The organism is Parasediminibacterium sp. HNIBRBA5674 (assembly GCF_056745525.1).
This window is the reverse complement of the sequence record NZ_JBQWIE010000013.1, coordinates 57,672-100,418: the sequence shown is the minus strand read 5'-3', so window position 1 is coordinate 100,418 and position 42,747 is coordinate 57,672. Positions and strand designations below refer to the sequence as shown.

Annotated in this window: 43 protein-coding genes (1 of these 43 cut by a window edge); 9 read left to right on the top strand and 34 right to left on the bottom strand. The window is 37.3% G+C overall.

The window, feature by feature from the left end:
- Window positions 1-146 precede the first annotated feature (146 nt).
- Entirely contained in the window at window positions 147-2,444 is a 2,298-nt protein-coding gene (locus tag ACT9TX_RS08620; protein WP_481337872.1) for an adenine deaminase C-terminal domain-containing protein, read from the top strand.
- Between the two features lie 187 nt (window positions 2,445-2,631).
- Here the strand turns inward: ACT9TX_RS08620 and ACT9TX_RS08615 are convergent, their stop codons facing one another.
- Together ACT9TX_RS08615 and ACT9TX_RS08610 are read right to left on the bottom strand one after the other, a co-directional pair.
- On the bottom strand, window positions 2,632-2,826 hold the full coding sequence (locus ACT9TX_RS08615; RefSeq protein ID WP_481337871.1) for a hypothetical protein: 195 nt from the start codon (window positions 2,824-2,826) through the stop codon (window positions 2,632-2,634).
- A 130-nt stretch (window positions 2,827-2,956) separates the two neighbouring features.
- The gene (locus tag ACT9TX_RS08610) at window positions 2,957-3,418 is read right to left on the bottom strand and encodes a hypothetical protein (RefSeq protein WP_481337870.1); all 462 of its coding nucleotides are present in this window, start codon (window positions 3,416-3,418) and stop codon (window positions 2,957-2,959) included.
- Between the two features lie 311 nt (window positions 3,419-3,729).
- Here ACT9TX_RS08610 and ACT9TX_RS08605 point away from each other — a divergent pair, with 311 nt between their 5' ends.
- Together ACT9TX_RS08605 and ACT9TX_RS08600 are read left to right on the top strand one after the other, a co-directional pair.
- Window positions 3,730-4,056 carry a hypothetical protein gene (locus tag ACT9TX_RS08605; protein WP_481337869.1) on the top strand — a complete coding sequence of 109 codons (327 nt, stop codon included), beginning with the start codon at window positions 3,730-3,732 and terminating at the stop codon, window positions 4,054-4,056.
- Between the two features lie 331 nt (window positions 4,057-4,387).
- Window positions 4,388-5,623, top strand: coding sequence for an ABC transporter permease (locus tag ACT9TX_RS08600; protein ID WP_481337868.1), 1,236 nt, complete (start codon window positions 4,388-4,390; stop codon window positions 5,621-5,623).
- Here ACT9TX_RS08600 and ACT9TX_RS08595 read toward each other — a convergent pair.
- Window positions 5,616-6,341 (bottom strand): TrmH family RNA methyltransferase, encoded by a 726-nt coding sequence (locus tag ACT9TX_RS08595; RefSeq protein WP_481337867.1) that lies wholly within the window; start codon window positions 6,339-6,341, stop codon window positions 5,616-5,618. The genes ACT9TX_RS08600 and ACT9TX_RS08595 overlap by 8 nt on opposite strands.
- 2 nt (window positions 6,342-6,343) lie before the next feature.
- Here ACT9TX_RS08595 and ACT9TX_RS08590 point away from each other — a divergent pair, with 2 nt between their 5' ends.
- The gene (locus ACT9TX_RS08590) at window positions 6,344-8,785 is read left to right on the top strand and encodes a BamA/TamA family outer membrane protein (RefSeq protein WP_481337866.1); all 2,442 of its coding nucleotides are present in this window, start codon (window positions 6,344-6,346) and stop codon (window positions 8,783-8,785) included.
- A 116-nt stretch (window positions 8,786-8,901) separates the two neighbouring features.
- On the opposite strand, the gene rocD is transcribed toward ACT9TX_RS08590, so the two are convergent.
- The 3 genes from rocD to ACT9TX_RS08575 form a co-directional block, all read right to left on the bottom strand.
- Window positions 8,902-10,131 carry an ornithine--oxo-acid transaminase gene (gene rocD, locus ACT9TX_RS08585; protein ID WP_481337865.1) on the bottom strand — a complete coding sequence of 410 codons (1,230 nt, stop codon included), beginning with the start codon at window positions 10,129-10,131 and terminating at the stop codon, window positions 8,902-8,904.
- Window positions 10,132-10,438: 307 nt separating this feature from the next.
- A complete protein-coding gene (locus tag ACT9TX_RS08580) occupies window positions 10,439-11,593 on the bottom strand; it encodes a sensor histidine kinase (protein ID WP_481337864.1) in 1,155 nt (384 codons plus the stop codon).
- A 211-nt stretch (window positions 11,594-11,804) separates the two neighbouring features.
- Window positions 11,805-14,243, bottom strand: coding sequence for a TonB-dependent receptor (locus ACT9TX_RS08575; protein ID WP_481337863.1), 2,439 nt, complete (start codon window positions 14,241-14,243; stop codon window positions 11,805-11,807).
- Window positions 14,244-14,404: 161 nt separating this feature from the next.
- Here ACT9TX_RS08575 and ACT9TX_RS08570 point away from each other — a divergent pair, with 161 nt between their 5' ends.
- Window positions 14,405-14,758: an ArsC family reductase gene (locus ACT9TX_RS08570; protein ID WP_481337862.1), complete on the top strand. Its 354-nt coding sequence runs from the start codon at window positions 14,405-14,407 to the stop codon at window positions 14,756-14,758.
- A gap of 38 nt (window positions 14,759-14,796) precedes the next feature.
- On the opposite strand, the gene ACT9TX_RS08565 is transcribed toward ACT9TX_RS08570, so the two are convergent.
- The 24 genes from ACT9TX_RS08565 to ACT9TX_RS08450 form a co-directional block, all read right to left on the bottom strand.
- A complete protein-coding gene (locus ACT9TX_RS08565; protein WP_481337861.1) occupies window positions 14,797-15,867 on the bottom strand; it encodes a redoxin domain-containing protein in 1,071 nt (356 codons plus the stop codon).
- A gap of 1 nt (window position 15,868) precedes the next feature.
- Entirely contained in the window at window positions 15,869-16,465 is a 597-nt protein-coding gene (hisIE, locus tag ACT9TX_RS08560) for a bifunctional phosphoribosyl-AMP cyclohydrolase/phosphoribosyl-ATP diphosphatase HisIE (RefSeq protein WP_481337860.1), read from the bottom strand.
- Between the two features lie 192 nt (window positions 16,466-16,657).
- Window positions 16,658-17,479: an imidazole glycerol phosphate synthase subunit HisF gene (gene hisF / locus ACT9TX_RS08555; RefSeq protein WP_481337859.1), complete on the bottom strand. Its 822-nt coding sequence runs from the start codon at window positions 17,477-17,479 to the stop codon at window positions 16,658-16,660.
- On the bottom strand, window positions 17,479-18,609 hold the full coding sequence (gene hisA, locus ACT9TX_RS08550) for a 1-(5-phosphoribosyl)-5-[(5-phosphoribosylamino)methylideneamino]imidazole-4-carboxamide isomerase (protein ID WP_481337858.1): 1,131 nt from the start codon (window positions 18,607-18,609) through the stop codon (window positions 17,479-17,481). The genes hisF and hisA overlap by 1 nt, the downstream gene beginning before the upstream one ends.
- 14 nt (window positions 18,610-18,623) lie before the next feature.
- Complete coding sequence (gene hisH / locus ACT9TX_RS08545; RefSeq protein WP_481337857.1) at window positions 18,624-19,301, bottom strand: imidazole glycerol phosphate synthase subunit HisH; 678 nt, start codon at window positions 19,299-19,301, stop codon at window positions 18,624-18,626.
- Window positions 19,302-19,321: 20 nt separating this feature from the next.
- Window positions 19,322-20,107 carry a tryptophan synthase subunit alpha gene (trpA, locus tag ACT9TX_RS08540; protein WP_481337856.1) on the bottom strand — a complete coding sequence of 262 codons (786 nt, stop codon included), beginning with the start codon at window positions 20,105-20,107 and terminating at the stop codon, window positions 19,322-19,324.
- 198 nt (window positions 20,108-20,305) lie between these two features.
- On the bottom strand, window positions 20,306-21,532 hold the full coding sequence (trpB, locus tag ACT9TX_RS08535) for a tryptophan synthase subunit beta (RefSeq protein ID WP_481337855.1): 1,227 nt from the start codon (window positions 21,530-21,532) through the stop codon (window positions 20,306-20,308).
- 38 nt (window positions 21,533-21,570) lie between these two features.
- Entirely contained in the window at window positions 21,571-22,905 is a 1,335-nt protein-coding gene (locus tag ACT9TX_RS08530) for a hypothetical protein (protein WP_481337854.1), read from the bottom strand.
- 15 nt (window positions 22,906-22,920) lie between these two features.
- Window positions 22,921-23,559, bottom strand: coding sequence for a phosphoribosylanthranilate isomerase (locus tag ACT9TX_RS08525; RefSeq protein ID WP_481337853.1), 639 nt, complete (start codon window positions 23,557-23,559; stop codon window positions 22,921-22,923).
- Window positions 23,556-24,347, bottom strand: a complete 792-nt coding sequence (gene trpC / locus ACT9TX_RS08520) for an indole-3-glycerol phosphate synthase TrpC (protein WP_481337852.1) — start codon at window positions 24,345-24,347, stop codon at window positions 23,556-23,558. Before trpC ends, ACT9TX_RS08525 begins: the two co-directional genes overlap by 4 nt.
- A 334-nt stretch (window positions 24,348-24,681) precedes the next feature.
- Window positions 24,682-25,674 carry an anthranilate phosphoribosyltransferase gene (gene trpD, locus ACT9TX_RS08515; protein WP_481337851.1) on the bottom strand — a complete coding sequence of 331 codons (993 nt, stop codon included), beginning with the start codon at window positions 25,672-25,674 and terminating at the stop codon, window positions 24,682-24,684.
- A 68-nt stretch (window positions 25,675-25,742) separates the two neighbouring features.
- The gene (locus ACT9TX_RS08510) at window positions 25,743-26,435 is read right to left on the bottom strand and encodes an anthranilate synthase component II (RefSeq protein ID WP_481337850.1); all 693 of its coding nucleotides are present in this window, start codon (window positions 26,433-26,435) and stop codon (window positions 25,743-25,745) included.
- 95 nt (window positions 26,436-26,530) lie between these two features.
- A complete protein-coding gene (locus ACT9TX_RS08505) occupies window positions 26,531-27,952 on the bottom strand; it encodes an anthranilate synthase component I family protein (RefSeq protein ID WP_481337849.1) in 1,422 nt (473 codons plus the stop codon).
- A 295-nt stretch (window positions 27,953-28,247) separates the two neighbouring features.
- Window positions 28,248-28,724: a type II toxin-antitoxin system VapC family toxin gene (locus ACT9TX_RS08500; RefSeq protein WP_481337848.1), complete on the bottom strand. Its 477-nt coding sequence runs from the start codon at window positions 28,722-28,724 to the stop codon at window positions 28,248-28,250.
- A 2-nt stretch (window positions 28,725-28,726) separates the two neighbouring features.
- The gene (locus tag ACT9TX_RS08495) at window positions 28,727-28,918 is read right to left on the bottom strand and encodes a hypothetical protein (protein ID WP_481337847.1); all 192 of its coding nucleotides are present in this window, start codon (window positions 28,916-28,918) and stop codon (window positions 28,727-28,729) included.
- A 58-nt stretch (window positions 28,919-28,976) separates the two neighbouring features.
- The gene (hisB, locus tag ACT9TX_RS08490) at window positions 28,977-30,116 is read right to left on the bottom strand and encodes a bifunctional histidinol-phosphatase/imidazoleglycerol-phosphate dehydratase HisB (protein WP_481337846.1); all 1,140 of its coding nucleotides are present in this window, start codon (window positions 30,114-30,116) and stop codon (window positions 28,977-28,979) included.
- Window positions 30,117-30,134: 18 nt separating this feature from the next.
- On the bottom strand, window positions 30,135-30,398 hold the full coding sequence (locus ACT9TX_RS08485) for a Txe/YoeB family addiction module toxin (protein WP_481337845.1): 264 nt from the start codon (window positions 30,396-30,398) through the stop codon (window positions 30,135-30,137).
- A complete protein-coding gene (locus ACT9TX_RS08480; protein ID WP_481337844.1) occupies window positions 30,395-30,646 on the bottom strand; it encodes a hypothetical protein in 252 nt (83 codons plus the stop codon). The genes ACT9TX_RS08485 and ACT9TX_RS08480 overlap by 4 nt, the downstream gene beginning before the upstream one ends.
- Before the next feature lie 34 nt (window positions 30,647-30,680).
- Complete coding sequence (locus ACT9TX_RS08475) at window positions 30,681-31,121, bottom strand: c-type cytochrome (protein WP_481337843.1); 441 nt, start codon at window positions 31,119-31,121, stop codon at window positions 30,681-30,683.
- Between the two features lie 131 nt (window positions 31,122-31,252).
- Window positions 31,253-32,551: a PQQ-dependent sugar dehydrogenase gene (locus ACT9TX_RS08470; RefSeq protein ID WP_481337842.1), complete on the bottom strand. Its 1,299-nt coding sequence runs from the start codon at window positions 32,549-32,551 to the stop codon at window positions 31,253-31,255.
- 120 nt (window positions 32,552-32,671) lie between these two features.
- Window positions 32,672-33,457, bottom strand: coding sequence for a hypothetical protein (locus ACT9TX_RS08465; RefSeq protein ID WP_481337841.1), 786 nt, complete (start codon window positions 33,455-33,457; stop codon window positions 32,672-32,674).
- Between the two features lie 33 nt (window positions 33,458-33,490).
- Complete coding sequence (locus ACT9TX_RS08460; RefSeq protein WP_481337840.1) at window positions 33,491-34,264, bottom strand: TPM domain-containing protein; 774 nt, start codon at window positions 34,262-34,264, stop codon at window positions 33,491-33,493.
- 90 nt (window positions 34,265-34,354) lie between these two features.
- The gene (locus ACT9TX_RS08455) at window positions 34,355-34,816 is read right to left on the bottom strand and encodes a TPM domain-containing protein (protein ID WP_481337839.1); all 462 of its coding nucleotides are present in this window, start codon (window positions 34,814-34,816) and stop codon (window positions 34,355-34,357) included.
- Window positions 34,817-34,828: 12 nt separating this feature from the next.
- Window positions 34,829-35,422 carry a LemA family protein gene (locus ACT9TX_RS08450; RefSeq protein WP_481337838.1) on the bottom strand — a complete coding sequence of 198 codons (594 nt, stop codon included), beginning with the start codon at window positions 35,420-35,422 and terminating at the stop codon, window positions 34,829-34,831.
- Window positions 35,423-35,686: 264 nt separating this feature from the next.
- On the opposite strand from ACT9TX_RS08450, the gene murB reads away from it, so the two are divergent.
- Together murB and ACT9TX_RS08440 are read left to right on the top strand one after the other, a co-directional pair.
- Window positions 35,687-36,706: a UDP-N-acetylmuramate dehydrogenase gene (gene murB / locus ACT9TX_RS08445; RefSeq protein ID WP_481337837.1), complete on the top strand. Its 1,020-nt coding sequence runs from the start codon at window positions 35,687-35,689 to the stop codon at window positions 36,704-36,706.
- Window positions 36,707-36,784: 78 nt separating this feature from the next.
- On the top strand, window positions 36,785-37,345 hold the full coding sequence (locus ACT9TX_RS08440) for a hypothetical protein (protein ID WP_481337836.1): 561 nt from the start codon (window positions 36,785-36,787) through the stop codon (window positions 37,343-37,345).
- A 116-nt stretch (window positions 37,346-37,461) separates the two neighbouring features.
- Here ACT9TX_RS08440 and ACT9TX_RS08435 read toward each other — a convergent pair whose 3' ends face one another.
- Window positions 37,462-39,009 (bottom strand): magnesium chelatase ATPase subunit I, encoded by a 1,548-nt coding sequence (locus tag ACT9TX_RS08435; RefSeq protein ID WP_481337835.1) that lies wholly within the window; start codon window positions 39,007-39,009, stop codon window positions 37,462-37,464.
- Window positions 39,010-39,269: 260 nt separating this feature from the next.
- Between ACT9TX_RS08435 and ACT9TX_RS08430 the strand changes: the two genes are divergently transcribed.
- On the top strand, window positions 39,270-40,094 hold the full coding sequence (locus ACT9TX_RS08430; protein ID WP_481337834.1) for an alpha/beta fold hydrolase: 825 nt from the start codon (window positions 39,270-39,272) through the stop codon (window positions 40,092-40,094).
- A gap of 86 nt (window positions 40,095-40,180) precedes the next feature.
- On the opposite strand, the gene ACT9TX_RS08425 is transcribed toward ACT9TX_RS08430, so the two are convergent.
- The gene (locus tag ACT9TX_RS08425) at window positions 40,181-40,471 is read right to left on the bottom strand and encodes a hypothetical protein (RefSeq protein WP_481337833.1); all 291 of its coding nucleotides are present in this window, start codon (window positions 40,469-40,471) and stop codon (window positions 40,181-40,183) included.
- A 207-nt stretch (window positions 40,472-40,678) separates the two neighbouring features.
- Between ACT9TX_RS08425 and ACT9TX_RS08420 the strand changes: the two genes are divergently transcribed.
- Window positions 40,679-41,329: an HD domain-containing protein gene (locus ACT9TX_RS08420; RefSeq protein WP_481337832.1), complete on the top strand. Its 651-nt coding sequence runs from the start codon at window positions 40,679-40,681 to the stop codon at window positions 41,327-41,329.
- Here ACT9TX_RS08420 and ACT9TX_RS08415 read toward each other — a convergent pair.
- On the bottom strand, window positions 41,280-41,924 hold the full coding sequence (locus ACT9TX_RS08415; protein WP_481337831.1) for a hypothetical protein: 645 nt from the start codon (window positions 41,922-41,924) through the stop codon (window positions 41,280-41,282). The two genes, ACT9TX_RS08420 and ACT9TX_RS08415, sit on opposite strands and share 50 nt — an antisense overlap.
- Window positions 41,921-42,747 carry the 3' portion of a hypothetical protein gene (locus ACT9TX_RS08410; protein WP_481337830.1) on the bottom strand. The gene runs 121 nt beyond the window's last position, so 827 of the gene's 948 nt are visible here — the last part of the coding sequence; the start codon falls outside the window, past its right edge — the gene reads right to left on this strand; the stop codon is at window positions 41,921-41,923. Before ACT9TX_RS08410 ends, ACT9TX_RS08415 begins: the two co-directional genes overlap by 4 nt.

Sequence of the window (42,747 nt, the reverse complement as noted above, 5' to 3'; positions counted from 1 at the left end):
AAAAGGATGATGTGTATATTAAACGATAAGTTCTTAGAAAATATACTCTTTAAAGAAATTTAGATGCGTTTGCCCTGCATTACTACCATAATCGTTCATAATGAACTATTTTCGTCGCTATCGTATCACATTTTTACAAGCATACTATGGCACAATCATTTTCAGTTACAGGCAATTTGGTAGATGTATTTAATAAAACAATTTTTCCAGCAACTGTTGTTGTTAGTAATGGTAAGATTGAATCTATCACTCCTGTAACCAGCAACGAGCAACCTGTAACAGGCTTTATTTTGCCCGGTTTTATTGATAGTCATGTGCATGTAGAAAGTAGTATGCTAGTGCCTAGCGAATTTGCCAAGCTTGCTGTGGTGCATGGTACTGTAGGTACTGTGAGTGACCCTCACGAAATAGCCAATGTATGTGGTATGGCTGGTGTAGAGTTTATGATAGATAATGGCAAGCAGGTAAACTTTAAGTTCAACTTTGGTGCGCCAAGCTGCGTACCTGCTACCACGTTTGAAACGGCAGGTGCGGCACTTGATAGTGCCGATGTACATGCGCTGTTACTAAAAGATGAGATTAAGTACCTCAGCGAAATGATGAATTTTCCCGGTGTGTTGTTTAACGATGAAGAAGTGATGAAAAAAATTGCTTCGGCTAAAGCACTAGGTAAACCAATTGACGGTCATGCACCGGGTCTACGTGGCGAAGATGCCCGAAAATACATAGCCCCCCCACCCCCCAAAGGGGGGACTTGGAAAGCGTACTATGAACAATACGTTGCTCCAAATATTAATGGTAATAAAGAAATTTCAGAAGCTACTCAAACTGTTTCTAAAATCCCCCTATTGGGGGGCGGGGGGGCTTATCAAACCGCAAATCCAATGTTATATGGCTTGCTTAAAACATTTGTAAAAGAACATAGAAGCAATCCAACACAAGCCGAAATTGTTTTGTGGGAAAGCTTAAGAGGTAATAAACTGGACAACTATAAGTTTAGAAGACAGCACATAATTGATAGTTACATTGCAGATTTTGTTTGCCTTGCAAAAAAATTAATCATTGAAGTTGATGGCTTAATTCATCAATTACCAGAAAATATTGTTAGCGATATTGAAAGAACTGAAGCACTAAATAAGCTAGGCTTTGAGGTTATCAGATTTACAAACGATGAAGTTTTATATCAAACAGAAAAAGTAGTTACAGCAATTTCTGAAAAACTAGGCTTACTTGCATCTAGTCAGCCTGCGTCTGAAATCCCCTATTTTGAGAACGAGTCTTCATTCAATAATATTGACGATAACCTTAACCAATTCAGCAGCAAAAACAATTCAGAACCTACTCAACCTGTTTCTGAAATCCCCCCAATGGGGGGCGGGGGGGCTATCATCTCTACCGACCACGAGTGTTTTACCAAAGAAGAAGCGCTTGATAAGCTTGGCTATGGCATGAAGATTATTATTCGTGAAGGTAGTGCTGCTAAAAACTTTGAAGCATTAATTGACTTGCTTCACGATTACCCAAATGAAATTCTGTTTTGTAGCGATGACAAGCACCCTGATAGTTTAATGGTTGGGCATATTAACCAATTATGTGCAAGGGCTGTGGCTAAAGGCATTAATATTTTCAATATTCTACAAGCAGCTTGTGTAAATCCTGTGTTGCATTACAAGCTTGATATTGGCTTGCTGCGTGTGGATGATGCTGCCGATTTTATTATTGCGGATGACCTTGTAAACTTCAATATTAGCCATACTTATATTAACGGCGAATTAGTAGCGCAGGATGGTAAATCGTTTATACAATCTGTTGACGTTACACCTATTAACCAGTTTGATTGCGATGCGATTACTACCGAACAATTGGCTATTACCACCACCAACTACCCTATTGCCGATGGCAAAATACCAGTAATTGAAGCCCTAGAAGACCAGTTGATTACCAATAAACTGTATTGCGATGCCACTATTATAAAAGATGCTTTGGTAAGCAATACCAACACCGATATTTTAAAAATGGTAGTCGTAAATCGCTACCATAATGCACTTGTAGCCAAAGCTTTTATTAAAAATATAGGCTTGCAACAAGGTGCCATTGCCTCGTCGGTAGCGCACGACAGCCACAATATTGTAGCCGTAGGTGTAGATGACGAGAGCCTTGCCCAAGCCATTAACCTAGTCATTCAGGAAAAAGGTGGCGTAAGTGCGGTAGGCACACAAGGGCAGCACGTACTTGGCTTGCCTGTGGCGGGTTTAATGAGTGCCAATGATGGTTACCAAGTTGCCGCTACCTACACCGCCATCGATGCGTTTGTAAAAGAACAATTAAGCAGCACCCTTGCCGCCCCTTTTATGACCCTCAGTTTTATGGCCTTGCTCGTTATTCCGCATTTAAAACTCAGCGACAAAGGCTTGTTTGATGGCGATAGTTTTCAGTTTGTGTAAAATTTTCACACAAAGGGATTTCACACAAAAGGAACTAAGAAGGCAAAAAAGATGCGATAGTAGTTTTATGTAACCGACTCTTGTACTACTATAATGCATTATTTGCGTCGCACATTGCAACAGAAGAATATCTATGTGGCTTTGCCAAAGCGAGTATTAAACAATAGTCCATTGCCTTCTGAAGGCGCTAAAACTGCAATACTTGATAGCAGCAAGTATGAAAATCGGTAGAATTAAGGTTGATAATAGGTAGACTTTCTTGGTTGTTTTGCTGAAATAATTTTACGGTTTTAATGCAGGGCATTACAATATTATCAGTATTGATTTGTGCCGATGCACTGATAGACCACAATAAGATGCTACAAAAGAATAGGCGTTTCATATGGTAAAAGTAATGGGTGAGGGGGATTTTGTGAGGTTTTGAGAAGAAGAACAATTTGACCTAATTTATACAGCAATGCTAATGCTTAATTATACTTAGAGGATTTTGACAAAAAATAGTTATGGATTAACTATTGTAAATCGCTATTGAGATATGGTTCTGTTTCTAATGAGCCAATAGTTACTAAATCTATAGATTGGCTTTGGTCAGAATACTGAAAATGTAAAGTATAATTTGCAAAATAATATTTATCCCATAAAGGAGTGTGACCAACAATACTGTTGTAGCCACCACCACTTCTCTTAGGTTTTCCTAGAATAGCATTAACTTCAGTTCTTGAGCTTGTAAAGTTTAAATTAAATGGCATTTGCCCTTCATAGCAAGAGATACCATTTATTTCATCAGCAGAAAAAAGATGTATGGTTTCGATTATTTGCAATTCTGTCAAAATTAAATCTATACCCATTGAATTATTAATTAGAAAATCCGTTTCAAGAATATTTTCAATTGTCGAATCTTCAAAATATTTCTTGAATTCATTATCATTTTCTATGTCAGAAAGTTTTTTGTTAATCCAATTTGTTAGTTCCATGATGAAATCAGTATTTGAGAATAAAAAGTTCCCTCAAGCAAGATATTTTCTTTTTCTGAAATTTCTTCTTCTTTTTAGTGCAAAATAGCTATTCGTATGTGAAATAGGGTAATATGAATTGTCAAACGGCCGCCGTTTGAGCTATCAATTTGTATTTCGTCATTATATCTGTTGCATTTTGGGTAAATGAACTAGCGAATAGCCAAGTTTGCTAAAGAAATGTTATGGTTGTTAAGTAAAACAAAGGTTGCTTAAACCTTAAATTGCGTGTGCCGTCTTCATGGTATTACTAACAAAAAAATAAACACACCATGAAAAAAGTAATTTTTATTGCCGCTACAGGCCTTTTGCTAAGCATTGCTTCAATGGCACAAACCACTACACCACAAGCACCTTCTACTGACAAGAAAGCTGACATGAAGGATTTACGTAAGGACATACGTGAAGAACGTAAAGACAAGCGTGAACGCAAAGCTGATTTAAAAGCAGGTGATAAAGCGGCTGCAAAAGCAGAAACCAAAGACATAAAAGCCGACAAAAAAGATATTGCTGCCGACGCAAAAGATTTAAAAAAAGATGGTGTAAAGCACCCAATTAAAAGAGCGGAACATCAAATTCACAAAGCAAAAAGAGGTTAATAAGCATTAACGCTTGTAACTTTTAAAAGCTGCCCATTACAGAAGTGTAATGGGCAGTTTTGTTTTGTGATGAACCAAGCATTTTGCCCGCTGTTGCTGCGCCTTTTGCCAACAACTTTTTAGCAAGTTTCGATTAGATGCTTCGTTCCTCAGCATGACATTGCAATCTTAGTTTTTTTTATGAAACATCTACGCTACAATAAAAGCTGCACAGCGAACAGAACGTACATACCGATAGCTATCGGTAGTGCGACGCAACGATGTGACATAGTATTACAAAAGCTGGTAACCAAAACAGTTGTAGTTTTAGCGGGTAAATAATCGCACTATTTTGAGTATCGCTATTACTATTGCTAAGCGTATTGCTTTTAACAAACAGCAATCTTTTTCTCGCTTTATTATTCGCTTATCTATTGCTGCTACGGCTTTAAGTGTGGCTGCTATGATTATGACTTTGGCTTTTGTAAATGGCTTTGAAAAAACGGTGAGCGAAAAAGTGTTTAGCTTTTGGGGCCATGTAAGGGTGCAGCATTATGAGAATGCTAAAAACCTGATTAGCGAAGAAACGCCTATTAATAAAAATGATACGGTGGTGCGCATTATTAGCCAACAACCTTACTACAAAACGGTGCAGGCTTTTGCTACTAAAAGTGCGGTGGTAGAAAAAAATAAAGAGATTGAAGGCATACTGTTTAAAGGTGTAGAAGCAAATTACGACAGTGTGACGTTTCGTCAATTTTTAAAGCAGGGTAGGTGGTTGCGCTTTGGTGATAGTAGCTATTCGAAAGAAATTATTGTGTCGCAGCCTGTGGCTAAAGCCTTGCAAATAGCGGTAAACGATACCATTAGAATTCATTTTGTATCGCAAGATGCAGGCATTGCCAATGCCTCGAGAAAGCTAGTGGTGGTGGGCATTTTTAACACAGGTATAGAAGAGTACGATAAAATATTTGCGGTGGGTGATTTGCGGTTGATACAGCGCTTGAATAACTGGCAACCTAACCAAATAGGCGGCTACGAAATATTGATGAGTGATTATTCGCAAATGAATGCGTTTAATGCCCAGCTAAAAGACCAATTGCCTACCGAGTGGCTAAGCAGAACCATTAAAGAAACCTATCCTAATATTTTTGATTGGCTGAATGTGCAAGACACCAATAAGTACGTGGTGTTTATTATTATGGGTATTGTAGCCATCATTAACCTAGTTACATGCTTGCTGATATTGGTGCTAGAACGTACACGTATGATAGGCATTTTAAAAGCTATTGGCGCTACTAATACCACTATTCAAGAAATATTTTTGTACTACGCAAGTTTTATTTCGTTGGCAGGTATTGGTATGGGCTTGGTGGTGGGTGTTGGGCTTTGCTTGCTGCAACAAGCTACACATATTATTCACATGGATGAAGCTTTGTACTATGTAGCGTATGCACCTATACATATTATTTGGTGGCAAGTGGCTGTGGTATGTGTGGTGGCTGCGGTCGTTTGCTTTTTAGCATTGATTATTCCTACACTGATTGTAAAAAATATTAAGCCTGTAAAAGCGATACAGTTTAGGTAAGATGCGACACAATAATACCTGTGGCAACGGCTGCATTTAGACTTTCAGCGCCACCAATTCTTGGTATGGTTACTGGGTGAGAAATGAACGGTAATACTGCATTGCTAATGCCATTGCCTTCGCTGCCTATTACTAAAATACCCGCTGTAGGTTTTGTTGTTTGGTAAATAGATTGGCCATCTAGCAAGGCACCAAATACAGGCACATTAGCTGTTGTAAGCGTAGTTGCTAGGTCTTGATACCACAATTTGGTACGCAAAAAACTACCCATGGTACTTTGTATAACTTTTGGATTGTAAAGCTCTACCGTGTCTAGGCTGCAAATAATTTGTGTAATGCCAAACCAATCTGCAATGCGAATAATAGTGCCCAAATTACCTGGGTCTTGAATACCATCTAATGCCAAACTAAGGCCACTAGAAAAATTTGGCTTAGTGTTTGGTAATGACTGCTGCACCACAGCTAGCACTTGGTTGGGTGTTTGTAAGTTGCTAATACGTTCTAATTCTTGCTCAGTCACAGTAATTATTTCAGCATTTTTAACCGTATTTGCAACAAGCCATTTTGAGGTAGCGTAAATGGTTTTAATGGCAAAATCACTCGTTAGTAGTTCGCTTACAAGCTTTGGGCCTTCGGCAATAAACAGGCCTTCTTGCTGTCTTTGCTTTTTGTGGTACAAACTTTGAATATATTTGACTTCATTCTTACTTAACATCATCTATGATTTTTGTTAGCAACAGCATTTCGCCTCAAAAAATACTTGGTTTATTCGGTATCGTATTATTATTTGCTGCTTGCAGTAGCGTAAAAGAGTTTCCTGTAAACAAGCCTTTTGTTTTCTCAAACAAAATAACGCTTAAAAATAACGTGGGTAAAGATGAGAAAAAACGGCTAACATTAGAACTAGATAATTATTGGGATGACAGTTTAAAAGCAAGAAAGGTGCAGCAGTTTGGGTTTATTTACCGCCTAAAAAAGCCTGCTGTGTACGATAGTGCTAACATAAGCCGCAGCCGTGGTTTTATGAATGCCTTTTTAAACTCGCAAGGTTATTACTACGCTAGGTTTAAAGATTCGGTTACTATAGATTCTGTTGTGGTAAAAGAACGTATTGGTAAGTTGTTCAGCAAACGTGTACCTGTGTTGCAATTACGCACCAATATTGAGTTTCTGGTAGATGTAGGTAAACGCATCACTATCGATACAGTTAGCTTTGCCATGATAGACACGTTGCACAAGCCAATAGATTCTACGTTACAAAATATCACATTGGCGCAAGCAAAATATAGTTTGCTAAAACAAGGTAAGCCTTACTCAAAACAAATTGTAAGCGATGAGCTAGATAGATTGGCTTATTTATACAGAAGCAACGGTTATTACAACTTAAACCGTGAAGATATATATGCCCTTGCAGATACTTTGAATGCTAAATTATTAACGCTATCAATAGATCCATTAGCGCAAGCGCAAATAATAAACGACGCAGCCAATGCACGTAAAGAAGACCCCAAGTGGCGCTTTACAATGATGCTGAAAAAAATAAAAGATACACTAAAGCTGAAGCAATACTATGTAGGCAATTTGTATTACTATCCTGATATTAAAAACGTGTATTACAATGCGGATACTTTAATGGCAAGAAAAGATTACAAAGAGTCTTTTCATAAAAGTGGCGTGATGCGTTTTGATGAAGATAAGTTTAGGTTTAGGCCATTGCGTGAACACACTTATTTAATTCGCGGTGGTTTGTACAATGAAAACGCTTATTACAAAAGCATCAATAAACTCAATCAAATTGGTTCGTGGAAGCAAGTAGATGCAAAAGCAGTTGTAAGACTAAATTCTGATAGCATAGATTTTCATTTCTTTTTGTTGCCCGCACCAAAGCAAAGTTGGGGTATTGATTTTGAAGGTAGTAGAAATACAGGCGATATTGGTTCGGGTAATTTATTAGGCTTAGCTACTAATTTAACCTATAAAAACAGAAACGTTTGGAAACAAGCCATACAATCTTTAACCCAAGCTAGGTTTGGTTTTGAGTTTAATATTGATAAGCAGGTAGCCAACATTGCACCTAAGCCTTTTGTACAAACAGAGCAGTTTACATTGTCTCATTCATACAGTTTTCCTAGAATCATTCAGCCCTTTAAAAATTGGAAATGGTTAACTGGACAAATCAATAAGATTGATAACAAGAAAACTATTTTTAGTGCCCAAGGTGCTTACACCAATCGTATTGATTTTTACCAATTGCGTTCACTAAATCTCAATTTTGGTTTCGATTATACTAAAGGCAATGTGTCTACACAATTTCGTTTTCCTAATATAGAATTGTATAAGGTAGATACTTTAGATGGCTTAATTCAACTGTTTAAAGACAATCCTTTTCTGCGTAACTCTTTTAGAAACGGTAATGTGGTTGGTGCTAGTTTGGCAAAAAATATTCTATTTAGTGGTGCGGATAAATCTAAAATTCATAACATTAGATTATTTGCTGAAGAAAGTGGTTTACTCACCAATTTGTTTACCAAGTTAGGCGACCGTATATTCTCGTATGTAAAGCTAGAAGGTGAATATCGTTACCTAAAAAAATTTACCAAAGATGAGTTGGCTTTACGAGCTTTTGTGGGTGCAGCTGTACCTACCAAAAGTGGGCAAACAATACCTGTGTTTAAGCAATATTTTGTTGGCGGTCCTAATAGTATGCGAGCTTGGGGGCTACGTCAGTTAGGTCTTGGTTCATCGCTTAGTGCCGATACAAGTACCTCTGGCTATACCGATAGATTTGGTGATTTTAACCTCGAGTTAAATGCTGAGTATCGCTTTTTATTAACCACCATTGCGGGTGTAAAAGTTGGCAGCGCTGTATTTACCGATATTGGTAATGTTTGGAATATTCGACAAGATCCCAATAACGTAGACGCAACATTAAACTATAAAAACTTTGTAAGAGATATTGCCATTGGTGTAGGCACAGGTGTAAGGCTCGATTTTTCTTTCTTCCTTATACGCGTCGATTTTGCCTACAAACTCAAAGACCCTGCTAGAGTAGCCAATAATGGCTGGACAAACTTTAGAGATTTTGAATGGACAGATACAAGACAGAATGGTGTGAAAATTAAAAACTACGCCTTTCAACTAGGTATTGGTTTGCCTTTTTAAAAGGCAAACCAATACTGTTATTTTTATTGAGCCAGCGGTATTGCTACTATTTAGCTATTGTTGCGTCGCACTACCGATAGCTATCGGTATGTACGTTCTGTTCCCTGCGCAGCAACTTAGAAGCTTTTTAGCGACTTAGCTATTATTTCTACACTTTCTAAAACCTGTTCTTTAGTAATAATTAAAGGCGGTGCAAAGCGAATTTTATCACCATGCGTAGGTTTTGCAAGCAAGCCATTGTCTTTCATAGCCAAGCAAATATCCCAAGCCGCTTCGGGGTTTTCATGCTCTATTACAATTGCGTTTAGCAAACCTCTACCTCTTATAGTTTTTATTAATGGCGATTGAACTTTAGTTAATTCATCTCTTAGTAAAATGCCCATAGCTGTTGCGTTTTCAGCCATTTGCTCGTCTTTTAATACCTGCAACGAAGCTATTGCAACTGCACAAGCCAAAGGATTACCACCGTAAGTGCTACCATGTTCACCCGGCTTAATGTTTAGCATAATGTCATCATCTGCAAGTATGGCTGCAACAGGCATAGTGCCGCCGCTTAAAGCCTTGCCTAATATTAAAATATCTGGTCTTACAGCTTCATGGTCGCAAGCAAGTAATTTGCCAGTTCTACAAAGCCCCGTTTGAATTTCATCCGCAATAAATAGTACATTGTATTTGGTACAAAGTGCTCTTACTTGTTGCAAATAACCATCATCTGGCAATACAACACCTGCTTCACCTTGTATTGGTTCTACCATAAATGCGGCTACATTATTGTCTTGCAAAGCAACTTCTAAAGCAGCAATATTATTGTAAGGTACTAAGCCAAAACCAGGCATAAAAGGCCCAAACCCTTTGTAACTACTTGGGTCGGTAGAAGATGAAATAGCAGCTAGCGTTCTACCCCAAAAATTGCCTTCAGCAAAAATGATTTTCGCTTGATTTTCTGCTACACCTTTTTTGTCGTAAGCCCAGCGTCTTGCCAATTTAATAGCCGTTTCGCCACCTTCTACACCGGTGTTCATTGGTAGTACTTTATCGTAACCAAAATAGCTAGTTATAAATTTAGAATACTCACCTAATAAATTGTTATGAAATGCACGGCTGGTAAGGGTTAGCTTACTGGCTTGTGTAGTTAAAGCATCAATTATTTTAGGGTGACAATGCCCTTGGTTTACGGCAGAATAGCCACTTAAAAAATCGTAGTAACGTCTGCCATCCACATCGTATAAAAAAACGCCCTCACCACGGTCTAGCACTACTGGTAATGGATGGTAATTGTGCGCACCAAATTGTTCTTCTAACTGTAAATAATAAGCGCTACGCTCAGATAAAGCATGAGAGTTCATAAATGTGAAATTTTGTAAAGAGTGATCCCGATAGCTTTCGGGAGTAAAAAATAGAAATCGTCAGTGACTAGTAAGTTATTCAATAAAATAACTTAGCAGCTAATGGCAAATAAATTGCCTTAGTATCTGGGGTGAACTAATAAATCTAAATTCTGACGTAGAAAAATCATTGAGTTGTAATTCTGAGGCAATGATACAGAAATTACACGAATTGCAGTTCACGAATTATTTACAATTACTCGAATTACACGAATGTTGAAGCTTAAGAAATCATGGTCATCATTTCAATCAAATCAATCAGCGGTTCTTATTTATTCAATATCACTCTAAACGTAGTGCCTTTGTTTACTTCGCTTTGTAGCACAAATATTTGCCCCTTGTGGTATTGCTCTATAATGCGTTTGGTAAGCGTTAAACCAAGACCCCAGCCACGTTTTTTTGTAGAAAAACCAGGCTTAAATACCTTGGCAATATTGGCTTTTAAAATGCCTTTACCACTATCTGCAACATCTATAATTATTTGTGAGGCAGTGTCTTTAATGCTTACAGCGATTTTACCTTTTCCTTCCATAGCATCAAGGGCATTTTTAAGCAAGTTTTCAATTACCCAATCAAATAGTGGTGGGCTAATGAGTGAAGGAATATTTGTTTCGTTAAAGGTGTCAAGTTCAAATACCACCTTGCCACTAGCACGTTTTTTTATGTAGTCAATCATGTTTTGTACCTGCTCAATGATGTTCTTTTCTTCAAGATTTGGTATGCTGCCTATTTTACCAAAACGGTCTGTGATAAGTAATAAACGCTGTACATCTTTTTCAATTTCGGGTACGATTTTTTCATTGCCTTCAATGTCTCGCATCATTTCTATCCAACCTTGTAAGCTGCTTACAGGCGTACCCAATTGGTGTGCTGTTTCTTTAGCTAAGCCTGCCCAAATTTGGTTTTGTGTGCTTTTAAAATTGGCTCGTTGCGCCATTACTAAAATGATGATGAATAGCCCAACAATAACGAGCTGAACGATAGGATAATATTTGACCTCTTTTAATAATTGACTTTCGCCATAGTAGTATTTGTTGGCTATATAAGGCTTCTCGCTAATGACAAGCACTACAGGTGGTGCGTAGGCTTTAAAAGCTTCTAATGTGGTGGTAAGATAATTTTTATCACGCTTTACAGCAAGTGTATCTAAGTTTAAATAATTGTAGGTAAGGCTATCTTTTTCGTTGGTTTCAATGATAGGAATGCTTTTATTTTCGCTGGCAATTTTTGTGGCTAAATTAATGCTTGCTGTATCTGATGAATTGAGTATGGTGCGTTGAGCTTCTACTAAAATTTCTACATTTTTACGCTCTTGGGTGGCTATTTTTTTGGCTAAAAACTGTGAGTACAAAATGGTGCCACTTGCAATAAATACTGCTACCAAACCTAATATCGTGCGCCAATTGAGCCATTGTTGAATCATGACCCTAAAGTAAGTGTTTTAAATAGATTGGAGCACTGATGAGGCAGATTAAATGGAGTAACACAGATAAAACTACGCTACAATAAAAGCTGAATGAAGTTATAAACGTACAAGTCCCGATTCAAGTGTAACATCGGGATGCCGACAGAGAGGTCGGCCAGTGACACAACAGGCGATGATGAGAATTACACCTTCAGGTAAACGAAAAAAACTAAACTTTCTTTTTCAATTTGTCTAAAGCGGCTTGACGTTGCTTATCGGTAATGGCGCTTTTTTTAATGATTTTGCTAAGCTGATAACTGATACCTAAACGGTAGTTGCGTGTGGTAGTGCTGCTGTAATTTTCTATGTTAAAATTGCTGCCGTAGGTATAAGTGGTGTATTGCTGCGTGGTAAATGGATCGAAAATGTTAAAGTTGACAATGACACGTTTGTTGAAAAATTTATGCTGTACACCTAAGTTCATGGTTATGTTGCTACGGCTGCGACCTTGTGGGTCTGCATAGCTATTGTAACGAGCGCTGCCTTCAAAAGTTAGCAAGTTGGTGGGCGTAAAACTGTAGTTGAAGCTGGTGTAAAAACTACCACCATCTTGGTATTTAAACAGTTGCTTTTCGGCCTCGCTGTACTTGTTAAACGTGTAGCCTGCACTTGCATTTACACGTAGTTTTTTGGTAAACGTATAGCCACCCCAAATGCTTGCTTCATACTCTTGTCGATTGGCAATGTTTTGGTAAGTAAGTTGTGTTTTGCCAGCTTCTATTAAGGTGCGAATTTGGTAAAATACGTTCTTAACATTGTTGTAGCCAAGCGATGTATTGATATAATATTTACCCTTAATTAAGCTGACGTTCCAATCGAAATTATCGGCCAAAGAAGGCGACAAATAAGGATTGCCAAAACGAATATTGTAAGGGTCGCTGTAATCGATATTTGGGTTGAGTTGCCCTAAATCTGGCCTACGAATACTTGCCCTGTAAACCAAAGCAGTATTGAATGTGCGGTCAAATTCTTTGCGTATGGTGATGTTGGGCAAAACGTTCCAATAGTTGTTGCCTACGTCTTTAGAATTGCCTTTGATGAAGGTAAAATCGGTAGTAGTGTTTTCAGCTTGTGCACCTGCAATAATGCGCAAAGTTTTATTAACAATATAAGTAAATCCTAGGCGAACCGTAAAGATGTCTTGGTTGAATTTAAAGTCGTTACTCAGCAAATCATTTGGTACAAAACTACTATCCTGCTTACGGAAAAATTTGGTGTTGAGTGTGTTGTGATAGCTACCAATTTGATATGTAGCGCCAGTGCTTAAAAATACTTTACCAGAATCTAATGGCTTATCGTAGCTAAGCCTTGCCTGCAAGGTATTGTTATAAGAATCGTAGTATTGAGACTGCGTCGAATCAACACCTGTAGGCTGATAGAAAGGATTTAAAAACTGTTGAAAATAGTCTTTACCATTATCGTTTTTGCCAAAGCCGCCAATAACTGCAAAGCGTAAAATTTCAGCAGGATTTTTGGCTTTATGGGTATAATTGAAAGTAACGTTGTGGTTATAGCCTGTACCATCGCTGCCATTTTCTCGTGTACTGATTTTATACGGCACTAAAAAGCGGTTGATATTGGTGTATTGTGTGGTAGAAATATTATCGAAGAAATTGAGATTACCTTGGTACACAAGATTCAACTGGTTGAATTTGTTGATTTCATAGTCGAATTGTGAACGCAAATTGGGTCTTAGGTTTTTACTTTTCCAATTGGTTTCGGTATTGAAATAATTGGTAGAATCAGCATAAATATTTTGACGCTTAGAGTAACTATTACCTGTAAGTTGACTACCAGCAATACCAAGAATATTATTGGTAGAGAACTTTTGATTGCGATAACTTGCATTGGCTGCTAAGCTGCCTTCACCTCTTGAACCTGCACTTACTGTTATTTTTCCTGTAAGCCCTATTTTACCTTTTTTGGTTACAATGTTTATTACACCGCCTTGCTCTGTAGCGTATTGTGCTGGTGGATTGGTCATCAGCTCAATTTTCTCAATGCTACTACCTGGCAAACTTTCAAGTAAATCTTTCAATTGATCGGCTGTTAAATCGGTTGGTTTATCGTCAATTAATATTTTAGGTTCTTTACCTTTTAAAAGTATTTTACCGTTAGGGTCGTTACTTATTAAAGGCATATTCTTTAAAATTTCAGAGGTTGAAGAGCCATTACTTAATGCACTTTCGCCCACATTGTAAGTAATTTTTCCATCGGTATTTTCTATCAAGGGCTTTTCTGAATACACAATTATCTCATCAAGATTAGACGATGCTGAAGACTTCATTTTTATATCGCCCAAATTAAAATCGTAACGTTCACTACGAATGTTGATACCATCTATAATATTATTGGCAAAGCCTGTAGCAGTAATAGTAAGGCGATAATAGCCAAAAGCTAATTTTTCAAACTCGAAAGCACCATTTTTATCGGCTACCTGTGTAATTTTTTTAGTTGAATCTACTTTAAGTGAAAGCATTAAAGTAGCAAAAGCAATGGGCTTACTTGTTTGTGCATCAAGCACATTACCTATAATTAGGCCTAAATCTTTTTTGGTACCAACCGTTGTATTTCGTTCCGTTTGAGCTTTTAGGTCCATTATTGACATAACCGCGAACAAAACCAAAATAAATCTGTTCATTAACACTTGCTTTGGTTTGAAATTATATTAAACTGCTTTTAATACCCAATATATTTTTTTAAACGGTAAAAATACTATTTTTAAACACCCTTTAAAAACGACATAACATACCAAAACTAAAAACGAACATGCTTACACTGTATGGAATTCCAAACTGTAACACAGTAAAAAAAGCCATAGATTGGCTGAAAAAAAATGAGATTGAATTTCAATTTCACGATTACAAAAAGAAAGGCATTGATGAAGTAACCTTAAAGGGGTGGATTACTCAAATTGGGTGGGAACGTTTGGTAAATAAACGTGGCACTACTTGGAAAGGCCTTGATGAGACACTACAAAATTCAATTGTAAACGAAGCCGCTGCAATTGAATTAATGATGAGCAAAACCAGCGTTATTAAACGTCCATTAATTGAACAGAATAATAAAGTAGCAGCACTTGGCTACGACGAGAAAGAATATGAAGACGCATTTTATGATTAAAACAAAAAGCGCCGTTGCAATTGCAACGGCGCTTTTTGTTATTTTAAAAGTTCTTTTAGTTTTTGTTGCAATTCTTCACCACGAAGATCTTTACCAATTATCTTACCATCAGGCCCAATCAGCATATTAGCAGGAATACTTTGTATACCATACATTTTAGCCACAGCATTATTCCAATATTGCAAGTCGCTTACGTGTGTCCAAGTTAGTTTATCGGCAGCAATAGCTTTCAACCAATTATCTTTTGCTTGGTCTAGCGAAACACCCAAAACAGTAAAGTTTTTATCTTTGTAAGTTTGATAAGCTGCTACAACATTCGGGTTTTCCATTCTGCATGGTCTGCACCAGCTAGCCCAAAAATCTACCAATACATATTTACCTTTAAATTGAGATAAACTCACAGGTTTGTTAGCCGTATCTGCTTGTGTAAAATCAACTGCCATACTACCAACAGCACCAATTTTACCAGTAGCTATCATACGTTCAAGCTCTTTTGCATACACAATGTTTTTAGCTGAAGGCAGCAAACTATTGTATCTTTCTTCTACCGCATTTACATCACCATACAATTTGTTAAGCTGAAACAATACAAACGAACTTACCGCAGAACCAGGCTTAGTTTTTAAATACGCATCGGTATAAACCATCAATTTATTGCGACTAGCATTAAACACATTAATCAAGCTATCACGCTTTTTACCTTCTTTTTCAGCATTAATTATTCCAGACAACTTGCCCAGTTTTTCACTCAAAGGCGTAAACCCTTTTACAAAACTGGTATAATCTGCATGTAGCTGCGAGCCAGTAACAGCAGCAGATTTTAAGTTTGCAGCATCACCATTTACCACAACATTATCATTGTCTATAAATAGTTCTACACCTTCTTTGTAACCAATAAAACTTAATTGATACAAGTCAGCAGCATCTAATTTTCCAGCCAAAGAAAACGTACCTTTTTTAACATAATCTTGCGCCAAGGTGTTGCCCTGATTGGTTTGTAGAAACACCAACGTACTATCTTTTAAACCCTTGATAGTACCTTTTATAGCGTAGTTTTTTTGTGCGATAACCGATGCTGGCAACAGCAATGCAAACAATAATTTCTTCATTTTATTTCTTATGTCTTTTTTGTAAAACCTCTAAAACCTCTTGCAATTTATAACCTTTAGCCTTTAGCAACAGCAAATAATGAAACATTAAATCTGCCGCTTCACCTAAAAATAACTCCTTGTTATCATCTTTCGCTTCTATCACCAATTCTACCGCCTCCTCACCTACTTTTTGCGCCACTTTATTTATGCCTTTACCAAGCATTTTAGCTGTATACGATTCATCTGCCGAAACCTTACTGCGTTGCTCAATTATTTGCTCTAAATACAACAAAAAGTCTCTAGGCTCGTTCGTTTCGTTCCAGCAAGTGTCTGCACCAGTGTGGCATGTTGGGCCAATTGGATTTGCCTTTATCAACAACGAATCTTTATCGCAATCAACAGCAATACTCACCAAGTTTAAAAAGTGACCACTTTGTTCGCCTTTCGTCCACAAGCGTTGTTTGCTACGGCTAAAAAATGTCACATGCTTGGTACTTTCAGTCACTGCCAATGCTTCTTCATTCATAAACCCTAGCATCAACACCTTATCAGTTACCGCGTCTTGCACTATTGCAGGCACCAAACCGTCAGCATATTTCTTAAAATCAATTGTCATATTTTATTACACGAATTTTATCTAATTACACGAATTATTGTAGCGAGTTTTCTTTTGGTAACCAGCTTCAGTACTACTATTTAGCATCGTTGCGTCGCACACTTGTACGGTTTATTCACTATTTGTCATGCTGACGAAGGAAGCATCTGCTTAGCCATTGATGGTTAGATTCTTCGTTCCTCAGAATGACAATTACAAACGCATATTAATTCCTTCTTCTTTCAAATACACTTTCAAGTCTGGTATTGCCACTTCCTTAAAGTGAAAAATACTTGCGGCCAGCGCAGCATCAGCCTTACCTGTTGTAAACACATCTACAAAATGAGACATTGTACCACCACCACCACTTGCAATAATTGGCACAGGCAATTCTTCGCTTAATCTGCTAGTAATATCAAGCGCAAAGCCCTGTTTTGTCCCATCGTGGTTCATCGACGTCAACAAAATTTCGCCTGCACCTAAAGCCACCGCTTGCTTAGCCCAATCAATACATTTGGTATCAGTTTTTACTCTACCACCGTTCAAATATACATACCACTCACCATCTGCTCCTTGTTTTGTATCTATTGCTAGCACTACAAACTGACTACCAAACTCACTTGCCAAGTCTTTTATCAACTGCGGATTTTTATAAGCAGCTGTATTAATACTCACTTTATCAGCACCATTCTTCAATAAAACAGATGCATCTTCTACTGAACTAACACCACCACCTACCGTAAAAGGTATATTGATATTACGAGCAATACGGCTCACCAATTCACTTAATGTTTTACGCTTCTCATTCGTAGCAGTAATGTCCAAAAACACCAATTCGTCCGCACCTTGTTCAGCATAAAAAGCCCCCAATTCTACAGGGTCACCAGCATCACGTATATTTTCAAAATTCACGCCTTTTACAGTACGTCCATCACGTATATCAAGGCATGGAATGATTCGTTTTGTTAAACCACCAAGCCCCCCCGCCCCAGAAGGGGTGCTTGAAGAAATGCTATTGTTCGAATTACTGTTCATTATACAAATCTTTTCAAATCAGAAATTCTAATTCTATTCTCATAAATTGCTTTACCCACAATTACACCGCTACAACCAATCTCTTGCAACACTTCTAAATCTTGTACTGTTGCCACACCACCACTAGCAATAAAATGCAGTTTAGGAAACTTCTGGATAATGTTTTTATACAACTCAGTTGATGGCCCTTCTAGCTTGCCATCCTTACTTACATCGGTACAAAATATCTGCTGAACACCTTGCTGTACATAGCTTTCAATAAAATCATAAATCCAAACATCGGTTGTTTCTAGCCAGCCGCCTACTGCAATTTTCTCGTCTTTAACATCTGCACCTAGTAAAAATTTATCCGCACCATATTGTTGTAGCCAACTTACAAACATGGCTTTATCTTTCACCGCAATACTACCTACCGTTGCTAAAGCAGCACCTGAATTAAACACAATATCTACATCATTATTGGTTTTAATACCACCACCGAAATCAATGGTCAATTTTGTTTTTGATGCAATGGTTTCTAAAACTTTCCAGTTTTTAACAGCACCTGCTTTTGCACCATCTAAATCTACCAAATGTAAGCGCTGCAAGCCTGCATCTTCAAACATTTTTGCCACTTCTAGCGGCTGTTCGTTGTAGATTGTTTTTTGTGCATAATCACCTTGCGTTAGTCGCACACATTTACCATCAATAATATCTATAGCAGGAATTATAAAATTGCGCCCCGCCCCTAAAGGGGTGCTTGATAGCGTGTTTTTGTCTTGCAGATTTTTGTCTATTGTGTGTTTAATTGTATCAATCACTTTATCTAAATTTTTAAAAACTTCTTCATTTGAAAATCGCAGGAACTTAATTCCTAAACTTTCAAGATGTTGTTGCCGTTCAATATCATTTCGCTTAACATCTTCTAACCCATGAATACTTCCATCTATTTCTATTGCAAGCCTAATCGAATGAGCATAAAAGTCAAGCACATAAACAGATGCAGGATGCTGACGCCTAAATTTTATTCCAAACTGATTTTGACGTAAATAATTCCACATTAGATTTTCAGCCTGGGTAGGCTTGTTTCTCAATTCTTCTGCCTTTTGAAATATCAAAGGATTGGCTTTGTAAAACATATTCTCTTGCATACTTAGTGAGTTTCTTAACTCCCCTTTAGGGGCTGGGGGCTTAAAAAATTTCTTAGTATTTGCTCACCAACTATTGACGACTTTTCAGCATGAAATTGAACACCGTAAAAATTGTTTTTATGAATAGCTGCACTGTATGGCTGCACATAGTTTGCTGTGGCAATGCCATGTTCAGTTAAAGGCACATAATAGCTGTGTACAAAGTAGCAAAAGCTATTTTCATCTATACCTGCCATTAATGGCGATTGTAAATTGTAAATATTATTCCAACCAATCTTTGGCACTTTCAAATTGTCACTAGCGTTTGGCTTAAACAATTTTACAGACTCATCAAAAATGCCTAGGCACTCTGTATTATTTTCTTCTGAGTATTTACATAGTAATTGCATGCCCACACAAATACCCAAAACAGGCTGCGTAAGCGTAGGTATTAAATGATGCAAATTGCTTTCCTTCAGGCTATTCATGGCACTATTGGCTTCGCCAACACCAGGAAAAATGACTTTATCTGCGGCTAAAATTTCTTCGTGATTGGCTGTAACTGTAGCATTTACCCCAATACGTTCTAAAGCATACAACACACTCTGAATATTGCCTGCATTGTACTTGATGATGACAATATTTCCCCCACCACTGCCCCTAGCCCCTAAAGGGGAATTATTAAAAGACGTGGTATTTTTTAATTCTTTCATTTTACTATATATTACTCCCTTTAGGGTTGGGGTAAAATTGTATTTAAAAATTCTTTTGTAGCGGCAGCAACATCAGTTTTGCCTTCTAGAGCTTTGATGTATGCTGAGCCAATAATAGCACCATTTGCATATTTACAAGCACTAGTAAACGTGGCTTTATCTTTAATACCAAAACCTACCAAAACTGGGTTTTGCAAGTTCATGGTTTGTAGGCGTTGTAAGTATTGTTCTACAGCATTAAAGTCTTTCTCGTTACCTGTGGTTGATGATGAAGACACTGCATATAAAAAGCCTGTACTTAAACTATCTAGTTTGCGTAATCTTTCCTCACTTGTTTCTGGTGTTACGAGGAAAATAAAATCAAGCCCGTTTTCTTTAATGATAGCACCGTATTCTGTTTCAAACTCGTATTCAGGTAAATCTGGTAAAATCAAACCATCAACACCTACAGCAGCAGCATCCTTACAAAAACGCTCAAAGCCATATTGCAATACAGGGTTCATGTAGCCCATTAAAATAACAGGTACTGTTATCGTTGGTCGTAATTGCTGTAACTGCTGAAACAAAACAGCTATCGTCATACCATTATCTAAAGCCACAGCACCACTAGCTTGAATGACAGGCCCATCAGCTAAAGGATCGCTGTAAGGCATACCAAGCTCTATTAAATCTGCACCATTGCTTTGCAATGCTTGCATGATAGATAAAGTGCTATCTAATTTTGGATAACCTGCTGTACAATAAACGTTGAGGATGCCCCTAGCCCCTGAAGGGGAATTTTTAAAAACATTCGATATTCTACTCATAAGCCCCAAACCCCTAAAGGGGGATTTTAAAAAAATGATTTACAATCATAATAATATTCAAAAAACGTACACAAACGACGCTCAAAAAGCTCCATAAAGTATCTAACCGATGCAGTGTGCGACGCAACTAAAGCTAAATTGAAACACAAATGCTGGCTACATAATTATCTTCCTTATTCCCCTTTAGGGGTTAGGGGCTTAAATACCCATCGCTGTCATATAAGTAGCCAAGTCTTTATCGCCACGGCCACTTAAGCAAATTACAACTGTATCTTTTGGTGTTAACTGCATTTGATGCAACGCTGAAAACGTATGGGCGGTTTCTAGCGCAGGAATAATGCCTTCGGTTTTAGACACATGAAACGCTGCTGCTAATGCATCATCGTCTGTAACACTTAAAAATGTACCACGGCCACTTTTGAATAAATTCGCATGCATGGGTCCAATACCTGGATAATCTAAACCCGCTGAAATGCTGTGTGGCTCTACAACCTGACCATCTTCTGTTTGCATTACCAAGCTTTTGCTACCATGTAATACACCCGGCTTACCAAGCTGCGATGTTGCTGCGCTCATACCACTATTTACACCATGACCAGCTGCTTCAACAGCTACTAACTGCACCGATAATTCATCTAGAAAATGGTAAAATGCGCCTGCCGCATTGCTACCACCACCTACACAAGCTATCACATGTGTTGGCAATTCTGAGCCTGTTTTTTCTAATAACTGCGCTCGAATTTCTTTACTGATAACACTTTGAAATCGTGCCACCATATCAGGATAAGGATGTGGACCAACCACAGAACCAATGATATAATGTGTATCGTTAGGGTTATTAATCCAGTCTCTAATGGCTTCGTTAGTAGCGTCTTTCAGTGTTTTACTACCGCTTGTTGCAGGCACTACAGTTGCACCTAACATTTTCATACGAGCTACGTTTGGTGCTTGACGTTCAATGTCTTTTTCGCCCATGTACACAATGCATTCCATGCCCTTTAAAGCACAAACCGTTGCAGTAGCTACACCATGCTGACCAGCGCCTGTTTCGGCAATAATTCTGGTTTTGCCCAAGCGACGAGCCAATAAAATTTGCCCAATAGTATTATTAATTTTGTGCGCACCTGTGTGGCATAAATCTTCACGCTTTAGGTAAATATTTGTGTTAAATTCTTCGCTTAACCTTACTGCGTAAAACAATGGTGTAGGACGACCCACATAATCGGTAAGTAGTTGCTGAAACTCTTTCTGAAAGCTTTCTTCGTACATGATTTCTTGGTACTTAGCTTTCAATTCTTCTACATTACGATGTAGCATTTCTGGTATATAAGCACCACCAAATTTGCCATAGTAACCTTGTGCATTGGGATTTTGAAATGATTCGTATACTGTTTCTTTCACTTCTAATGTTGCTTCACTTATCATATCACTGCGAATTTTTATTACGTTTCATATTGCTTGGCTTAGCAAATTGCTAGTTGCAAGCTTGTTATTCGACTCTTAAATAATGGATGATTGAATGAGACACTACCATTTACGGATTGTCTTACTGGTTTTAAAAACGTCTTCTTGAAATTATTTTTTACAGGTTGTTTTACAGATGTACTTGCTGGCTTACTAGTTGCAGACTTTGCTGCTACTTTTTTAGGCGTAGTTTTCTTGTATTTTGTGTAAATAGTTTTACTAGCAACAGCTGACTTGCCTCTATAATTTTCATCAAAAATATTGGGCTGAGAAGAAGAAGCTTGCTCAGTTCTGCTAGGCGTAACGTTTGTATTATTAGTTTGTACAGGTGGCTCTTGGTATACCAAAGTGCTACCGCTTTGCTGCTGGCCATTAGTTGGCTCTTGTGGTACTGGCATTAAAATCATGGGATTGTTTTTGCTTGCAACATAAGCCCCTTGAATTTTTGGCGAACGTAGATTAGAAGCTGCAGCTGGTACAGGCGCAGTGTAATTTAGAGGTGGATATAAATCCTCAACCGATTTTGGCTTTTCTACCACATTAGCTGTTGGTTCAGTTTCTTTCTTTTTTGGCACACCGTCTTCCATATCATCAGGCGACATAGGCACTAATAATATAGGCTTTTTTAAAGCTGGCTTGTACACGCCTTTAAACTTAGGCGAACGTAAACTTGCCTTTTTATCACTAGCAGCACTAGTTGGTGGTGCAGTTGTAGCATCTGCTACAGGTGGTGGGCCATACACTAACGGTTCTAACTTAGCTGGTGCTGAATTACTTGGTGGTGCCGACCATGATGTAGAACCGGTTGGTGGCTCCTCGTATTTTAAAGGCTCATTGTCAGCTTTTTTAGTTGGTGTTGGTACAGTATTATTAGTAGCTACAGTTTGTGGCTGCACGGTTACAACTGGTGTTGATACAGATGCAACTGGTTTAGTAACCGTATTTGTTTTAGATACATCTGCAGGCTTTGGTTCTTCAGCTACTAAAGGTGTTGTTGTTGCATTCGTTTGTGCGTTACTTGCACCTTGCACTACAGGCAAATTAAAAATAAAACCCTTAGGCACTGGTGCTTTTGCAGCTGGCACTTTGGTTTTTACTATTGGTTTTTCACTGCCTGCTTGTATTACTTTCTTTACTACTGTCTTTTTAACTGTAGTATCATGTTGTTGTATGGCTTGTTTACTTACATCGGGCTTTTGCGTTTCTGATGCTTTGGGTAAATAAGTAACAGACTCTCCTTTTTTTGGCAATAAAGTACCTGATATTGTTTGCGATTGTGCATCTACAAACAATACGCTGATTGTACCAAGTACCAGTAAAAAGAGTTGTTTCATTGGTTTAATAACGTATTATCCTTGCTTTAATTGCGATACAAATGTCCTTACTTTTTCCATATCCTTGTAGCCTGGCGTAATTTCAAACTTACTATTAACATCTACTGCAAATAAATCCTTACCTACTTTGTTTTTACTAAAGGCTTGCAACGCCGCTACGTCTTCTGGCTGAATACCACCGCTAATAAAAAATGGCTTGTTAATATTCAAATCCATTAAAGCTTCCCAGTTAAATTTTTTGCCTGTACCACCATAACCTACACCTTCAGTATCAAACAAAAACATATCTACCACGTCCTGATAATCTTTTATTTTCCAAAGTATATTATCATTGTCAGACAAGCGAAAGGCTTTGATAACCGATACATAATCTGATATACGTTCACAAGCTCTCGGGCTTTCATCACCATGTAGCTGTACTAGGTACAAACCACAATCATCCACTGTTTGCAATACATCCTCTGTGCTTGCATTTACAAACACACCAACCTTGTTTATGTTGCTTTTTATTTTTTTAATACTTACCGCAGGCATGTGCTTGAACACATACCTTGGGCTTTTGGGGTAAAAAATAAAGCCACAAAACTCAACCCCCATATCGCTCAACTGATTTACTTGGTCAATATCAGTCATACCGCAAACTTTTATTCTCATGGCAGTTTTGTTTTCAGTTCTGTTACAAAATCGGCAAAAGCAATCGATGGTTTGGGTTGTTTCATAAAATTCTCACCAATCAAAAATCCTCTAAAACCAGCTTGGCGTAAAGTTACAATGGTATCTGTATTACTAATACCACTTTCTGCAACGGCTACTTTGCTAGTTGGGATACTTTTAATTAGTTCTATTGAGGCATCAATATTTACAATAAAGTCTTTCAGGTTACGGTTATTTACACCTACCAAATCAACCTCATCACAAATATGTTCTAGTTCTTCTTCGTTGTGTATTTCTAGCAATACTTCTAGGCCAATGTTTTTGGCAAAAGTGGCAAAATGCTTCACCTCTTTAGGCGATAAACAAGCTGCAATTAATAAAACCACTTCTGCACCATGCGCTTTCGCTTCTATAAATTGATACTCATCAATCATAAAATCTTTGCGCAGCAAAGGCACTTCGTTAATGGTTGCTTTCAGCAAATCATCTAAGCTACCACCAAAAAAGTTGGTATCTGTTAATACCGAAATACCTGATGCACCATGTTGCGCATAAGCAGTGGTTACTTCTTCTACAGTAGCCGTAGCATTAATAATACCTTTTGATGGTGATTGTCTTTTATATTCAGCAATAATGCCTGTTTTTGCATCATCTAGTAAAAACTGCTTAAGCGATAGTACTGGTTTTGAAAAAAAAGGCATTTGTTCTAGTTCAGCAATGCTTTTATTAGCTTTTGCAGCAGCTACTTCACCTTTTTTATACGCAACTATTTTATCAAGAATATTCATAACTATTTTATGTGGTTCTTTTTTCTACTAATTTGATGTTTAGCAACTTTTTATGACACTTTTAAAATCTATTTAGTTTACATCAACTGCTAAATATTTAATTTCCTTGTAATTAAAAATCATTTCGAGTGGGTAGTTTATAGCTTCGAGTGGATTGAAATATATTTCTACCTAATTGAAAAATATTTTGAGTATTTTGAAATTAATTTCGATTGACTTTTATTTTATTTCTAGTGACTTGAAACATATTTCTATTAAATTGAAATTATTTTGAGTGACTTTAATTTTATTTCAAGTGCTTTAAAGTTCATTTCGATTGACTTGTATTCAATCTCTACTGCATTGCAATCAAGGTTTGCAAACAATGATAAGCAGCTTTACTCTCTAAACTAATAACAGCTGCATTGTAAGCGTCATCATAGCTAGTAAAGCGACCTGTACAGTACAATGCCATTGCACTATTTGCTAAAACCACAGCATTTTGCGCCCAAGTACCATTGCCTTTAATAATGGTTTCAAATATTTTAGCAGCTTCTTCTATTGAATTGCCTCCGTAAATATCTTGCTGCATTACCATGCGTTTACCCAATTGCTGCGGTGTTTTAATGCTTTCACCTTCATTGGTAATTACTTTGGTATCATTGGTTAATGAAATTTCATCGTAACCATCTAAGCTATGAATAACAGTAAATGGCTTACCAGTTTGCTGTAATAAGTAATTGTAAATACGAGCCATTTCTAAATTGTACACGCCTACCAATTGATAACTTGGATTCGCAGGATTAACCATGGGGCCAAGCATATTGAAAAAGGTACGCACACCTAAGTTTTTACGAATAGTACCAACGGCTTTTAATGCCGGATGAAACAATGGCGCATGTAAAAAACAAATATTTGCTTCTTTTACTTCTTGCTGCAATTTGGTAATATCGTTTTTGTGCTTGTAGCCAAGTTGTTCCATTACATTACTAGCACCACTGATAGATGAAGCGCCATAGTTACCATGCTTAGCCACTTTTTGGCCAGCACCTGCTACTATAAAACAACTTAATGTAGAGATATTAAACGTATTTTTTCCATCACCACCCGTACCTACAATATCCATTACTTTATAATCACCTAAATCTACTTTTACGCAAAGTTCTAACAAGGCATCTCTAAAACCTTGTAACTCTTCAATAGTAATGCTGCGCATTAAATACACCGTCATAAAAGCAGTTACTTCATGCTCGTTGTACAAACTTTTACCTATGCCTAGCAATACATCTTTTGCTTGCTGATAAGAGAGTGTTTTATGCTCGAATAAGTATTGTAATATTTTTTTCATGCCCCTGCCCCCTAAAGGGGAATTTTATGTTTATGTTTTATAAATCTTAGCCATCTAAATGCTCCCCTTTAGGGGTTGGGGGCTAACCAATTTCTCATAATCTTTTCACCATCTGGCGTTAATACACTTTCTGGATGAAATTGCACGCCTTGTACATCGTAGGTTTTGTGTTGTAATGCCATGATAAAGTTGTGCTCGTCTCGTGCTGTTACTTCTAATTCTTCTGGAAAATTATCATCGCTAACCACCCAACTATGATAGCGACCAACTGTGAATTCGCTAGGAAAGCCTGCAAACAAATCGTTTCGAGAACCGCTAGTCGATAATCGTGAGTTACTTGCAACATCCGATTCTCGATTAACGAGTTGAATAGGCGTTGCAATACCATGATACACAGAAGACAAATTGGTAAGCTTACCACCAAATGCCTGACCAATTGCTTGATGCCCTAAACACACACCTAGTATAGATTTAGTAGCTGCATATTGCTTAATTAATGGCAATAGCAAACCTGCTTCTTCTGGTATGCCTGGCCCTGGTGACAAAATGATTTTATCGTACTGATTCACGTCTTCTAAAGCAATTTCATCATTACGAAAAACATCTACTTTTTGATGGGTAATTTTTTCTACCAAATGCACCAAATTGTAAGTAAAAGAATCGTAATTATCAAAAACTAGAATGCGCCCCCCTGCATAGCCCCTAGCCCCTAAAGGGGTATTATTATTTTCCAAATTTGAATGACTATTATTTGTTGACATAACTTTCTTTAAAATGTTGAATAACGGTATAAACGTACAAGTGTGCGACGCAACAACAGCTACATAGCAGTACTACTGTTGGTTACATAAAACAACTACGCACCAATATCATTAGCAAATTCAATGGCTTTTTTAAGTGCATTGAGTTTGTTGTTTACTTCTTGCAACTCACTTTCAGGATTTGAAGCAGCTACCACACCTGCACCTGCTTGATAAAACAAAGTGTTGTTTTTGCTTAAAAAAGTGCGAATCATAATGGCGTGATTGCAGTTGCCATCAAAACCCATAAAGCCAATACCACCACCGTAATAGCTGCGGTTGGTAGTTTCAAAACTATCTATCAAGTGCATGGCTTTAATTTTAGGCGCACCGCTTAAAGTGCCCGCAGGAAAGGTTTTCGCCAATAACTCGAAAGGGTTACTATTAGGGCGAACGGTTGCATTTACCTCGCTTACTAAGTGAATGACGTGACTGTAATATTGTACCTCACGGTAGTGGCTTACACGCACATCATCACACACACGGCTAAGGTCGTTACGAGCCAAATCGACTAGCATGACATGTTCTGCATTTTCTTTAGGATCAAGCAATAAACGCTCTGCTGCTTCATGGTCGGTAGCATCGTTGCCTGTGCGTTTAAATGTACCTGCAATTGGGTGAACTGTGGCTTTGCCATTGGCAATTACCAACTGACTTTCAGGTGAAGAACCCATTAATTTATAGTCACCATAATCGAAGAAAAACAAGTAAGGTGAAGGATTGATATTGCGTAAAGCTCGGTACACATTAAACTCATCGCCTGTAAAACTTTGCTGAAAACGACGGCTCAACACAATCTGAAATACATCGCCTCTAAAGCAACTTTGAATACCTTTTTTTACCATCTCAACATAAGCCTCGTTGGTGATATTAGATGTTTCCACACCGCTAACCGCAAAAGGATACGTAGGTACATCTTTACTTTTAATCAAGCTTTCTACCACTTGCACATCGCTATCTAAACCAGCAATTTTGTTTTCGCACAAGTACAATTCATCTTTAAAATGATTGATAGCAATAACATACTGGTACAAGCGATAGCGCATTAAAGGAATGGCCGTGTGCTGTGTATCGTGGGTAGTCAATTTTACAGAATCGAAAAACTGTACTGCATCGTAAGTAGTATAGCCATATAAACCTTGGGCAAATTTTGTAGCTTTATCGGTGGTTTCAGCCGCTTCAAAGCGATTCATAAAATTCCACAAATGCGTAGGCACTTCGTTAATTTTATTAATCAACATACGTTCTGGCTGCTGCGCTGGCAACTTAAATTCAATGCTTTTGGTATCGGTAATTTCTATACCAGCAATAGCATTGATACCAATAAAACTGTAGCTATTTTCTGCTACATGGTTATCGGTACTTTCTAGCAAAATGGTATCACGAAATTTATCACGAACACGCAAGTAAATACCCACTGGTGTGTACACATCAGCTAGCATTTTTTTAACCTTGGTTTCTATTACTATTTTTTTCATATCCCTGTTTAATAACACTAATTATTACGAATTACACGAATTGCTTGCTCCAAATTTGATTTGTCAAAATCCATTAATCATAAAAATCCTACAAAATCCTAGTTCAGACCAACAATTAAAAAGCCCCAACATTCTGTCGGGGCTTTCTTTGAAAATATATTTTTCAAATTCAGTAATGCTTATGACATTACAATACCCCTGTAAGGTTTGTATGCCACCACCACTGAATGTTTAAAGTTGTTTGTTTCATCTGTGTTGCAAATATGGGTTGATGATTTGTAAGTGCCAAAAAAAGTTATACTGGCTCAAGCATGTATCTATTTTCCGGGTCTTCAGGATTAATAGAAACATAGCCCATCGCTGTTACTACCTCACATAGTTTTTTATCTGCCGAGACGAAAGCTATTTCGTTAAATTGTGATAATTGTACGAAGCAAGCAAGATGCAACGAATCCAAAGTTTTTAATGCAAATTGACTACCCCATTTTAGAATTAAATTCTTAGCCTCAGTAAAAATCAGCATGTCAATTTCAAGAATATTTTCATATTGAATATCTATTGAGAACTTACTGATACTTTGTAAAACGTCCTTTTCTTCTGCTATTTCATGCCGTCGCAATTTTCTATACATAGCACAAGTAAATTCAGTAATTGCCAATTGCGATAAGTAGTTATCACTATGAATATTTTCAAAAATGCGAATGGCTGGTTCGCTACCTGTTTCCTCATGGTAAATTTTTACAATTGCAGAAGTATCAAAATAGTAATCCATAATTAACTGTTTCTATCTTCAATTATATCATCTGAAAAACTTGATGTTACTTGTGCCAATATTTTCTGAACTTCTAAATAATGCCTTGGCTTTCCTTTGGCATCTGGCTTTTTAGCACACCTTATTTTCAAATTACCGTAAGTTACTTGAGGCTCGGATAATTGTCGTTCTTTTTTAGTTTCTATTACATTCATAGATAACGATTTAAGAAATTAAAGTTATAAAAATATTCTTGTAATAATTACTCTTCATTTACAATACCCCCTTTGTGCTTGGCAAATAGTTGCTCAATGGGTCACGTTTTACTGCCATTTTAATGGCTTTGGCAAATGCTTTAAAGATGGCTTCAATTTTATGATGTTCATTATCGCCCTTACATTCAATGTTCAAGTTACATTTGGCTGCGTCGCTAAAGGATTTAAAGAAGTGAAAGAACATTTCTGTTGGCATTTCGCCAATTTTTTCACGTTTAAATTCAGCGTCCCACACTAGCCAATTTCTACCGCCAAAATCAATCAATACTTTGGCTTCGGCTTCATCCATTGGTAAGGCAAAACCATAACGTTCCATACCACGTTTATCTGCCAAAGCTTTTGCAAAAGCTTCGCCTAAAGCAAGGCCAGTATCTTCTATGGTGTGATGTTCATCAATATGCAAATCGCCTTTGGTAACAATGTTTAAATCCATTTTCCCATGACGGGCAATTTGATCAAGCATATGATCGAAAAAGCCCAAACCTGTTTCTATATGTGCATTACCGCTACCATCTAAATTCAGTTCTACATGTATTTTAGTTTCGTTAGTGTTTCGTTCGTGTATTACATGACGTAAACCAAGTTTTAAAAACTTGTAAATTTCATCCCAATGGATGGATTCTAAGGCAATAGTTGGTTGCAAATCTTTTACTGCATCGCTTATTTCTGCGCCACCAAGGTTAGGATCATTATTTAGCCAAATGGCTTTGCAGCCTAAGTTTTTTGCCAATTGTACATCGGTAATTCTATCGCCAATTACAAAGCTGTTGGCAATGTCGTAAGCATCATTATTGAGGTATTGCGTAAGCATAGCCGTACCTGGTTTACGTGTAGACAGGTTTTCAGCTGGTAAAGATTTATCAATATACACACCAGAAAACACAACGCCTTCATTCTCGAAAGCTTGCATGATAAACTGCTGTATGGGCCAAAAACTGTCTTCGGGAAAACTGGCAGTACCAAGCCCATCTTGGTTGGTAACCATTACTAACTCGTACTCAAATTCTTTGGCAATACGAGCCATGTACTGAAAAGCATTCGGGTAAAATTCTACTTTATCCCAGCTATCTATTTGATACGTTGGTGGCTTTTCTTTTATTAAAGTACCGTCTCTGTCTATAAATAAAATTCGTTTCATGTCAAGTTCTTAGGAGAATTATTTTGTGTAATGGTATTTACATTGAGCAATATAAATGTGCGATTCATCTACCTTGTAGATCAATCTATGTTCATCAGTAATTCTTCTGCTCCAATAGCCTTTGTATAAATGCTTTAAAGCTTCTGGTTTACCAATACCATCGAAGGGATTTCTTTGTATATCTTTTATAAGTTCACCTATGCGAATAGCTATTTTCTTATCTACAACTATCCATTCTTGGTAGTGCTGAAAAGCTACTGCATCAAAGCAAATTAGCCTCATAACAAGTCATTTGCATTAACTATTACAAGGGCTGATTGATTTTCAATGCGGTTAATTGCATCAATAAGTTGCTGATGATTTTCCTTTGATTGCATTAAATATTCTGTAGCGTCTTCATGTAGAGAATTGGTGGATTTTTCTTCTTCTCTCACACTTATTATAACTTCTTTACCTTTTACAAATGCTTTCAATTTATGAAAAAACTCAAGTGTAAAATCGTCGTCGTGTAATGTTATTGTTGCTTCCATCACATAAAATTTGATCAAAAGTAACTAACTTAATTTATTTCTTTTTTATGCCTCTTACTGCTTGAACCTCTGCTGGTATTACTGCACTTGCTTTATTGCCCCAACTAGCACGAATAAAGGTTAACACATCGGCTATTTGTTGATTTGATAACTCAGCATGTGGTGCCATGTTGTTGCTATAATATTCACCATCAATAGGTACACGGTCAGTCATGCCACGCAAAACAATAGAGATGATTTTCTTTTTATCGCCCAAAACGGTAGTGCTTTCATACAAAGGTGGGTTTAAGTGTGGCACACCACCACCATCTGCTTGATGGCAGCTTAAACACTCTTTTTGATACAGAGCCTTGCCCCTTTCTATAGATGCAGCAGGGTTGCTAGCAACTACTTTTGGTTGCGGCTTTTTTACTTGCGCTACTACACAAACTAAGGCGGTTACAGAAAGGGCAGTTATTAAAAACACTTTTTTCATGTGTGATTATTTGATTGGTTGATACTGCTTGAAATGCAATAATAAAATAAAAAAAGCTCCGTTACGAACAAACCTTTGAAGTGTGCGACGCAACGAAGCTTAATTAATAATCTACAGCTGGTAACCAAAAATTATTTACCAGAATAAACAATGCGATAGATAGTGCCTTTTGAATCGTCGCTTACATACAACGAACCATCTGGCCCTTGTGACAAACCGCAAGGGCGGTGCTCAGCGCTACGGGTAGATGTTACGACTTCTTTACCCGAAAAACCATCGGCAAAAATTTCCCAATCACCATTTGGCTTGCCATCTTTAAACGGCTGAAATACCACGAAATAGCCTTTTTGTGGTAATGGAGCACGATTCCAACTGCCATGAAAAGCAATGAATGCACCATTTTTATATTTCTCTGGAAATTGATTGCCTGTATAAAATAAAATATCGTTTGGTGCCATGTGGCCAGGATAAGCCGCCGCAGGATCTTGAAAAGCTGGATCGGTAGATACTTTTTTACCATCACCACCATATTCTGGCGCTACCATTTTTTTACCTAACAAATGATTGTAGTAAGTAAATGGCCAGCCGCAATTTGAACCTTGTTTTACCTCAAACATACATTCTGATGGCAACTCTGCACTAGCAACACTATCGTAAAATTGTGGCCAGTTTTGGTACAGTTGGTCACGGCCATGTTGCATTACAAATAATGAATTGGTCTGCGTGTTCCAACGTAAGCCCACCACATTACGTAGGCCTGTAGCATAACGTACACCATCACCATAAGTTTGGTTCAATTTATCTGCTTTAAATTTCCAAATACCACCGGCAGAATCTAAAATTGGGCAAGGCATACGACCTTTTGACCCGTTGGTTCTGTCTTTTTCTTGGCAAGAATTTGAGTAAGCACCAATGTTTACATAAATATTACCTGCATCATCCAATGCAACCGTTTTGTTCTCGTGCTGATGACGATTTAATAAACCTGTAATTACCACTTCTGGTGCAGTTGGATTAATTACTTCGTTATTAGCATCTAGTTTGTAGCGAAACACTTGCTCATCGCTACAAGCATACAAATAGCCATTTTTAATGGTTATACCTGTACCTGTAAATGTGCCAAAAGACTTTACTACTTCGCCCTTACCACTAGCGTTTACTTTTACTTCCAATATACCTTTACCATCTACAAGCTTGCTACTTTTTACATATACATTACCTTGTGGCGTAACGGTTAAATGCCTTGCCCTACCTACATTTTCTGCTACTTTTAAAGCACCAAAACCAGTTGGTAATTTCAAGCCAGCATTATCAGCATCTGCGACTACCGCAGTATTTATTTTTACTGCTTTAGCACTATCACCGCCAGAACAATTGGCAAATGATGCAGTAGCTGCAAGCAATAAAACACTAGTTACATACATTTTCATTCATTACTATTTTAGAGGTTAAAGTTATTGGTTTGAATTACAAGATGCAAAATCGTAATGAAATTAAAACACAAAAAAGCCATCAACGGTTGGGTTGATGGCAAAAAATATTTGATTAAGCTATTTTACGGTAGTAGTAGAAATTGAAGTAATGTTAATTGGTGCTTCGTTTCCCATTACAAGCATGGTACCTGTCATTTCCATTTTTGTTGCATCTGCTTTTAGAGTAGCACTTGCTGCATCATAAACCCTTACAGATGTAGAAGTACCAGTTAAGTTTTGTTTCATATCCATGCCCATTTGCTGTATAGTTTTTTCAATTTTTACATTGCTTGTAGCTGTTACTTCTATATCAGTTGCGGTAACTTTGGTAATGGCATAAATAGTATTATTTTTAGTACCGTCGGCATCGCTAGTTTCTGTCCATCTAAAACCTTCTTTAATATTTTCTGCTTTCAAAGTTAAAAATACCATTCTTGCCCACTCTGAACTAGTTGGTACACCCGCAGTTCCTATGTCTAATTTACCTTTTACTTTACCATCTTCTAACACCACCTCTTCTTCTTTATTTAAAGTCTTCATCATTTCAGCAGCCTGAGGATTGTTGGCAATATTTTTATCATCGCTACTAAAACTATTGTCCTGTCCCATCATGCTTAAAGTACCTGATACTTTTTTTACTGTAACACCAGCCTTTAATGCAGAGGCTTCAACAGATTTTGCAGCTATATCTGCTGAAATATTCATGGTCATAGGCATTTCCATTTCATGCCCCATCATATTTAATTTGGTGGTCATTTTTGTTACACTTTCTAGCTGTACTTTTTTGCCCACTGGTACTTTACTTACTTGTGCTTGCGCAGTTACAGCTAAAAATAAAGCTGCATTTACAATAATTTTTTTCATGTTTATTTTAGTTTTAACAATTTTTAATAATTACTACCAGCTACCGCTAGCGCCACCACCACCACTGTCGCCGCCGCCAAAGCCACCAAAACCGCCACCGCTATCACCACCACTATCGCTCCAGCCGCCACCTCTGTTACCACCGCCACCAAGCATACTACCTATAATAAATGGTGTAATAAAATCGCCACCACCACGACCACCTCTGCCACCACCGCCTCTGCTTGTGAGTACAATAATAATGATTACGATGATAATAATACCTAAAATACTGCCACCACCACCATTACCTCTGCTTGTTTTTCTCTCTCTAGCAACATGATATTCACCTGCAGCTGCTTTACTTAAATTATCAACTGCCGCATTTAAACCGTCAAAATAATTGCCTTGCTTAAAGTTGGGTTTTATATCGTTGTTGATGATGTCATTAGCGGTAATATCAGGTATAGCACCTTCAAGGCCATAGCCAACTTCTATGCGTATTTTTCTATCTTCAATAGCAACTAAAACCAGTACGCCATTTTTCGTTTTTTTATTACCAATACCCCATTCTCTAAAAGTAGCATTTGCCACCTCTTCTATTGGCTCGCCATTTAGTGATTTTATGGTCAATATGGCAATTTGATTACTCGTACTATCGTCAAGCGCAACTAACTTTTTTTCAAGCGTTGCTTGCTCAGATGAAGATAAAATATTGGCATTATCTACCACCAATCGCTGTGGTATAGGCTTGGCAATAAACTTTTGTGCCGATGTATTGAACACAGCAGCAATTACCAGTATAAAGAGGAGAAGTTTTTTAATCATTACACGAATTATGAGCAATTACTCGAATGACACAAATTTTAGTTAATCAGCACAAATCGGTAAAATCTGCGTCATCAGCGTTTCAATCCTTTATTTACCAAACACAATATCATCAGGCAATTCGTTTACATCATTCACCTTATCGTATGGAAAATGTGTTGCCAAAGCCTCACCTATTTTAAGCACCACTTCACAAATACCTTCAACATAATCACTACTATTAAAATGGCTAATCATTGTTTTCACTTGCTCGTTCCAAAAAGCAGCACCAGTTTTTTGATAAATACCCACATCGCCATAAACAGCTAGCTGACGATGAGACATAGCTATATAAACCAACACCGCATTTCGTTCTGCGGTGTTGTACATATTTAGTTCGTCAAATAATTCTTTGGCTCTGTCTATCGGATTTACAAATCGGCATTTGCTTTCTATAAAAATTCTCACCTCGCCACTTGTTTGTAGCTCGGCTTTTTTTACAGCGTTTACAATGCGTTCTTTTTCCTCAATAGTAAATAAATCGGCCGCTTTACGCTTAAAGAATTGAAACATAAGCTACATTGATTACTTAATATTGAATTGAACATCTGGCACTTTTTCGCTGCCAACATCTGCTTTGTAGTAATTTTTAGCTTTAAAGCCAAATAAGCCAGAAAAAATACTATTAGGAAACGTTTTTACTTTCAAATTGTACGTATTTACAGCTTCGTTATAATCTTTACGAGCAATATTTATTCTATTCTCTGTTTGCTCAATTTGCACTTGGAAATCTTGAAATGACTTTGTTGTTTTCAAGTCAGGATAAGCCTCAGCTACGGCCATTAATCTACCGAAACTACTTTGCAATTGACCTTGCGCTGCCTGATATTTTGCCAATGTTTCTGGATCGTTAATATCAACTTTAATTTGTGTAGCACTTGCTCTTGCTGCTAATACATCTTTCAAGGTACTTTTCTCAAAATTTGCAGATCCCTCAATTGTTTTAATAATACTACTGTACAAATCTGTTCTGCGCTGATAGTTAGTTTCTACATTACTCCATACTTGTTGTACGTTTTGGTCACCACCAACTAAGCCATTATAACTGCTGCATCCGCAACCGCCAAGTATTAAAACTATTGCACCAATAACAATTAATGTGAGTGTTTTTGTATTCATTTTTTAAAATTTTCGTGTTAAAGATATAGCAAACCAAATACCGATAAATTTTCAAGTCGTTCTGTCAGTAAATAATTTTTATGTTACCAGCTTTAGTACTACATATCATGCTTTTGTTGCGTCGCACACTTCTACGTTCAGTTCGCTTCGCAGCTTTTACTTAAGCGAAACTTTAGCCACAAAGGCGTATCAATCAAATAAATCTTGACAATCATTACAATCAGCGTTCTATCCATCCATTTGTAAAATCTTTATTTTGCACCCATGCAGCTACAACAAAACATCTCTTTAAAGCCCTATAATACCTTTGGCATCAATGTATTAGCAAAATATTTTGCCAGCTTTTCTACCGTTGATGAACTAGCGGTTTTTTTAAATAACTCCAAACTTAAAACTACAAATTCACCACTAATCCTAGGTGGCGGCAGTAATATTTTATTTACCCAAAACTTCGATGGCCTTGTATTAAAAAACGAGCTAAAAGGCATCTCTTTAGTAGATGAAGACGCAGATTATTACTACGTAAAAGCCGCTGCTGGTGAAGTTTGGCATGAGTTTGTGCAACACTGCATTACCAATAATTACGCAGGCATCGAAAACCTAAGCTTAATACCAGGCAATGTAGGCGCAAGCCCTATGCAAAATATTGGTGCGTATGGCGTAGAAATCAAAGACATTTTTCACAGCCTAGAAGCGTATCACATTCACGAGCAAAAAACTATAACATTTTCTTTACAAGATTGCCAATTTGGCTACCGAGAAAGTGTATTTAAGCGTCAATACAAAGGGCAGTTTGTCATTTTAAGTGTTACCTACAAACTACGTAAGCAGCCTATTTTCAATACAAGCTATGGCGCTATTAATGCTGAACTTGAACAAATGGGTGTAAAAGAATTATCTATTCAAGCTATTTCGCAAGCCATTATTAATATTCGCAGCAGCAAATTACCCGACCCTAAAAAAATAGGCAATGCGGGCAGTTTCTTTAAAAATCCGCAGATTTCTAAGTTTAGGCTACACGTAATGAAAGAGGATTATGAGAAAATACCTGCCTATCCTGTAGATGATATGCATTATAAAGTTGCAGCTGGTTGGTTAATAGAACAATGTGGCTGGAAAGGCTTTCGCAAAGGCGATGCTGGCTGTAATCCTTTACAAGCTTTAGTTTTAGTAAATTATGGCAATGCCACAGGCAAAGAAATCTTCGACCTATCAACAGAAATCATACAATCTGTAGAAGCCAAATTTGGCATTACACTAGAGAGAGAAGTGAACATCATGTAAGCAATTTTTTATTTCTTTAACAACTATGGTGCAGCTATATTTGGGAAATAATTCTCTACCAAAATCTAAACTAATCAAATGAAAAAGTTATTATTTCTAGCATTACTATTTACTGCTTGTAACAGTTACCTAACAGCACAAGACACTGTTTATTTAAGAAGAGAAGCCAAGAAAAAATTATTTACAGACAGGGCACCTCAAACTGCATTTGTTGAAATTGGCGGTGCAGGCTTAGCATTTTCTATAAACTACGACAAGCGTTTTAAAAATGAAATTGGTGGTTGGGGCTGGCGTGCTGGTATTGGCTACAGCTTCCAAAGTGACTTTAAATTCACAACAATACCAGTTGGAATTAACTATTTAGCAGGGGATAAAAGCAAGGGACGTTTTTTTGAAGCAGGTTTAAATGGAACGTTACTTTTTGCAGGTAATTACAATCAAAGTAGCTTTTATGTTACTAACTCAATAGGTGATACATATATCGCTCCAAACTCAACTACCTTTATTACAAGTGCCACTTTAGGCTACAGAAGCCAGCCTGTAAAAGGTGGTTTTAGCTTTAGAGGCGGTTTAACACCATACGTTATTAAAGGCGATGCACAAATTGGTGGCTACTTAAGTTTTGGATATAGTTTTTAGTAAATTTAATTTAAAACAACAATAACTAAAATTCCACATAGCAACAACACTATGTGGGATTTTAGTTTCTAGACTTTCCAAATTTTAAAAACTTGGAAAGTCTAGAAAAATAACTTCTACTTAAAATCATCCTCATTAAAATCGTCATCCTCATCGTTAAAGTTAATGTTGCCAAGGTTTATCATGCTGCCCATTAAATCTTTAAACTCTATTTTACCATCAATCGTCTTTTTACTGATTAACGAGTAAGATGCCAAGCCATGCAATACAAATTCCATCAGCAACGCATTTTCTTTATCGTTAGCCGCATGAAAATGCTTTTTTACAAAGCTATACAAGCCATCTACTTTGTACAATGCTGCAACCTTATCAGTATCGGTCATATCTAGCAATAAGTCTAAATGGTTACCTGCATCAAACCAGCGTGTTATTTGCTTGTACGGGTTTTCAGGCTCTTTCTCTTCTACCGAGCGCTTACCAGTAGCTCTCTTTTTCTTTGCCTGTTCAGGGTTAGGAAAATATTGTACAAACTGTGTTCTTATGGCTTTTTCAAGCAAATTAACTGATACTTGATAAGGCCCTTCTTGCTCACCTTCATACATCAATTCTATTTTACCAGTAATACTTGGTATAATGCCCATCAAATCGCTAATCCACACTTGCGTATGCTTTTCTGCATGAATAATCGCTCTACGTTCTGCGCTACTTACCGCATTCTCAAATGCAGCAATGGTAAGCCTTGCACTCACACCACTTTTCTTATCTACATATTCATTGGTTCTCGCTTCAAAGGCTATTTGTTCTATCAATCGCTTTACCAAATCACTCACGTCTACCAAATCTTTTTGCACATCTAACAGGTTCGCTTCTTGCTCTGTAATAGCTAAAGATGTTTCTAAAGTTTTAGGATAGTGTGTTAAAATCTGGCTTTCAATTCTATCTTTCAGTGGCGTTACAATGCTACCACGGTTGGTATAATCTTCAGGATTGGCCGTAAATACAAACAAAATATCCAAAGGCATACGCAACTTAAAGCCACGTATTTGAATATCACCTTCTTGCAAAATATTAAACAACGACACTTGTATTCTTGCCTGCAAATCGGGCAATTCATTTATCACAAATATGCAGCGGTTACTACGTGGAATAATGCCGTAGTGAATAACACGTTCATCTGCAAAATTCAGTCGCAAATTGGCAGCTTTTATCGGGTCAATATCACCAATCAAATCAGCAACACTTACGTCAGGTGTTGCCAATTTTTCGCCATAGCGTTCACTGCGGTGAATCCATTCTATTGGTGTATCGTCGCCTTTTTCAGCTATCAAATCCTTGGCATATTTGCTCATTGGCTTCAGCGGGTCGTCATTTATTTCGCTACCAGCTACCACAGGCATGTGTTCGTCTAGCAGGTCTACCATTTGCCTTGCCATACGTGTTTTTGCCTGACCACGCAAGCCTAAAAACAAAATATTATGCCTACTTAGCAATGCCCTTTCAGTATCAGGAATCACCGTGTCTTCGTAGCCTAAAATACCAGTAAACGCATTTTCTTTATGCTTAATCTTCTCAATCAAATTCTTACGAACTTCTTCTTTAATACTCAGCGGTTTGTAGCCACTTGCTTTCAGTTCGCCTAGTGTGGTAATGTTGTTGATATTCATACTTGCTTATAATTAAAACTAGCCAGCCATTGCGGCTTTGGCGAAAATATTGGTGTTACCAGCTATAACAATACTATGATGCTTTAGTTGCACACTTGTACTTTTAGTCATTTATTGGGCAATGTAGAAGATAAACCCACACCTACCAAAGTTGCAGGTTGCTAAAAGAGGAAAAAGTTAGTTTGAACTTTCTATTTGAAAATTATACCACCGAGCCAAACAATAATTGCTTTAGTTAGTTTAACATCATTCAGACCACTATGCAGCAATACTCTAACCCTAGCTTACTGAGTTACAACACTTACCTACAACCCAAAACTAAACAATGGGTCACGTTTATACATGGTGCAGGTGGCAGCTCAATTATTTGGTACAAACAAATTAAGGCCTTTAATGAACATTATAATATATTGCTCATTGACCTCAGAGGGCATGGCAATTCTAAACAACAGCCTACTACCAATTCATTGTCATTCAATGAAGTTGTTGAAGATATTATTGCCGTTATCAATCATCTAGGCATTCAAACGTCTCATTTTGTAGGTATTTCTTTAGGCACTATTATCATCAGGCAATTAGCCGATTTGCATCCACATCGTGTAGATAGCTTAACCATGGCAGGTGCTATTATGCGGTTAAATGTGCGCTCACAAATATTGATGCGCTTTGGTATGCTTACAAAATCGCTGATACCTTATATGTGGCTGTACCGCTTTTTCGCGTACATTATTATGCCGAGAAGCAATCATAAAAAGTCTAGGCAATTATTTATACAAGAGGCCAAAAAACTCACCCAACAAGAGTTTATCAGGTGGTTCAGCTTATCAGCACAAGTAAATCCATTATTAAAAAAATTGCGCTTAGCCAAGAATGTAATGCCTTGCCTTTATTTAATGGGCAGTGAAGACGCTATGTTTTTACCCTCAATACAAAAGCTAGTACTACAAAACCCAGTTAACAGCACATTAGTAATTACTGCTGATTGTGGGCATGTTGTAAATATCGATAGCCCAGAATTTTTCAATCAGCAAACCATCTTGTTTATTGAGAGTGTAATTAAAAATGCTACATCAAGCCTTAAGTAGTTGATGAAGTTATAATGCTAACGACTCACACTTTGTCTTAACTCAAATTATTTGTCTATAAAAAAACTCTAGAGATAACTACAATTCTAAACCTCACCTTTCAAGTAAGCCTGTAAAGCACAGTGATACACCGTTTGTCTAGGTTTAGCTTTAGCGGCGTAAGCTGTTTTTAAATCTGCATCTACCATAACTTTTTTGGCAAAAGCAACTGCCTCTTTAAACTTATTTCTTTTTTCCTTTTGTAAATCGCTAGGTACAATATTGCTCATATCTGGGTAAGCCGTTACCACTGTTCTATCGCCGTATTGCTTAAATACCAATTGCTTACCCAATGTACCTTGAAGACTTTTGCCAATTATATCTTTTGCAATTGCCATTGTAATTGTATTAAGTATTGTTAATGTACTGTTTAGCCGTAGTAAATATAGGGCAGATATACTCATCCTTCGTTAATCCTTCGTTATTAATGCACGCTAGATGTACTTTTTTAGCCCTGCATAGCCGTAGCTAAAGCATCCCTATAGTAGTTGTCTAGCAAGGCATTATTCGCCAAAACCTTAATTTCCAACTTTTAATTATTAGATATGGAGCACCAACACATCATCACCACAACCGTTAACTATGTAAAAGACACCTTAGCAGACGCAGAAGGCGGCCATGATTGGTGGCATATTTATAGAGTTTGGCAAGCAGCAAAGCAAATAGCAAAAGGTGAAAACGCAGATTTGTTGGTGGTAGAGTTAGGCGCTTTGTTACACGACATTGCTGACTCGAAATTTAATGGTGGTGATGAAACAATTGGCCCTTTAAAAGCCAAAGCCTTTTTAGAAACATTGCAACTAGATACAACTGTTATAGACCATGTAGTACAAATAGTAGCCAATATTTCTTTTAAAGGTGGTAAAGAACAGCAACAGTTTAAATCGATAGAGTTGGATATTGTGCAAGATGCTGACCGGTTAGATGCGATTGGTGCTATTGGCATTGCTAGAGCTTTTAATTATGGTGGCTTTAAAAACAGGCCTTTGTACGACCCAAATACACCACCAAATCTGCACAAAACCAAAGAACAATACAAGCATAACAACGACCCAACCATTAATCATTTTTACGAGAAACTATTGCTGCTAAAAGATAGAATGAATACCCAAACTGGTAAGCAATTGGCGCTAGAACGTCACCAATTTATGGAACAATATTTAGCACAATTTTATAAAGAATGGGAAGGAAAATAAATTTGGGATTTAAAATTTGGATTACCAAATGATACAAGGCTAGCAACACATACAAGCTACCCATTACCCTATTAATCTGTGCCAAATTGAGTTTGAAGTAATGGATTAATTTGCTACCTACTAGCATGTAGCATAGCATTACCAAAACCGTTCCTATGGCATTAAAACCGACAAAGGGCAGTAGATTTTTCCAGCCATCTGAGAACCTTAAAGTTGCATTCAGCAGCACACCTGCTACCAACCAAAAAGGTATTTGTTGTGGATGAATAATAATACTCAACAAACCTCTATAAACTGTATTGTTACTAGCAGCTTTGGCGGTTATCTTTTTTTCAAAAACCATCCAAATGCCCATCAGTAATATCATGATATACGATACGATTTCAACAATATGATACCAATAACTTTCCTTATGCAACACTTGTAAGCTGTACAATACAGCAGCACAATACAAACTTTCAAACAAGGCAATTAGAGCGAGCATTTGCCATAATAATTTATACTGCTTACTAGTATATAAATGTACCACCATTAAGTTGATATTACCAGGAAACAAGTACCCATAAAAGCCTATCAAAATACCGATGCTACTCATGCTTGTAGGGCTTGTTGTTTAAATGCTTTTTCTAGGTGCTTGGTGTGCTTATATGCTTGATAAGACATGAATGGCACACCTGCTTGTTGATTGGCTTTTGCTGCATCAAACAACATTCTAAAATGCTGCATCAATACCTTTTGTGCCTCTATAAACGAAAAGCCAGGATGATAAATATGTGCTGGCTCGGCACCTGCACCATTGAGTTCTAAAATAGCAAAGTTTTTACCTTGTTTCAGGTCATCAACACTTGCACAACGCAAGTCGAACCTACCAAAATAAAAGCCATGAATATTTTTACTAATCGTATCAATTGAATCAATTAACGCCTCGTCTATGATGTGATTGAAATTGATAAACATGGTTCCTAGCACATGATTGCCATAAGGCACTAATACACGTTCTTCACCTAATTGTAGCACTTCATTTAAGTTAATGATATTTTCTTTTTTAAGTCGCTGGTATTGCAAAAAAGCCCTGTCATTTTTTCTAATTAACGCATCAATAGTAGAGAATCCATCACCAACTACAGAAAGTAATTTTTTATAAGTAACCGAAGTAACAATGCCTTTATCACTTTTAGGATGGCGGTAGTAAAACACGCTTAATTCAACCGGATAATCAATGTAAGATTGAACTAGAAAAGGAATCTTGGTATTAGTTTTATACTGCAATAATTCAGCGAAGCTATGAATTTTCTTCACACACCAACCACGTTCACCTCTATCAGGTTTTGCAATTATTGGAAATGAAATATTTGCAGCTTTCATGCTTGTTTCAATAGTTGAGAAGTTATCGTTTATATCGACCAAAATGGTATTGG

What these genes read in the sequence shown, in the direction of transcription:
- ACT9TX_RS08620 (WP_481337872.1), top strand. Translation starts at nt 147, where the DNA reads ATGGCACAATCATTTTCAGTTACAGGCAATTTGGTAGATGTATTTAAT.
- ACT9TX_RS08615 (WP_481337871.1), bottom strand. Translation starts at nt 2,826, where the DNA reads ATGAAACGCCTATTCTTTTGTAGCATCTTATTGTGGTCTATCAGTGCA.
- ACT9TX_RS08610 (WP_481337870.1), bottom strand. Translation starts at nt 3,418, where the DNA reads ATGGAACTAACAAATTGGATTAACAAAAAACTTTCTGACATAGAAAAT.
- ACT9TX_RS08605 (WP_481337869.1), top strand. Translation starts at nt 3,730, where the DNA reads ATGAAAAAAGTAATTTTTATTGCCGCTACAGGCCTTTTGCTAAGCATT.
- ACT9TX_RS08595 (WP_481337867.1), bottom strand. Translation starts at nt 6,341, where the DNA reads ATGATGTTAAGTAAGAATGAAGTCAAATATATTCAAAGTTTGTACCAC.
- ACT9TX_RS08590 (WP_481337866.1), top strand. Translation starts at nt 6,344, where the DNA reads ATGATTTTTGTTAGCAACAGCATTTCGCCTCAAAAAATACTTGGTTTA.
- rocD (WP_481337865.1), bottom strand. Translation starts at nt 10,131, where the DNA reads ATGAACTCTCATGCTTTATCTGAGCGTAGCGCTTATTATTTACAGTTA.
- ACT9TX_RS08580 (WP_481337864.1), bottom strand. Translation starts at nt 11,593, where the DNA reads ATGATTCAACAATGGCTCAATTGGCGCACGATATTAGGTTTGGTAGCA.
- ACT9TX_RS08575 (WP_481337863.1), bottom strand. Translation starts at nt 14,243, where the DNA reads ATGTCAATAATGGACCTAAAAGCTCAAACGGAACGAAATACAACGGTT.
- ACT9TX_RS08570 (WP_481337862.1), top strand. Translation starts at nt 14,405, where the DNA reads ATGCTTACACTGTATGGAATTCCAAACTGTAACACAGTAAAAAAAGCC.
- ACT9TX_RS08565 (WP_481337861.1), bottom strand. Translation starts at nt 15,867, where the DNA reads ATGAAGAAATTATTGTTTGCATTGCTGTTGCCAGCATCGGTTATCGCA.
- hisIE (WP_481337860.1), bottom strand. Translation starts at nt 16,465, where the DNA reads ATGACAATTGATTTTAAGAAATATGCTGACGGTTTGGTGCCTGCAATA.
- hisF (WP_481337859.1), bottom strand. Translation starts at nt 17,479, where the DNA reads ATGAACAGTAATTCGAACAATAGCATTTCTTCAAGCACCCCTTCTGGG.
- hisA (WP_481337858.1), bottom strand. Translation starts at nt 18,609, where the DNA reads ATGCAAGAGAATATGTTTTACAAAGCCAATCCTTTGATATTTCAAAAG.
- hisH (WP_481337857.1), bottom strand. Translation starts at nt 19,301, where the DNA reads ATGAAAGAATTAAAAAATACCACGTCTTTTAATAATTCCCCTTTAGGG.
- trpA (WP_481337856.1), bottom strand. Translation starts at nt 20,107, where the DNA reads ATGAGTAGAATATCGAATGTTTTTAAAAATTCCCCTTCAGGGGCTAGG.
- trpB (WP_481337855.1), bottom strand. Translation starts at nt 21,532, where the DNA reads ATGATAAGTGAAGCAACATTAGAAGTGAAAGAAACAGTATACGAATCA.
- ACT9TX_RS08530 (WP_481337854.1), bottom strand. Translation starts at nt 22,905, where the DNA reads ATGAAACAACTCTTTTTACTGGTACTTGGTACAATCAGCGTATTGTTT.
- ACT9TX_RS08525 (WP_481337853.1), bottom strand. Translation starts at nt 23,559, where the DNA reads ATGAGAATAAAAGTTTGCGGTATGACTGATATTGACCAAGTAAATCAG.
- trpC (WP_481337852.1), bottom strand. Translation starts at nt 24,347, where the DNA reads ATGAATATTCTTGATAAAATAGTTGCGTATAAAAAAGGTGAAGTAGCT.
- trpD (WP_481337851.1), bottom strand. Translation starts at nt 25,674, where the DNA reads ATGAAAAAAATATTACAATACTTATTCGAGCATAAAACACTCTCTTAT.
- ACT9TX_RS08510 (WP_481337850.1), bottom strand. Translation starts at nt 26,435, where the DNA reads ATGTCAACAAATAATAGTCATTCAAATTTGGAAAATAATAATACCCCT.
- ACT9TX_RS08505 (WP_481337849.1), bottom strand. Translation starts at nt 27,952, where the DNA reads ATGAAAAAAATAGTAATAGAAACCAAGGTTAAAAAAATGCTAGCTGAT.
- ACT9TX_RS08500 (WP_481337848.1), bottom strand. Translation starts at nt 28,724, where the DNA reads ATGGATTACTATTTTGATACTTCTGCAATTGTAAAAATTTACCATGAG.
- ACT9TX_RS08495 (WP_481337847.1), bottom strand. Translation starts at nt 28,918, where the DNA reads ATGAATGTAATAGAAACTAAAAAAGAACGACAATTATCCGAGCCTCAA.
- hisB (WP_481337846.1), bottom strand. Translation starts at nt 30,116, where the DNA reads ATGAAACGAATTTTATTTATAGACAGAGACGGTACTTTAATAAAAGAA.
- ACT9TX_RS08485 (WP_481337845.1), bottom strand. Translation starts at nt 30,398, where the DNA reads ATGAGGCTAATTTGCTTTGATGCAGTAGCTTTTCAGCACTACCAAGAA.
- ACT9TX_RS08480 (WP_481337844.1), bottom strand. Translation starts at nt 30,646, where the DNA reads ATGGAAGCAACAATAACATTACACGACGACGATTTTACACTTGAGTTT.
- ACT9TX_RS08475 (WP_481337843.1), bottom strand. Translation starts at nt 31,121, where the DNA reads ATGAAAAAAGTGTTTTTAATAACTGCCCTTTCTGTAACCGCCTTAGTT.
- ACT9TX_RS08470 (WP_481337842.1), bottom strand. Translation starts at nt 32,551, where the DNA reads ATGAAAATGTATGTAACTAGTGTTTTATTGCTTGCAGCTACTGCATCA.
- ACT9TX_RS08465 (WP_481337841.1), bottom strand. Translation starts at nt 33,457, where the DNA reads ATGAAAAAAATTATTGTAAATGCAGCTTTATTTTTAGCTGTAACTGCG.
- ACT9TX_RS08460 (WP_481337840.1), bottom strand. Translation starts at nt 34,264, where the DNA reads ATGATTAAAAAACTTCTCCTCTTTATACTGGTAATTGCTGCTGTGTTC.
- ACT9TX_RS08455 (WP_481337839.1), bottom strand. Translation starts at nt 34,816, where the DNA reads ATGTTTCAATTCTTTAAGCGTAAAGCGGCCGATTTATTTACTATTGAG.
- ACT9TX_RS08450 (WP_481337838.1), bottom strand. Translation starts at nt 35,422, where the DNA reads ATGAATACAAAAACACTCACATTAATTGTTATTGGTGCAATAGTTTTA.
- murB (WP_481337837.1), top strand. Translation starts at nt 35,687, where the DNA reads ATGCAGCTACAACAAAACATCTCTTTAAAGCCCTATAATACCTTTGGC.
- ACT9TX_RS08440 (WP_481337836.1), top strand. Translation starts at nt 36,785, where the DNA reads ATGAAAAAGTTATTATTTCTAGCATTACTATTTACTGCTTGTAACAGT.
- ACT9TX_RS08435 (WP_481337835.1), bottom strand. Translation starts at nt 39,009, where the DNA reads ATGAATATCAACAACATTACCACACTAGGCGAACTGAAAGCAAGTGGC.
- ACT9TX_RS08430 (WP_481337834.1), top strand. Translation starts at nt 39,270, where the DNA reads ATGCAGCAATACTCTAACCCTAGCTTACTGAGTTACAACACTTACCTA.
- ACT9TX_RS08425 (WP_481337833.1), bottom strand. Translation starts at nt 40,471, where the DNA reads ATGGCAATTGCAAAAGATATAATTGGCAAAAGTCTTCAAGGTACATTG.
- ACT9TX_RS08420 (WP_481337832.1), top strand. Translation starts at nt 40,679, where the DNA reads ATGGAGCACCAACACATCATCACCACAACCGTTAACTATGTAAAAGAC.
- ACT9TX_RS08415 (WP_481337831.1), bottom strand. Translation starts at nt 41,924, where the DNA reads ATGAGTAGCATCGGTATTTTGATAGGCTTTTATGGGTACTTGTTTCCT.